Below are 57,671 nucleotides of genomic sequence, written 5' to 3'. Positions count from 1 at the left end.
AAAGGTAGCCCAACATAACCGATGATATCACGGTTTCTACTTACTAAATCAATAACATTTTCATCATTTTCAGATTCTATATAGCTGAAATCTAGTGCATAATCATTTGAAAGTTTCTGCAAATCATATTGATAGGTAGTGTTTGAAATTGTTGCAGCCTTTAGGCCACGTAAATGATTGATCAACATTGAAGTATCTTGCAAGAGAGGCACCGAAATATGGGTAATTAGAACGCTTACATCGGGCATATAAGCATTTGAAAAAGCTACAGATTTAGCCCTTTCTTCCGTTCTTGAAATAATTGAAATTCCGAAGGCACCAGATTTGCAATTAGCTACATTATCAACTAAATCTTCAAAGGCATTTACCTCAACCCAATCCTGATGGATTTTAACTTTATACTTCTTTTCAACAAATCGAAAAAAAGAATCCATTATTTCTTTTTCAACTCCTTCAATTTCCCCTAAATGGTTTCTGTAGACGAAGGGCTCAATAGGAAAGTAGAAAATTGTTACTCTACCGGAACCATCTCTTAAAATTTGATCCCAGCTTTCGGCAGAACTGTTAGCTATTGAGCTAATTTGAATTAAAACCAGAACTAAAACAAATTTATTCCTATAATAAGGCAGCCTTGGGAGTCCAAAAATCATATACTTAATCTACTGTAGAACAGAATTTTACAATTACCCTTATTTAATAAAACAAATAAAATTGCGGATAATTAATGTAAAATTAAAAATTTAAATATATAAATATTTCCTGAATAATCTATTGATCTGGGGAAGAACAAGGAAAAGAGGTAATTAATTGCTGTTTTTAAAGTCACCACGTTTAATGGATTTGAACAGCTCTACCCATGCCATAGGATTTAAAAGCGGATTAACCGGCACTGAGTTTCTTCTTTGCTCATAGAAAGCTTGTTGCTGAACAAACCACCTGTGGTTCATGGAGCCATCAGCTGGTAAAGTCATGTACATCTCTTTTAGTACAGCAGGATCAAGGTTCCTGTTAATATTATCATACTGACTGGGTAATTGCATTGCTAAAATTGCCTTTTTAAAGGCATCTGCCGTAGGAGGTAAATTATAAACCTGTACTTCATTTAAGACCGTTGTATCAGGTTCTAATCGGAAGATCACCTTCAAAGTTTGTCCATCAATAGCGGGAATGATATACCTGCTTTTCTTAAACCCTACTGCACTTATTATTAAACTATCTCCTTCCAGAGCAGGCATAGAGAAAAACCCATAAGAATTGGTAGAAGTTCCTCTTCCATAAATAGGAGTATAAATATGCACTCCCGGCACTCCAATACTATCCTGATCCAAAACAACACCAGTAAATTGAATTACTTCCTTTGCCGATTCATCAGAATTCTGAGACCAGCCCAGAAAAGGAAGGCTCAATAAAAAAAACGTGGCTATAAGATGTTTCATTTGAATCATGATAAAACAAATATAATACATAAAACGCTAGATTCTAAACGAAATCTTCCTCCAATAGTTCATTTATGATTAAAATACCAAATACTGTTCAGGTAATATTTAGAAATACTTTTTATTATTTTAAAGCTATTGCGCCAAGGCCTGCTATCTTTACAAATGATCAAAAGGTTGATGTTTATGAGACTTAAAAATTTTACACTTAATTTCAGCGTTCAGGTTTTTAAATGCCTGGCGGATGATTCTCGGTTAAGAATATTATTTCAGGTGCATGAAAATCAACAAATGTGTATTTCAGATCTAGAGCTAATACTTAATTTTACTCAGGCAAAAACCTCGCGCCATCTACTTTACTTAAAAAATAATGGGGTGCTAAATTCAAGAAAAGTTGACCAGTGGGTATTTTATAATGTAAAAGAAGAGGTGAAAGACCTTCTTTCACAAGCCTTCAGGTTTGTAGAAAAAGATCAATTATTACAAAAGGATTTAGAAACTTTTAAGGTGATGTATTCTAACAGGGAGTTAGCCTTAAACAAACTGCACAATAGAAAATGGATAAACTAAAAAAATATAAGCACATATTCTTTGATCTGGATCACACCCTGTGGGATTATGAAAAAAATTCTGCTGAAGTACTAAACGAACTGGTAGTTAAACATCAACTAATTGAGATGGGAATACCTAGTGCAGAAGCATTTTCCAGGACTTTCGAAAAAATAAATGTTGGGTTGTGGAGCGATTTTAATAAAAATAAAATTTCCAGGAAAGCTATCAGGGAACAGCGGTTTCTCAAAATTTTAGCCAGCTACCAAATTGAAAATCCTGACTTGTGCAACCGTTTATCGGATGAATACCTAATGCAGTGCCCTACAAAATCACATGTTTTCCCTTTTACTTTTGAAGTGTTGGATTACTTAAAAGAGAAATACCACTTACATATTTTAACCAATGGCTTTGATGATGTACAATACATAAAGCTTGAAAAATCAAAATTGGCTCCTTATTTTAAAACAGTAGTAACCTCAGATGGAGCAGGGTATAAAAAGCCTATGGCTTCTATTTTTAAATTTGCTATTGATAAAGCAGAAGCCCGAAAAGAAGAAAGTGTAATGATAGGTGACAACCTCCAGACAGATATTATGGGCGCACGGAATTTCGGCATGGATCATATTTATTTTAATCCCGGCAAACTTAGCCATAGTGCCTCAGTAACCCATGAGATCAATTGCCTGAGCGACCTGCAGAAAATACTTTAAGAAAGTATCAATTAAATGTAAGACTAAAAAAGGCATCTGAAATAAAGAGCTAGCAGAAGGTTCTATTTAAACCTAACTACTATTTTAATCGTTCTGAAAATGTTCCAACCTGCTTAGCTTCTAATTAAAAAAACATATACAATATAAAAATTTTGTTTAAAATTGGAACAATAATTGCAGTGGAGCCTTCAAGAAAATAAAGAGTACGCTTCTATAAACCATTATTTAAAATGATAAACCTTAATCTAAAGAATCCCTTCACCCTCTTTCTCCCTTTATTTCTTTTATCTACAATGGTTTATTCACAAAAAACCACTGAATTCAGCTCACTCAACCAACATGATTTTCAGATAAAAGGCGACTTTATAAAGGATGCTGAAGCGGTGATTTTGTTGGATAGTGGTTATAGTTATTATACTGATAGTCTGGAACTGGTTTTTCGACATAATACAAGAGTTAAAATTTTAACTGAAGAAGGTAAATCCTGGGGAAATGTACGTATTCCTTACAGTACGGAAGATTCGCTTATCAACATAGATGCTATTGCTTATAACATCACTCCAAATGGTGAAATAACTTCCAAAAGATTACAGGCTGCTAACATAAAGCGTGAAAATGTTACTGAAGGTGTGGTAACATCTTATTTTTCAATTCCTGAAGTAAAAAAGGGCAGCATTATTGAATATACCTATACACTGAAAATAGCAGACTGGCAGAATTTAAATAACTGGTATTTCCAAAATGAAGTTCCTGTACTAAAATCAACTTATACCACAGCAATTCCTTCCTTTGTATTATTCTATAAAAATTTAGAAGGAGTAAAAGGCCTCGATGATTTGCAGAGATCTCCTGAGAAACAAACAATACTGGAAAGTGAGACAGCTATAATAAAGGAAACTTATGTAATGGATTCTTTGCCTGCTTATGTGGAAGAAATGGATATTCCCGGGGACGATTACTTCGTGTCGAAAATTAAATTTTTCCTTGCAGAATATACATTGCCAGGAAAAGAAACTCAGTATTTATTACCGGAAGGCTACGAAGAACTTGCTTTTAACTGGGCAGGTGATCCTTATTTCAGACAGGTTTATTCAAGAGGAGGATTTCTATCAGAGAAAGTGAATCAAATTTACTTCCGCGAATTTTCAGCTCTCAAAAACATTCAAAGTTTCTACTATTATGTAAGAAATAATTTCGAACTGGATTATACCAATGAAAGTACAAACCTAGAAGATATTTACAATGCGAAGGCAGGTAGCCCTCAACAAATTAACATGCTTTTAACTAAAATGTTAAATCAAGCCGGTTTTGATGCTTATCTTATTGCACTTTGTACTATTGACAATCGCCCTACTTATCCGGAGTATCCTAATTTTGAAATATTTAATCATTTTGTAAGCATGGTGCGGCTAAATGGTGAAAATTATTTTCTTGATGCCTCCGATAAGAATTTATTGTTTAACATGTTATCCCCCAACAGTATTAATAGCGGAGGTTTAGTGGTGTCCAGAACTGCTCCAGGCTTTGTTCCTTTGGAATTTAAATTCGAAGATAAAGAACAAGCTATTGGCAACTTTATAATTAGCGATTCTGCTTCGGTATCCGGAGAATTAGAAGTAAAAAGAGACGGCTATAGTGTTTATAATTTCGATTACAGATTTCTTAACAGTAACAGAACGTATAACGACTATTTAATTGAAACAATTTTTGAGAATATTAAATGGGATATTAAGAAGCATGAAGTTAACGACACATTTGAAGGAAATAAAGTAATTAAAGAATTTCTGTCATTTACAAGAGCTGCCGATTCTGTTGCTAAAAACTATATGAGTATTAAACCTATAGTATTTAATGAATATGAAGAGAATCCTTTTCCTGAAAATGAAAGACAGAACCCTATCACAGTTTATACCCCTATTGTGCGAAAAGGAAGCTACAATTACGAAATACCAGAAGGCTGGGTGGTTCAAAAATTACCCCAATCGAAAAGCTTTGCATTAGATGAAAACAAAGCACGCTTTATGTACAATGCAAGTCAGAAAGGAAATAAAATAATAATTGAATATTCCCTTGATGTGAACCAGGTAATTTATATGAGCCCGGAGTATCCACAGCTTAGGGGCTTCTTCGAAATGTTGGTACAGCTTATGAATCAGCAAATCGTATTAATCCGCTAAATTTCTGCTCAATTAGTGATTATCATGAAGATATTGAAGGCTTGTAGCCACCACATCGCCCATGCTTTTACTTTCCAGAAAAGAAGAGTGTTTGTAGTGGTCTGCCAGTTCTTTCTTTAAATTACTCACATTTTCAGGGATTGAAATCTTATCCTTTCTCATACTTCTCATTAAAGCCTTCAAATTATGAGTTGAAGCTTTCATCCTATTTACAATTAATGATCTTTCCTCTTTCTGGTACTGCTTTACTGTGGCAGGGGTCATCAGCTCAAGCCCAATGTTTATAATAGGATTGTTTTGTTTAAAGTATTGCGGCATATAAACCACTTTTCTTCCCTCATAAGATTGCTGGTCGAAATCAATAGATTTTATCCTGTAATGAACTTCCTCAAAGTCGGGCGTTACATCAATCACAAAATTGTTAGAATGCATATCCCCCAACAATCGGACAAAACAACGCTCCGTAAATTTCACAAACTCTTTAGCGATTCGAATTTTATTAAGCTTTTCATCATTCATATAGCTTTTAATAAATTGATCACCTGGAATGCCGGGAATATGTTCTTCAATTAATGTGCTACCATTCACAATGTAGCTCATTCTGTTGGGGGAAAGCAGGTGTTCCAGCTCCAGCCCGTAAATTCTGGAAGCATCAGCTTTTTTAATATAGAAGTAATCAAAGTTATCGTTAATACGATTAACTATACGAACTCTGAAAGGGTAAGTGTTTCCGTAAGTACAGGCATCTACCCTGTCAACATACAAATGTTCCATTACTGAAAGGTCTCCATCTGCTTTAAGGATGGCGTATATATTTTTTAAGCCAAAATATATATGATTCATGTCATCCTGCGGAAAAAACAAGGTTTCCCAAAGAGTGTCTTTTCCATCACCATCATATAATGGAATAGCATTATTATACCTCGTGAGATCGCTATAGGTAATAGGAATTTCAATAGCACGTCCGTGATTAACCAGGTAATTACGGAGCGGATCACCTATCGGATAAATATTCTTCTTTTTACTGATAAGAGCCATACCCGAAGATAAAGCCTTTCAGCAAATATTACATTATGCGGTGCGCTTTCTTAAGCGATCCAATGCATCCTCCATGCTGAAATCATGTTCGTCTTCATCTTCAGATGGGTGTGCCTTCATGGATACTGTATTCTCTTCTTTGCTATCTGCATAGTAAACAAGGCTCCATTCGCCATTTTCGTCCTCTGCCAGTGCACTCAAGGACTCAACCCAGTCTCCTGAATTCATGTATGTAATACCATTAATTTCTTTTAAAGCAGGCTGATGAATATGACCGCAGATTATTCCTTCACAGCCTTTAATTTTAGCAATCTCTGCCAGTTGTGTCTCGAAATCATCAATATAAGAAACCGCTGATTTTACTTTTGACTTTACCACCTGACTTAAAGAGTAGTATGGAAGGCCTTTCTTTCTTCTATAAAAATTATATCGGGCATTTAGCCATAATAGGAAAGTGTAACCAATATCTCCTAATTTGGCTACCCACTTAAGGTTGGTAGTAATTGAATCGAAAATATCGCCATGGACAACGTATAGTTTTCTGTTATTACTCTCCAAAACATAATCCCTCACAATGGATAGGTTTCCTACCTTAAATGGCAATACCTGATCAAGAAAATCATCATGGTTACCCCTTAAATAAATAACTTCAGTGTTATTTAATTCAATCATTTTAAGAATCCTGTTGAAGAAACGAGTATGTTTCCTTTTCCAGGTACCATACTTTTTCAACTGCCAGCCATCAATAATATCTCCGTTAAGAATAAGCTTTTCACAGGTGCTTTGCTTAAGAAATTTTACTAATTCTTTGGCTTTTGAACTACTTGTGCCCAAGTGAACATCTGAAATAACTAATGTCTTATAATGTGTCTTCATGGAATCTTTTGGTTTCCTAAAGATCGTCTATAATTGTTATTCAGGCTTTATGCAATAATTATGGTATTAATAAATATATGGGAAAGATAGACGATTATGATAACACGTAGATAAAATTAGTAACACTTAAATAACCTGAATATAAACTGGTTATGAATAAACAGCCGCTACGTTTTGAAAATTCGGCAGATCATCTATTACTTTTCATCATCTTTAATAATAACCTCCTGCTCCAGCACTGAACTAAACTGAATATATCCTAAAGGGAAGTTTTCAGGTGTAGTGATGTTTGAAATATTGCTGGTGGCATTAACAGGTGGCGGGCTAAAAACCCCTCCATCATTAAATAATAAGTTGATAAATTCTGTATAATAGTCATATACAGCCTCATCCAATGAAAATAGTCTTAAAGAAACAGTATCATCTTTTTTATAAGAACCTGGAATAGGTAACCCTCTAAACTCACTACCAAAAAATTCAGAAGATAAAATAGAGTTAGCCAGATCTGATCGTGAATTCTTTAAAGTGTCATTTACTTTCAATTGTAACTTAAAATATTGTACACCTGGTCGGTTAAGGTTACCATTAGCAAATAAAAAATACCCCTCTCCAAAAACGGGTTGGCCCAACATTTCAAGTTGTTTCTCGGAAAGGTAGTAGAGTGAATCTAAAGTGGCATTTCTTAAAATAGTACCTTTTGCCCGGTAAATATCTCCATCTACTTCTATTTGAACAATATATGTTTTACTTACTTCTCCTTTCAAGCCTTCAGGACTTAGGTAGGTACTATCCTCAGCATTATAAGTAAATGTAGAAAGCAAGTTTTCGGCAGAATCCAACAGTTGTACTGCAGCATCTGTTACAGGAGGCGTTTTACCGGTGTCATAATAATTAATAGTTTTAGATATCTTTATTCTATGAGGGCCGTCTGCATCCGTGAAAATCCCCTCTACTACAACCCGCGACTCACTTTGTGCTAAATCTAACTCAATAAGTTCCTGGCAGGCAAGTGAACATCCTATAAAACAGGCAAAAACAAGTATATTTCTTAACTGAGTCATTTACCGGTAAATTTAAAGTTATATGTAATAGAAGGAATGATTCCGAATAATGCAGTTTTAACAGATTCAGGAGTAGTACTGGTTACAGGTCCATCTGTATCGCTATCATAATTAGGATTTTTATTATTCACATTCTTGAACTCAATAGAAAAAACATTCTTTCTGTTATAAGCATTGTAGAGTGAGAAATTAAGTTCATGCTCATAGCCTCTTCTTTTGCTATTAAGTTTCCAGTTAAGGGCAACATCCATTCTATGATAGCTAGGCATTCTGCTGGTATTACGTTTGGAGTCATCGTAATAAGGGATTGACTGTCCATCGATAACATATCTTCCTTCAGGGAATGTAACTGCTGCTCCTGTAGCATACACCCAGTTGCCGGAAAGAGAAAGTTTGTCGTTAATTTGATGCGAAAGTACTACTGAAATATCATGTGTTTTATCATATCTGGCCAGATAAGGATTACCGGAGGCTACACCATCAATCTGCCGCTGAGTGCGCGCCAATGTATAACTTACCCAACCAGTAGTTTTACCGAGGTTGCGCCTTATTAAAAATTCACTTCCGTAGGCCCAAGCTTTCCCTTCAGCCACTGCTGTTTCAATTTTATCGTTTAGCAGGATATCCTCTCCGGGAAGGAAATCCACTACGTTCTGCATCCATTTATAATAACCTTCTACCGACACCTCCCAGATGTTTTCAGAGAAATTTTTGAAATAACCCAAAGCTACTTGATCTCCAATTAAAGGCTTTATATAGGAATCAGCCGGAATCCATCGATCTGTTGGAAAGCCGGCAGTAGCATTACTAGCTACCTGAAGATACTGCAACATTCTGTTATAAGAGGCTTTTACTGAGTTTTTAGAATCAATCATATACCTAATACCAAGACGTGGCTCAAGCCCTCCATAATATTTAACCATCTCCCATGAATCATACACATCAACACCTACTATGTTTTCCTCTGCTCTTGGCATACCCTCCTCGTAAATAGATACTGAATCACGTCCTACTTTAGCAAAAGAAGAATAGCGCAACCCATATTCCAGGCTAAGTTTCTGGCTAACTTCATGCAGGTTTGATATATAAAATGCAGTTTCAAGGGCATAATCATTTGCCAAGCCCAGGTTTCTGATATTAGAATCTTTTGATTCAATATTAGCAGGCGAAAATACATGGTATATTGTATTAGCTCCAAAACTGATGGTATTGTTATTGTTCAGATAATAGTTAAAATCGAATTTAAGGTTATACTCTTGCAATCCTGACTTCCATTGATAAGCCAGTCCGGCTGTATTTACATCAAATCCATAATCGAAGTTACTGTAAAGAGCCGTGGTGTTTAAAAATAACTTATCGCTAAACAAGTGGTTCCACCTCAATGAGAAAGTAGAGTTTCCCCAATCGAATCCAAATAAATCCTGAAACCCTAATCTATCCCGTCCGAAATAACCTGAAACAAAGATTTTATCTTTTTCATTAAACTGATAATTGAATTTAGCATTCAAATCATAAAAATATAAAGTGTTATTTCTAATATCCTCATCCTGCGCCAGGCCTAAAAAGATATCAGCATAAGTTCTTCGGCCGGAAACAAGCAATGAAGATTTATCCTTAATAATAGGTCCTTCAGCAGTAAACCTACTGCTTATACTCCCTAAGCCACCTGACAACTCCAATTTTTTATTATTCCCCTCTCTCATTTGTATGTCCAGAATAGAAGAAATTCTCCCCCCATACCTGGCCGGAATCCCTCCCTTGTAGATTTCCACATTTTTAATGGCATCAGGATTAAAGACTGAGAAGAAACCTAATAAATGGCTGGCATTATAAACAGTTGCCTCATCTAATAAAATCAGGTTCTGATCAGAGGAACCACCTCTTACAAACATCCCGGTTGTTCCTTCACCTGCTGAGGTGATTCCGGGAAGTAGTTGAATGCTTTTAATAACATCTACTTCTCCAAAAAGTGCAGGAATTGATTTTATCCTCTCAATCTGAAGCCTTTCTGTGCTCATTTTAACAGAGCTTACATTCTCATCTTTTCTCCGGGCACTTACAACAACTTCTTCCAAACTGGAGGTTTCCTCTTCTAACTCAAAATTAATTGTAGCATCACTATTCAGGTCTACTTTAACTTCTTTAGGCTTATACCCAACAAAGGAAACTCGTAGAGTATATGCTCCAGGCTCTAATTGCAATGAATAGTAACCATATACATTAGATACCTGCCCCACCGAGGGGTTAGCTGCATCTATTACGGTAGCTCCTATGAGGGATTCCCCGGAAGAAGCCTCTTTAATGTATCCGCTTACTGAAACTTTTTGAGAGAAAACCTGCATCAATGACAGGAAGGACACAATGACTAGACTGGAAAGTACTTTCATACTGGCTGATGAAATTCTGAGATTAATAATTCAAGTGGCATGAATGCAAAAAATATAGAGCGGTTATGATTCTACTATTATAGGTATATATTTAATAAAATTATGTAATTAGTTAGCTATAGTGCTATATTCAATCTGTTGAAAGCAAACTTACTAAGATCAAAATAACAATCTATTACTTGTATGTTAAGGTTAAAATTAACTTTGAGAGTTTTAGTGCTTTTCACTTAAAACACCTTTAAAATATTGGCACCATCTGCTTGTTTCATTAATGAAAGGTGGGAAGATCTCTTCTTACAAACCAGATCTTTCTCTACCCAACTTAATTGTCCCTAAATTTCTCTGATTAGCATTAGAATACTGATAAAAGCATGATGTTTAAATACCTAACTTAAGCTTTAACACAAAAAGACCGCCATTACAGTATCCCCCTTTTCCCTAAATATTTTAATTAAGCAACTAAGAATAGCAGACAAAATTTGCTTTTGCTCCCTCAACACAATCAATAAAGTATTGGTAAAAATTGCTAATACCAATATTTATTTACCCCTCACTTAGTTTAGCATCAATGTACTTTACAGCCTGATTTACGGTTGAAAGTTTCTCAGCATCCATATCAGGAATTCTGATATTGAAGTTCTGTTCAAATTCCATCACCAGCTCAGCGTAATCCAATGAATCAATACCCAGATCTTTGATGAAACTAGCATCCGGGGTTACTTCGGACTGGGGGATTCCCAGTTTCTCTACCAATATATTGGTAATGGCTTTTTGAATTTCTTCTTTTGGCATTTTTACAATATTTTCCACAAATATAATTTTTTAATGTGTAATCACTAAAATTTTAAGGTAAACTCTGTTCCCGTTCCTAACGCAGACTGAACAGAAATATTTCCCTGATGCTTTCTCATTATTTCCTTAGAAAGGCTTAGTCCAATACCTGACCCACTTTTCTTGGTAGTAAAAAATGGAATGAAAATTTTCGTAAGTGCTTCTGGTTCAATTCCACTACCATTATCACGCACTGTTACAGTGACTCTGTTTTTACTATCAAGGTTGGAACTGATCCATATCTTTTTTTCCCCTTCTACATCTCCGAAGGACTCAGAAGCATTTTTTACCAGATTAATTATTACCTGCTCTACCAATTCACGATCTATTTTTATGTCGGGCAGATTCTCATCAAAGCTTTTTATCAGATTAACATTATTTTTTTGCAGGTCTTTAGCCATCAATAGACAGATGCTTCCCAGAATAATATTAATCTGTTCATCCTTAAATTTAGGTGTAGGTGTATGTGTTAAGCTTCTGAATTCATTAAGAAATCTGATCAAGCCTTCGCTCCTGTTCTCTATAGTTTGAAGGGAAGACTGTAAATCCAACATATCTTCATGTTCAATTGAATACCAGGGTTTTTCTTCTTCCATTTGAGCGGCCAACATCCCTTTTGTTGTGGCTGAAAGTGAGGATATAGGAGTTACTGAATTCATAATTTCATGCGTAAGCACCCTAATTAGGTTTCTCCATGCTTCCATTTCCTTTTCATCCAACTCACTTTGTATATTCTGTATAGAAACCAGTTTGAACTGCTTATCGTGTAGCTGAAGCTCTATAGCATATACAGAAAGTTGTCTCATTTCCTCTCCGATATTAACCTGAACCAGCTTCCTCCCTCCTGTTTTCAGGGTCTCAAAAGTTTCTACCAATTCAGGACTCACACTTTCTAAATCGCTGATTTTCTTAATCTGGTAAGAAGTATTCAAAAGCTTTTTAGCGGCAAAATTGTAAAGCTGAATTTCCCCATTTTGATTAAAAGTAATAATGCCAATACCTACGTGCTGCACAATATTTCTGAAGTATTGATATTCCGCTTCTTTTTCTTTTTGCGAGGCACGAATTGCACTCTTAATCTTTATAAACTCAGCCCTTAAAAGAGGGTCATTTTCACTGTTAAAACCATCCGTTCCATCTAAATTATTATTCTTTAAACTTTCAAGAAAATCGCTAGTAGATTTCTGATTAGCTGTTTGCTCTTTTACAAATGCATGTGCCTGAACAGCCACCAGCGCCAGCATTATAACATTTACAATGAAATAACCACCTTTTGCCATAAATACAGACCAAAGAAAAAAGGTAGCCAGCAGAATCAGTAACCTGATAATTATTCTTTTGGCAAGCGGGTTACGATATATCATACTTACTTATCCTTCTATATAAAGAGGCTCTGGTTAAGCCTAGCTCTTCTGCGGCTTTAGAAATATTACCTCCATGAATTTGTATGGCTTTTTGAATAGTTTGCTTTTCCACTTCATCCAGATTAAAACTATCTTCCATGCTATCACTCTGCTCTGTAATGGGGCCTTTATTATTTAAAAAGAAGAAATCATCGGATTGCAAATTTACATTATCACTCATAATGGTGGCTCTTTCTATTGCATGCTGTAGCTCACGAATATTTCCCGGCCACCCATATTTCTGAAGCAATCTTATGGCAGAAGGATCAATTTTCAGGCCTTCTTTTTTATATTTTGATGCATAAAGCGTCAAAAAGTGATCTGCCAGCAATGGAATATCTTCAATGCGATCGCGTAAAGCAGGCAAATGAATTTCCACCGTATTGATCCTGTAAAGAAGATCCTGTCTGAAATTACCTTTTGCAACCATGGAATGAATATCTTCATTGGTGGCGCAGATTAACCTGGTGTCAAAAGGGATTGCCTCATTACTACCCAGCCTTGTAACAGTTCTGCTTTGAAGCACATTCAGCAACTTGGCTTGTAAGGCAGCACTCAGGTTGCCGATTTCATCAAGAAAAATAGTGCCTTTATCAGCTATTTCAAATCGGCCTGCCCGGTCTATTTTAGCATCTGTAAATGCTCCTTTCTTATGCCCGAAAAGCTCACTTTCAAACAATGAATCAGTAAGCGCTCCCATATCTACACTTACAAATGAATTATCCTTCCTTCTGGACTTTTTATGAAGCGCTCTTGCAATTAGCTCTTTCCCCGTTCCATTTTCACCTAAAATCAACACGTTTGCATCAGTGGATGCCACCTTGTCTATAATAGTGAACACATTACGCAAAGCTTTACTTTCGCCAATGATTGACTTAAAAGGTGCATCAATAGATTCCTCCAGCTGCTGCTTTTCCTGCTGAAGTTTATTTACCTGATTGTAGGAGTTCTTCAACTTGGCTGCAGCATGGATTGTAGCTATTAGTTTTTCATTTTGCCATGGTTTTAAAACAAAATCAGTGGCTCCTTTCTTTAAAGCATTTACGGCAGTCTCAACATCGCCATAAGCGGTAATTAATATCACCACGGCATGAGGATCTCTTTCTTTTATTTGCTCCAGCCAATACATCCCTTCCTTACCACTGGTGGTATCCTGGCTGAAATTCATGTCTAAGAGGATTACATCGTACGATGATTGATTGAGTAAAAAAGGAATTTTCCGGGGATCTTTCTCAATTAAAACTTCTTTCACATGTTTTTTCAGCAACATTTTTGCAGCAAACAAAACATCCTCATCATCATCTATTATTAAAATCTTCTGAATTTCCTTTTCCATAATTTCTATATTCTCTATTATTCTACTAAATATGATGCCAATTCACTAATCAGCCTTTTATAGACAAATTAAGGAAATATCTGCATTTTTATGTTCAAAAATGAACAATAATGTTACAATTATGAACATAATGCGCATTAAACTACCAATAACTTTTCATTGGGGAATGTATACCCTACCTTTGTGGTTTATAATGCAAAATAAAAAGCAAAAATTATGTCAACAGTAAAGAAAGGCGACAAAGTAAAAGTTCATTACACTGGAAAATTAACAGACGGAACTGTTTTTGACAGCTCTCTTCAAAGAGAACCTATTGAGTTCGAAGTAGGTGCTGGACAAATGATAGTAGGTTTCGATAAAGCTGTTGATGGTATGAAGATTGGCGACAAAAAGGTAGCTGATATCCCGAGCAGTGAAGCTTATGGTGAAAAAAGAGATGACATGATGGTACCTGTTCCTATGGATAAGTTACCGGAAGACATCAAACCTGAACTGGGAATGCAGTTATCAATGCAACAACCTGATGGACAGGCTTTACCTGTAGTTATTGCTGAAGTAAATGATGATCATATTGTTCTGGATGCAAACCATCCTTTAGCAGGAAAAGATCTGACTTTTGAAATTGAACTAGTTGAAATTAACTAAACTAGATTATTTTATTTTCTTAGGCAGCCCTGGCTTTTTAGTGTTGAGTAAACAGATAAAAGTCAGGGCTGTTTTTTTTATTCTGTTATGATGGATTTAGTTTTGTTATATTCTGAGCTCCCAACCTCTACGATAAAAAATTTAGGCTTATAATAAGATAAATCATATTCCTTACTAAAGGAACCATTGTCAGTAACAGTTTCCTGCAGCACTAAATTACCTGTTATATCATATATTTTCACCTTCAAAGCTTTATCCTGATTTTTATAAAAGCTCAAAATAAACTTTCCTTTTTGAGTACTTTTTAATTTAAAATCGAAGTCAGGATTGACTAGCAACTTTTTTGGATATTTAAGCTCTCCATCACCCTGCACTTGCGTTGTTTTAGATCCTTTCTCTGATTTTGGCTTTTGTGCATGGACAACATTTCCGAGAAACAAGAAAAATAATAAAATAAAAAGTATAAGTTTACTCATAAGGAAAAACGTTAATTATGCTATTGGAAAGTTTTCAACACAAATTCTTTGCCAGTAAATTCTACAAAAGTATAATAATGCACCCACTCTCCTAAATTTATGTATCTGGAATGTTCTCCTACCGGCTCATCAATTGGTAAGTGCCTATGTCCGAATATATAGCAGTCATAATGTTCTTCCTTTTCCTTTTCCTTAGCAAAAGACCATAGCCATTCGCCTTCTCCCAGAAATTTGGAGCTATCATCAGTACTACTACTAATTCGACTGCTTGCCGACCATTTATTAGCAATCCAAATACCCAGATCAGGATGAATTTGCCGGAATAACCATTGACAAACTTTGTTTTCAAAAACTTTCTTCAAAAATTTATATTGATAATCACCAGGCCCAAGCCCATCACCATGCCCGATAAATATACGTTTTCCATTCGCATTTAATACCTGGGGCTCTCGATATACAGGAATACCTAATTCCTCCGTAAAGTATCCAAACATCCACATATCATGGTTGCCCGTGAATAAAAATAGGGGAATGCCTGCATCTACCAATTCTGCCAACTTACCCTGAAACCTGATAAATCCTTTGGGAATTACTTGTTTGTATTCATGCCAAAAATCAAAGATATCGCCTACTAAAAAAATAGCTGCAGCATTAAGCTTAATACTCTCCAGCCAATTAATTATTTTTAACTCGCGGGTCAGGCTTTCTTGCTTGTTAGGGGCACCTAAATGAAAATCGGAAGCGAAATAAATGCTTTTGCCTTCAGGTATGTCAATATTAATTTCGCTCATGGTTGCAATCGTTCTGCAAATCTATAAAAAGCCACCTTAAATTGAATGATTTTTCTTATTAAAACACCAAATTCCTTCTTTTACTTTTTTAAGAACAACAGCTATTCAATTTTTCTGCAGTATTAACACACCTTCTGTTTAGCAACTTTCATCTTATTGCGTTTACTTATCGTTTTATGAATGCTGACAATTCCGTACTTTAGCCCTTCAAATCAGAAATCAGGAAATTGACGAAATTAAAAAGAGTAATCGGACGTACTGATAAGGTAGACTTACCGGAGCTGGGACTTGCGGATGTACAAGCCAAAATTGATACAGGGGCATATACCTCTGCTATTCACTGCTCCAAAATACATATAGATAAAGCAGATGATGGCAGGGAGCTTCTTGTATATACAATAAGTGGTAATCGCCTGGGAAAAGGAATGAAAGCAAGAGTCTTTAAAACAGATACTTTTAAATTAAAAAAAATAAGGAGTTCTAATGGGCAAGTACAACAGCGCTATGTTATAAAAACCAAGCTTCGCTTATTTAATAAAAACATTAATACTGAATTTTCCTTGTCAGACAGAAGCCACATGAAAAACCCAATATTACTGGGCAGGAAGTTATTAAAAAGTAGATTTATTGTGGATGTGGCGCTGGAGGATATTTCTTATGATGAGAAAAACCGACTAAAAAAAGGTAGGGAATAAAATTTAAATTGCGTGAGTAGAGACTATTTCTACATTAAATATTAAAGAATATAAAATTAAATGAAGATAAAGATAGGTACAAGGGGAAGTAAGTTGGCGCTATGGCAGGCTTATTTTGTACAGGAAAAGCTTGTAAAAGCCGGACATGAAGCCGAAATAATTACTATAGATACCAAAGGAGATAAAATTTTAGATGTAGCTATATCCAAAATTGGAAGTAAAGGTGTATTTACTGAAGAAATAGAAGAGCAATTAGCGTCAGGAGCTATTGATATTGCTGTGCATAGTGCAAAAGACATGCAATCAAAGCTTCCGGAGGGGTTTGAGCTTATCGCATTTTCAGAAAGGGAAAAAGTAAATGATGTTATTGTGTCATCAAATACAAAGATAGACCTTAAGCAACCTATCACTTTAGGGACTTCCTCTACCCGAAGAATTGCTACTTTAAAACACTTTTATCCGCATATTAAAACGGTGGATATTAGAGGGAACCTGCAAACCAGGATACGTAAAATGGAAGAAGGTTTATGTGATGCTATATTGCTTGCCTATGCAGGTGTTCATAGAATGGAGTACGATGATAAAATAGTACACAGCTTATCTATTTCAGAGTTTGTACCAGCAGTTGGGCAGGGTGCCATTGCTATTGAGGCACACGAGCAACTTTCTGGTGAAAAAAAGCAAATTGTAAAATATGCGATCAACCACAAAAACACAGCCGACTGCTTAACCGCGGAAAGAGCCTATCTCAAATATATGGACGGAGGTTGCAGTATTCCGGTTTTCGGCCTGGCTACTTTACAAGGTAATAGCATTGAAATGGAGGCGGGTATAATCAGTTTAGATGGTAAAACAAGAATTTCTTTTAAACTCACAGATGATGTAAGCCAGGCTGAAAATCTGGGGATATTGTTAGCAAAGCAAGTACTTAATGCAGGCGGTGATAAAATTTTGAAAGAGATAAAACAACAACTTAATAAATAGAATAACCACCCTCAAATCCTAATCAGACTAATCTTAAAACTACCAAAACAGAAAAAAATGAACAAATTATTTTTAAACTTACTGGTTTTCATTCTTCTTTTCAGCGGATGTCAGGCTTCTAAAGACTCCATTGTAATTTTCCACACCAAATACGGAGACATGAAAGCCATTTTGTATGAAGAAACGCCCAAGCACAAACAGAATTTCATCAAGCTTATTGAGTCAGGGCAATATGATAGCACCATTTTCCACAGAGTGATAGAGGACTTCATGATCCAGGGAGGAGACGTTAACATTAAGCCCAATATAAAGGAAGAAGAGAAAGTGAATTACACTATTGAGGAAGAAATAAATGATCAGTTTTGGCATGTTAAAGGAGCTTTGGCTGCTGCAAGACAAGGTGATCAGGTAAACCCAAAAAAGCGTTCAAGCGGTTCACAATTTTATATTGTTCAGGGTCAGACTTTTGAAGGGCCTGAGTTGGATCAATTGGCAGAAGGGCGTAAATACCAGGAAAAGCAAGCAAAGGTAAGAGAACTACTCAGCATGAATAAATACTCAGACCTGAGAAACAAAGTGATCGAGATGCAAAAAAACCAGGATTTAGAAGGTTTGCAAAGCTTTATGGAGAAAGCTGACTCCCTTATAATTAAAGAATTTGGTGAGATTGAGCTTTACCAGTTCAGCGAAGACCAGAAAGCAGATTATGCAAACAAAGGAGGAGCTCCACACCTGGATGGTGAATACACAGTATTTGGACGCGTTGTAGAAGGTCTAAATGTTATTGATTCGATAGCGGCTGTAAAAAAAGGCGCTGGAGATAAACCCATTGAAGATATCTACTTAACAGTGGAGCTCGATAAAATGTCGAAAAAGAAAATTACAGAACAGTACGGCTACCAATATTCTAAAGAAGAAAAATGAAAATATTAATTACAGGATCCAATGGTTTACTAGGACAGAAGTTGGTTCAACTGATCACTACTATTGGTAAACACGAACTTATAGCCACTGCCCGAGGGGAAAACAGATTACCCGCGGATGAATCTTATAAGTACCTAAGTTTAGACATTACTAACGAAAAAGAAGTAATGCAAACCATAGAAAAAGAGCGCCCGGATGTAATTATTAACACTGCGGCCATGACTAATGTGGACCAATGTGAAACCGAAAAGGAGAATTGCTGGAAACTGAATGTTGATGCCGTAAAGTACTTAATCAATGCTTCAGAAAAGATAAATGCATTCTTACTCCACTTATCAACGGATTTTATTTTTGATGGAGAAGGTGGCCCCTATAAGGAAGAAGATACACCTAATCCTGTGAGCTATTATGGCGAAAGCAAACTGGCGGCAGAGAAATTATTACTGGAAAGCCATATAGACTGGGCCATTGCCAGAACTGTATTAGTTTATGGAATTGCCCATGATATGAGCCGCTCTAATATCATTTTGTGGGTGAAGAAGTCGTTAGAAGAAGGTAAAAATATTAATGTAGTAGATGACCAATGGAGATCCCCAACTTTAGCTGAAGATTTAGCCCAGGGTTGTTTTTTAATTGTTGAAAAGAAAGCGCGGGGAATATTTAACATTTCAGGAAAAGATTTCATGACTCCTTATGAAATGGCCATTCAAACGGCTGATTATTTCAAGCTTGATAAAGCACTCATCACCAAAACGGATGGTTCTAAATTTAAACAAACTGCTAAAAGGCCTCCGAGAACAGGTTTCATTCTAGATAAAGCTTATAAGGTTCTGGATTATAAACCACACTCTTTTAAAGAAGGAATAGCCATACTTTCGGGGCAACTTAATCAATTATCATAATATGAAAAATCTTTTCGCGGTAGTACTAGGTGGCAGCGCCCCCAAGTCGAATACTGAGCTACATGATGTTGTTTTTACAGTAGGTGAAACAATTGAAGAAACTTATCATGATCTGCTTGACAAATGGTTTGGTCTTCCTCAAAAAATGCATATTGATTCTTACATGGTTTTAGATGTAGTAGATGGGTATGAAGTTCACTTGAAAGAAGAAAGGCCTGATCAAAGACAGAAGCTCTTCTTTATTAATTTAGGGGCTTATAAAAAAGGTGATTTTATGGAACATCATGCCAATACTTTTCTTGTATCGGATTCTGTTATTGAAGTAAAAAAGAGGGCTAAACAGAACTTATTGAAAGGATATGAAGAAGTTCATAAAGATGATCTTTACGAGATAGACGACCTGCTTGAAATAACTGAACTTAATGGATTGCATGTGCACCTGATTCCCACCAACAGGAAGCAGAATTTAGTTCCTGTTAATGGTTATCATGTGCTCCCCAAAAGTGTTGTAAAAGAATACCTGGAGAAAAAATAAGTACTAAAATTCGCATTAAATACCATCAGTCAGTTTTAACTGATGGTGTTTAATCCTTATCAGGCTCTCCACTTTTAATAGCCTTCACAAGAAAAACTAAAAAGCCACCTACTGTAATCAGTAGGCATATCATCATTCCTATTATTGCTTCAGTACTCATTGTTTTACAAATTTTCTATAGAACCATCCATTAAAAATTAAGCCAATAAGAAGTGCTACTCCCCATTGCGTTACAATACTTGCGTTGCTGTAAACATCAAATACGTTCCAGTTGCCCTGCTCATCAAACCAAGGGTTTTTACTGTATCCCTGACTCATCCACCAATAAACGAGAAATATTCCCAAACCAAAAATAGTGACCATCATTGCTTTAAAATATAAGTTATTCACTGTGAAATCAGAATTTTGATCAATAAAATCTCTCTTAAATTTCGTAGCACCATATTTTAAAACCAAAAAGGCAATAAAAATACCACTTACTAATAATCCTACTCCCCACACCCAATCCTGATTAGTAAAAACATCTATAGAAAAGGCAGATGGAAAGCCAACAACAAAGCAAGCTACCCCTGCAATAAATGCTGCTTTTGGCCTGCTTAACTTATAATCAGTTAGGTTACGGATCAATAATTGCATCATTGGCAGAAGTGAACTAAAGGCAGCCATTAAAAAGGCTCCAAAAAATATAAATGAGAGAAAAGGGCCACCCGGCATTTGGGCAAATAATTGAGGAATAACTGTAAAAGTTAAAGCCTGGCTTCCTTCATGCAGATAATCGGTTGCTGCCTCAGGGGTAGGCGCCATTGCAAAAACTGCCGGTAAAATAGCCATTGCAGCTAAAAGAGCCGCTGTATTATTTCCAAAAGCCCCTAAGAAAGTATTTAAAGTAACGTCCTCTTTCTGATTGGAAAAGGACCCGATTGTAATCATGAGGCCCCACCCTGCTCCAGTGCTCCAGGCTGAATCAGATATAGCTTCAATCCAAATTGTGGGATTGGAAAAATGATGCATTTCTATAGTGAATAAATATTCAAGTCCTAAGTAACCGCCTTCCATATTTAAGGCAAAAGCTGACACTATAATGAGTAAAATAAACAGCGTAGGGATCAATATTCTGTTTACCTTCTCCAGGCCTTGTTTAATTCCTTTACTTAATACCCATATGGCCAGTAAAATGGTAACCATATAGCATGCAACTGCTTCCCAGCTTGAATTAGATAAGTCGTCCCAGAAGCTCCCCATATAAGCAGTATCCGCTCCTATTTGAGTGTTCATGGCTCCTGATCCGAATAGGTAGTCTGTTAAATTATGTGCATTGAAAATAAAGTACCTTAACGACCAGCCTGTTACTACTGAATAATAAAAGGCTATCCCTACTGTACAAATGGTTACAAATACACCCATCCAGTTAAATTTCTTACCAGACAAACTGCCTAAGGCTCCTAAAGTACCTTTTTTGAAATGTTTACCTATGGCAAGTTCTGCCATTAACAAGGGAATTGACCACACCAGCAAGAAGAACATCCACAGAATAATAAATGCTCCACCGTATTCACCGGCAATTCGGGGAAATCTCCAAAGGTTCCCGGCTCCAATAGCCATTCCTAATGAAGCCAGAACTATCCCCCACCTGTTACTAAACTCTTCTACTTTTTCTGACATTAACCTTATTTATTTTTTTTCAAAAAGTTAATTTACGGAAAGCGCAGATGAACACAAAAAGAATCCGCTTTAAGACGAAATAAAGTTGATAGACGGTTCTTTTATCAGAAAAAATATTATTTTACGCTGAGTAGAAGCTTAATTCTTCTATTAATTAAAAGTTTTATTTATTAGATTATTACAAAAATATAAAATAAAAAAGCCTGCTATCCGAAGAGAGCAGGCTAAACTACTATGGAAACGATTAATAGAAACTAGCTTTAATGAGCGATTGGCTTTTCAAAGCTTCTATTGCCTTTGTTAACTATAACACTATAGTTACCTTTCTCTAATTGAGAAATATCATACCTTTTTTTGTATTCTGACTGAGCACCTAAATAGTCCTTAAATACTACTCTACCTTTGTCATCAAGAATTAAAACCGTAGTTTTTTCAGTATCAAGATTTAACAAGTTGAAATCGAAAACACCACCTTCATTCATTTTAATATAAGGCTTGTATAGAACTGCAAAATCAGTTTCAACAATTTCAATGTCAGTTCTTGTTACTTTAATTGGCAAAACCTTAACATTCATTTCATTTTCAACTTCAATTTTATAGTTTCCTGCATTCAGGTTGGCTAAATCAAATCTTTTAAGAACTTCATTCTTATCTGTTACCTGCTCACTGAACAACATATAGCCTAAGTCATCTTTTAAAGTAATTCTAATTGTCTCAGACTTTATTGCTGCTATTCTTAGTGTCAGATTCTTATTTTCCTGTTTTGTAAGTTTTACAAAAGGAAAACCATTGGCAAAGCTCATAAGCGGAAGGATAGTTAACATCAAAACCGCTGCGAAATTTGTAATTCTAGTCTTTTTCATAAGCTTAATAATTAAATTATATTACAAATGTAGTAGGCATTTCAGGGCTATGCTATGATAAAATTTTCCAATATGTGTACTAAATTACCCTAATTATGTTATCTTCGTATAAATAGCAGGTAAATTCAGACAATATTGTATTATTCCACCTACTAAAAGGGTAAAATTATGCAGACTTATAAACCAACTTTTGAGCAAATAGAACCTTCATTTGGGAGTTCTGTCCTGATTAAGAAATTCGAAGAATCTAATCCTAATAAAGATCCTTTTTGGCATTTTCACCCTGAAATTGAGTTAGTATTTGTGCGTGGGGGAAATGGCAAAAGGCATGTTGGTAACCATATTTCATATTATCAGGAAGGTGACTTAATGTTAATAGGAGCCAACCTACCGCATTATGGTTTTACTGATAGATTAACCGGAAATAAATCAGAGACTATCATACAGATGCGGGAAGATTTCATGGGAGATAAGTTTATGGATCTGCCTGAAATAAAATCTATTAAAGAATTGATTGAGAATGCAAAACTAGGCCTTGTATTTACCGGAAATACAAAAGAGGAAGTAGGTAGCCAGATTGAGCAACTTATAGAACTCCCTGCTTTCGAAAGATTAATGTCATTAATAAGTATTTTAAAAAAACTGGCTCACTCAAAAGAATACTTTGTTTTAAATCATGAAGTAGTTTCAATAGAAGCTAAAGCAGTGGATCAAAACAGGGTAAATCTTATTTATGATTATGTGAAAAAACATTTTAAACGAAATATTGCTTTGGAGGAAATTTCCACTGAGGCATCAATGACAGTACCCGCTTTCTGCAGGTATTTCAAAAAAATCTCTAATAAAACTTTTACGCATTTTGTAAATGAGCACAGAGTAGTGCATGCGTCAAAATTACTATCAGAAGGTAATTTAAACATTACTGATATCTGCTACGCCTGTGGATTCAATAATATTTCACACTTTAACAGGCAGTTTAAAGAAATTACAGGCAAAAGTCCTTCCGACTACAGAAAAGAACTAAAGAAAGTTTTGAAGTAGAATACTGAGAAGAAAAAAAGGAGCCATGCAGCTCCTTTTAATTCTAACTTCAACTTCTTCTTCTTACTTAATCAATCTTGAAGTTAACCCTACGGTTTTGCGCCCTGTTTTCAGGAGAGGTATTTGGTACAGCAGGTTCAGATTCTCCCATACCTTTGTAATTGAGCTTGTTTTTTTCAATACCACTTTTAACAAGGTAGTTTACAACAGCTTCTGCTCTTCTCTCGGAAAGCTCTTTATTATAAGCCTCCGTACCAATGTTATCAGTATGTCCTATAATATTTACATTAATATCATTTTCACTCATTACTTCTACGATTCGGTCTAGCTCTGATTTACTTTTTGGAAGCAACTGGTAGCTATCGAAGTTAAAAAACACATTATTAAGTGAAATTTCGGCAGTAGATTTTACAGGAACCATAATCATATCATTGGAGAAGCTCTTTGACTCTCTTTGATTGGTTAAGTCCACATTTTCACTAATAGGTAAATAGCCATCCACTTTAACAATGTACTGATACTCCCTTCCAGCAGGTAGTGTGATAGTATATTCTCCTGTAGTTGGATCAGTTTTTACTCTACCTACCTCTTTACCATCATCCAATGTTTCATACGTAACAAGGGCATCTAGTGGCTCCTGGGTTTCTCCATCCATTACCCTTCCTGAAATAGTAATTACTGGGTCTATCTCATAGAATAATGGCATTGGCAACCTAAAGATGTTCATATCACCTAAAGAGTCCTCTTTTGTATAGTAAGCATAATTTCCCTCTGCGGGCATAGTAAAGAAAAGATCGTCTCCATCATCGTTAACCTGCGGCCCCATATTCAATGGTTCACTCCAATTTTGCCAGGTATCATCGAGTCTTCTACTCATATAAATATCACTTTTACCAAAACCAAGATAGCCTTCTGAAGAAAAGAATAATGTTTTATCATCTGACGCTAAAAAAGGAGATGTTTCAGGAGAAGCCGTATTAATATTCGCACCCAAATTCATAGGAGCAGTCCAGGATCCGTCTCTTTTCATGAAACTAACATAGAGATCCCTGTCTCCGTAAGAATCATCTCGGGTAATTGACATTAGCATTGTTTTTCTGCTATTAGCCATGAAGAAATTAGCCTTTTCAGAAACATTATAAAAATCATCTATCTTCAGTGCAGTAGGTTCTGACCAACCATCTCCTTCTTTAGAACTCATAGATACTCCGGAAATTAATCTTTTCTTTTTAGAGTCATATTCATTTCCAATTAAAAGCACTAAGGTATTACCATCAGGAGTAATAGAGCTTACCCAGTTAGGGCCAGAATTATTTAAAGGCTCACCTACGTTGCGTGCTTCTTTCCACTCATTAGTTAATGTATCAAGCTCACTCACCCAGATGTCTTCATAATCATCCACACCCCCTAAATTATCAGGGTGGAACTTTCTACCGAAGAATAACTGCTTTCCATTAGGGCTTAAAGTTGGGCCTAGTTCTTCATAAGGGCTATTCACTTTAGCACTTAATTTCTCTGATTCTAACTCTTCCTTCACATTAGGAACTAACTCAAGCTGCAAGTCAATAGGTGTTTCTGAATCTGTTATACCAATCGCATCAATGCTATAATAACCTGGAACAGCATCTCCCCGAAACTCTAGTTTAACTGCAGCAACATTGTAAGTAGTTAATTCAGTAAATAACCTCAAAAATCTACCTGGCTGATTTACAATTACAGGTTCCCTCTGAATGATTAAGTATTCAGTACCTTTTTCATCATAAAAGTAAATTCTTGATAAAGTACTTGGATTGTAAGATTCAGCTATTGCTATTTGCCTGATCGGCTTAGGGTTAGCAAAACCCACCTTTACAAATTCCTTAGAACTTGGTTTTGCAGGTGTCCAGGCATTAGGGCTACCTTCACCCCAGGGGTAAACATTTGGTTTTCCTAATAACTGCTGAATTGAATATTGCTTCTCTTCCAACTGAGAGGAGTATTCAAGCACCTCATTGGCCCACTGCACATCTTGTGCCACCAGAGACAAACTGAGTGTTTGTAATAAAAGGATAATTAAAATAGGTAGTAGTGTTTTTTTCATTTCATTTACATTATTCAGTTTTTAGAATCCGGGCTTCAACCCTTCTGTTCTTTAATTTTGCTTCTTCTGTACTTTCTTTACTTACGGGCATAGAGCCACCGAAAGCTTTTGTTTTTATTCTTTTGGAAGAAATATTCTCGGAAGTAAGATACTTCTTTACTGCCTCAACTCTTCTTTCACTTAATCTTAGATTAGCTGAAGCACTTCCTCTAAAATCGGTATGCCCTTCTAATTGAATTTCCATTTTAGGATATTCCTTTAGCATTTTAACCATCTTATCTAGTTCCTCAAATGAATCTTCCATAATTCTGGCTCTCCCCTGTTCAAAATTAATATTCAGGCTTAATAAAGCTCCTTCCCTATTGGGTATCATTTCTATCAACAAAGGTGCTAAGCCTGGCTCAACATTAATTTCCTGAGTAACATCCATGTAACCTTTTGCAGATACTTTTACTTTATATTGCGTATTAGCAACCACTTTGAAGGAAAAAATACCTGAATCAATATCGGACTTAAATATTCTGTTATCTGCACCATAAGGTAAACTTTCTAACTGTATAGTAGCATAAATTGGCGATTCCATTATTTTATTAACGATTTTTCCTTCCAGACCTATCCAATTCTGCTCAGTCTGAGAGCAAACAATCAGCGTATTTATAAAAAATAAAATGGAAAATAAAACTAATTTCATCATGAAACATCTCTTAAACATGTAAATTTAATTTTTTCAACCAAAATCATGTGCAAAACTAAGAGATAATTCTGAAAATATTTTAATATTTTTTAAAAGTTAGCTTTAAATCTATTCAAGAGGCTTGGGGTTAAACATCAGGAAACCAATATTCAACAGAACAAAAAAGGGGTTTTCATCATCATAATAATGAGCAGAGAGACTTACAGGCCCCACTGGGGTAGAATAAATAAAACTACCCATTCCTGAAAGGTGGTAATTTGGTGTAAGGTTCCCCAGCTTTACTTCACTATCCTCTTCGATCCATTTGTAAAAAGGCTTAAAAGCATGCGCTTCGGCCCTAAAGGCAAAGTTTCTAAATATGTCTATTTGGTACTTTATTCCTGTTGCCAAAAAAAGCGGAGACCTGAAATTAGTTAAGTACAAGCTAGTACTTTCAAAGGTAGGGTGATAAGCTGGCGTATTAAGTAACGTTCCGTTTAAGTTCTTAAATGCACTGATGCTACTAGCCTTCATATTCACTACCAGACCCAGATCGCCTTTAGGAAGTCCCCAATACTTCTCATAATAAGCACTCAATTGAAGCCAGTTATGCGACTTTTCAGATTTTGTCAGATCAGAAGTGGAGCCGGGTTCATATTTTTCTGTACCTAAGTTATGGGAAAGTTCAACATTAAATTTTTTTCCTCTTATGGGGAAAACCCTGTCATTCAAATTGTTAAACCTTAAAGAAAGACCTGAGTGTAAGCCGGAGAAATAATCTTTATCAAGTGTATCTGTTGATAGAAATCCTTCACTATTACCATATCGATTCCGCTTATCAAGTATGCTGGCTTTGAGGTTAAACTTCATTTTTTGCTTTACTGGAAAAGCAAAATTAAACCCATAATTTCTATCATATTGAATGATATCATTTACAGATATATCTGTAAGAAAGCTACTTATCCCCAGATAATTCCAGTTATTATAGATGAAAAAGGGTTCTACAAAGAAAGGCGATTTGGAGGGCACACTTATTTTTACGCTATATAGGAATGACTTATAAAATTCTCCTATACGGCCACCTACATTATGGCTAAACAACCAATTTCTCAAGTGATCCAACTTTCCTCCAATATAAATATTGCTTAAGCTACCTGTAGCAATATTACCTCCTAACTGTAGCCTTATTTTCTCATTTTTATCTGAAGAAATAGAAAAATCATACTTTTGCGTTTCATTATTGAAGGTGATGGCAGGAAATAAGTCAGAAAAGTAAGGCTGCTCCACTAGCTTATAATAGTTGGCACGGATATCATCTATAGACAATTCTGACGAAACCTCTCTACCTAATACCTTCCTAATATAAGCTTGTTGCTTTGAATTAAATCCTTGAAGTTTGATGTCGGAAAAAATCAAAGGCTTCTGCAGCGCTTTAAAATCACTTCTCCTTTGCCTTAACCTTTCGGGATCTGCCCTCCGTTCTATTTCTTCGCGCATTTTTGGCATTAATTCCATTGCGGCCACATAGCCACTGTCAATGATCGATCTCGCCTCTTTAAATTTAAAGCCTGAAAAACCTTCCAAATTAGGCTCAATATAAAAATTATCTTCTCCCAAAGATGAAGGGTCTGCTTTATCCATCATCATATATAAAAGGGAAGAGGAAACCAATTTCTGGTCAATTCCTTCAGGGTAAGTAGCATAAATCTTAGAAGCCACATTTACTCCAATGATTTTATCAGGATTATACACCTTTTTCATGGGCTCTACAGGGAAATTATTGTAGATACCTCCATCAAAAATATACTGACCGTTTATTCTAATAGGTCGATAGACAAAAGGCACCGACATAGTGGCTCGCATTGAAGCGCCCAGGTTGCCTGAATCGAGCATAACGCTTCTCTGGGTAAATACTTCCGCTCCAATTGCTTTAAACGGAATAAATAATTTATCGAAATCAGCATTTGCCACCTGGTTAGGAGCTGCCATATTTTCGGCTAAAGCAAAATTAAGTGCTAAATCGTTGGCCAACTTAGGGTTAAATTGAGTTTCCAGGGTAGAATCCACCCCCAAACTCACTTCGAGCCATTTAGGAACCGGATCTGGCTCCAGATAGTATACCTTATACTCATCAGGTATTTCCCCATTCACCCATTGAAGAAACTCTTTGCTTGTAGTTATTGAATCAATTTCCTGAGGTGAATAACCCGCGGCATACATTCCGCCTATTATCCCCCCCATGGATGTACCTATAATATAGTCTATAGGGATATTGTTTTCTTCCAGTGCCTTGAGCACCCCGACATGGGCTAAGCCTTTAGCTCCACCTCCACTAAATACTAAACCCACTTTTTGAGCGCTGGATAAATGTAAATTCAAAAGCAACAGCGCTACAATAACAACAAATATGCGGGGCATCTTAGAAAAATTTAGAGTTCTTTGCGAAAATATAAAGAACTCTTGAGAATATTATTGCATACCTGCCAGTAAAACCTCCTCTTTTTCTTTAGGGTATTCAACTTTGTCGAGCTTGCTCTTAACAAAATCTTTATATCTTGTAAAGGAGGTTAAATAATCCTTTTTGATTGGCTCAGAAGGAGGTAAATCAACTTTAAGACCATCTACTTGTTTACCGTTTTTCCAGAAACGGTAGCATAAATGTGGCCCCGTAGCTAAACCAGTGCTTCCCACATATCCTATTATTTGCCCTTGCTTTACTCTGCCACCACTTCTAACCCCGGAAGCAATTTTTGACATGTGAAGATATTGTGTGGAGTAAGTTCCGTTGTGTCTGATTTTAACATTATTACCATTGTACTTTTCGTAAGCAGCTTTTTCCACTACACCATCACCTGCAGCATAAATTGGGGTACCTGTGCTGGCAGCAAAATCAGTTCCAAGATGTGGCTTATTTCTTTTTTGAACCGGATGATATCTGTTCATTGTATAACGAGAACTTATCCTGCTAAATTTAACAGGGTACCTTAAAAAAGCTTTTCTCAAACTTTTACCCTCATTATCAAAATAATCTACTCCCTCTCCCTGATCAAATGCAATTGAAAGGAAAGGACTATTTGAATGGATTAATTCGGCTCCAATTACTTCTTCTACTCCAACTGGTTCACCATTTATAGTTCTTTCACTATATAAAATTTTAAATTTATCACCTGCATAAATTCTACCAAAGTCTATCTGCCAGCCGTACATATCTGCTACTAAATCGACTAATTCGGGTGTCCCTCCATTATTAATTATTTCGTTATATAAAGAAGAGCTAATTATTCCGCTAATGGTTTTTTCTTTAATTTCTATAGGTCGTTTCTCAAGGTAAACATCAACAGAATCCCTTAAATTGAATACAACATATTCCTCTGCATTAGGCTCATAAACCATCGCTTTGGCGGAAGGAAGAGAATCCTGATCCTGATAAATGATGGTATATTTTTTATTTGCAGCTATCTTTCTAACATCAAAAATATCACGAGCCTTGTTGGCTAACTTAAAAATAACCTGATGAGGTACATTGTAAGCCTGCAAAATATCAGAAATGCTTTCATTTCTCTTTACAGAATTTTCTGCCACCTGGAAAGAATCTATCACCATACCATACAGAATAGTGGGCTCTACCTTAGTAACATTAGTACTGACGCTATCTACCAGCGCTGTATTACCTTCAGTAATTGAAGTATTTTCCTGGTAAATAAAGTAATATGCTGATAAAATAACTGCTAGTGAGAGAACAAGAGAAATAGTTTTTTTGAGCATGATTGTAGTTAGTTCTAAATTTTAAAGTGACAATATTATTATATTTTTCTTAATATCAATAGGTTATAGATAATATTTTAAAGTGAAGGTTTAATTTTTTGATGTAATATTTCAACCTCTCTTTCATGTTAGGAATTAAATTAAATAATCAGTTTATCAATCTTTAGCGCAAACCAGAAAAGATTAACTACAAACTGTTAGAATAAAGTTAATATTTCATACTTCTGATGCTATATTTTAGAATAATGAATTTATCCTGTCCCGTGTAATGATACCCTCAATAAACCACCACTTTTTTTCAATAAGAGCCATGATATCTCCGGATAAACCATTCTGAAAACAAAAGTAAAAATATCAATAAGTATAGCCAGTAATTTTCTGTAAGTGGTTTCTTTTGAATGTCACCAGTTATAATTTCAGGATACGTCTTTGCATTTAAATAATTTAAAAGTTGTTCCGACCGGGAGGCAAGAAAAAACTCTCCATCATTTTTTGCTGCCACTCTTTTAAGCAATTCAAAATCAGCCACTAAATTCTGTTGTTCTATCTCAAAGTCTCGCACTATAAACTGCCCTGAATTTTCATGTTTCTTTTCGTTGATTTGCGTGCTACCAGTGTACCTGTAAACTCCTGAAGGCAGGGTGCCTAAAATAAAGTCCGGTTGTACGCGGTCAGGTGTAAATTGATAGTTAAAAGCGCTATCCCTTTCATTTTCTATTTTTAGATTTATTTCATTTCCATAAACCCTATCATACACCTGGTTATATAATTCCACTTTAAAGACTACCTGATCGGTATTTGAAAACTCTTCTTTTGAAGGGTAAAGCTTAAATTGATCTTTTTCATTATTTGCAGTTAAGTACCTAACAGATTTACTTACCCATTCATCAAAAAACTCAAAAGAACCAGTGTTTAAATGTTCTACCAGTCTCCACTTCCAGAAACCTTCCATCAATAAAGTAGCTTGCTTGCTCTCTTCATCAGAGTAAAATACAAAAATCGGATTATCTGTTTTAACTGATCCGATCTGTTTAAAAAACAGCCCCACAGAGCGTGGCGTCATTTGAAAATCGCCAAATGGCACATTAACGGGAGGCAGATTTCTAAGCTGATTTTTTTGTTCGCTGGTTAAATCAAAATTATCGAAGTCAGGATTAATGTAGGCGCCTGCTTCATCAGTGTCTGACCATGGCAGTAGTTGAAGAGATTTATTGATAGCATTTAAGCGACTAATATTCATGCCGAAGCCAGTAACAAACCATAGTGGAGTACTTTTTTGCGCCAACTGGTTTATCTCTTTTGTAAAGGAAGCTTTTTCATTAGGCAGGTGAAATAAAATTGCAAGATCATATTCCTGCTCCTCGTATTCCGATAAGCCCTCTACAGCAACATAAAACTCATAGTTTTCATTTTGCTCAATCGATTTTTGTAAAGCCTTAATGTCAGGATGGGGAGCACCAGCTAATAATAAGATTTTCTTTTTCCCTTCTACAACATTAATATAGGCTGTCTGCTGATTATTGTTTTTATTGTATTCCTCTTCAAAAGGATTAACCTTCACACTGTAAGATTGAAATCCTTTTTTTGAAGCATCGAGCAAAAATTCCACTGACTGTACCGAAGCATCGGATTGGAAGTTGAGCGTCCTACTATCAATCAGCTTTCCATTATTATATATAGCTACGGTAGTTGATTTCCCATCCCATCCATTTTGAACAATTTCTGCCACTATAGGGAATCTGTTTCCTTCATAGGACACTTTATTATAATTCAGGCTTTTCAGCTCTACATCTTTCTTTTCCACCGTATCGCCAATCCCTACAGTACTTACTTTAAAGGGATAGGAAAAGTACTCTGGCGATATGCCTCTATTATAAATACCATCTGAAAACAGCACCACCTCAGATATGAGGTTAGTCTCATAGCGTTGTGAAATTTGTTTTAGCGCAGGATCGATAGGAGTTACTGTTGCTGCCCGAAGTACAGAATCCTCTCCTGAAATTAAATCACCATTTAAATTAAGAATTTCGACCTCTACTGACTTTTCACTTTGAAGCTGCTGAGCTATATCATTAATGGCTCTCCATAACTGCTGCACTTCTCCATCTTTTAGGCTGCCTGTAAGGGACTGGGAATCATCCCATAAAAACACTATTTTAGAAGATTCTGCTGAAGAAACCCTTGTGCTTAAAAAAGGTTCGAGGAAAAGATAGGCAATTGTGGTAATGACTAAAAACCTAAGTACAAATAAAACTCGATTCCATACTTTACTCCACGGCTTAGCTCCATAAGAATAGAGAAAGTAGGAATAAGCCAGCCCAATTAGCAAACATACAATAATCCAATAAGACGATAATGCTGAACTGAGCATAAATACTTTTAGAAGCTTAAATGAAACAGGTAATTAATAAGATTGAATGCGCCCAAATCCATTGGTTTTGAAAAAGGACTATATAACAAAACACTCCGCAACATTATTACGGAGTGTTTCTTAAAATATTGTATAAGTTAGGTAAGCATTCCGCCATCTACATGAATTACCTGACCTGTAATGTAAGATGACATGTCGCACCCTAAGAATACACAAGCCTCAGCTACGTCTTCAGGCTTCCCTCCTCTTTTTAGAGGTATTGCATCGCGCCAACCTTGTACAGTCTTTTCATCCAATGCATCTGTCATTTCTGTTTCAATAAACCCTGGAGCAATCGCATTGGAGCGAATATTTCTTGAACCTAATTCCAGGGCCACGGATTTCGTAAAACCGATTATTCCGGCCTTTGATGCAGAGTAATTCGCCTGACCTGCATTCCCTTTTACCCCTACAACAGAGGTCATATTAATAATAGAGCCACTTTTTTGTTTCATAAAAGTTCTCGTTGCAGCCTTCACTGTGTTGAAGCAAGACTTTAAGTTGATATTGATCACATCATCCCACATTTCTTCACTCATTCTCATCAGGAGGTTATCTTTAGTAATACCAGCATTATTAATAAGAATGTCTAAGGCACCAAAATCGGCTACCACATCATTAATTAGCTTTTCTGCAGCGGAAAAATCTGAGGCATCGGAACGATATCCTTTTACTTTCACACCAAATTTAGCTAACTCCTTTTCAAGTGCTTCTCCTTTTTCCACGCTTGAAAGATATGTAAAAGCTACATTAGCTCCTTGTTGCGCATATTTTTCTGCTATAGCCTTCCCAATTCCTTTTGATGCTCCGGTAATTAGTGCTGTTTTTCCTTCTAATAATTTAGTCATGTTTGGTTTTTAGTCGATTAATGGCTTAAAATTACATTTCGAATGCAAATTAAGAAACTTATCCATAAAATTGAACTAAATACAAGCTCAAAGGCTCTATTTCAGTATTCTAATCTATCAAGAATAAATGAAGTAAGTTTTCTACTATTGATATTAGTAATAGCTTCAACTATTTTAGTGTATTGCACAAGTGGTGGACTGATATGGACATCCGATTCTTTCCAATACTGGGCTGCTTCAAGAAGCTTTCAGGAAAATTACACATTGGTAAGTGCTGATGGTGGAAGTTATATCTACTGGCCTCCCTTGTTTCCTGTTATCCTGAGCTTATTCACTAGTGAAAGCAGCTTTTATTTTGCCCACATAGCTTTTTTCAACTTAGCTCTTATTTTTATTTACCTGTTTTTAAAGGAAGTAAGCAGCTCTGGGAAATTAGCGCTTATTACTTTATCCTTATTTTGCATAAGCTTGTTCCCTTACTTGATAGCTTCTTTTTTTTGGACAGAAATATTATTTACCCTTTTCCTTTTTAGCGGACTCTACTACTATCTCTTATGGAAAAGAAAAAGAAACCTTATTTCTTTTATATGTTGGGTTGTGCTATTTAGCTGTATGTGTCTACAGAGAAATGCAGGCATATTTATGATGGTTGGCCTCAGTCTCTATGAAGTGTTACTATTTTTGCCACGAAAGAAATTTAAGGAAATACTCTTTACTGGAATGGGGATTGTGATGTCGGTGCTCCCTAACATTTTGTGGAATTTCTCACTGCTAAAAGATGCCTCCTCCACAGATTCTGAGGTGGAGATTCATTTTTTAAACGGTTTTTTCATAAACCTTTATCATTTATTATTGACATTATTTAATAGCCTTTTTCCTACGCAATTAGCACCACAGCTTTCACCTCTCTTTTTTATATGCTCCCTCAGTGTGCTAATTTTTATCATCATTAAGAAAAGCAATTTTCTACCTCTGATCCTCTTTATCACCTATATCATATTACTCAGCTGCATGCCATTGATTGAAGTGGAAAGTATGGATCGATTTTTCGCTCCCTTACTCCCACTATTTATTTATTTATTGCTCTCAGTAAGCTCCTTACAATTTATTAGCCTGAAAAAGCCTTTAAAATATTGTATGATCTTTTTAGCAGGAGGCATTGTACTTTATAATGTGATGCGAACTTATCAAAACGTGGAGAGATGGCACCAAAGAAGTATTACCAATCCTAAAGAGGCTAAAATTTTTTTCTAGGGGCAAATCCTTTAAATTTGCGAACGATAAACAAGTACTTATAAACTAAAAATATAAATATGGCTTCAAAATACGATGTTATTGTTGTTGGCACTGGTCCTGGGGGCTATGTAGCTGCCATTAGGGCGGCTCAATTGGGCAAGAAGGTAGCAGTAATAGAAAAAGAAAGTTTAGGCGGGATCTGTCTGAACTGGGGATGTATCCCTACCAAGGCATTATTAAAAAGTGCCAATGTTTTCGAATACATCTCCCATGCAAAGGATTATGGTATTGATGTTAAAGAAGCTTCTGTAGATTTTCCAGCTATGATTAAAAGAAGCCGGGGAGTGGCCGAAGGCATGAGCAAAGGTGTACAGTTCTTAATGAAAAAGAACAAGATCGATGTAATCATGGGTTATGGAAGGCTTAAAGCTGGAAAAAAAGTAGAGGTAGAAGATAAAGACGGTAAAAAAACCGACTACAGCGCTGACCATATCATTATTGCCACAGGCGGAAAAGCAAAAGAATTACCAAACCTGAAAATCGATGGCAAGAAAATAATTGAGTACAGAAAAGCTATGTCTTTAGAAAAACAACCTAAGTCTATGGTAGTAGTAGGTTCAGGAGCTATAGGTGTAGAGTTTGCTTATCTATATAATTCTATCGGCACTGAAGTAACTATTGTTGAGTACCTTGATAGAATTGTTCCGGTAGAAGATGAAGAAGTTTCTAAAGCATTAGAGAAAAATTACAAGAAAGCAGGTATTAAAATAATGACCAGCTCGGAAGTAACTAATGTGGATACAAAAGGTAAAAATTGTAAAGTTACGGTTAAAACTGCCAAAGGGGAAGAACAATTAGAAGCAGAAATAGTACTTTCAGCTGTTGGTGTGGCCACTAATATTACAGGAATAGGCCTTGAAGACGTTGGAGTTGCAACAGAAAAAGGTAAAATCCTGGTGGACGATTTCTACAAAACCAATGTTGAAGGTGTTTACGCTATCGGAGATATTGTTCATGGCCCTGCTCTTGCTCATGTGGCTTCAGCAGAAGGAATTATCTGTGTGGAAAAAATAGCAGGTGAAAATCCGCAACCATTGGATTACGGAAACATACCGGGTTGTACTTATTGCAGCCCTGAAGTGGCTTCTGTTGGCTATACTGAGAAAGCAGCCAAAGAAGCAGGTTATGAGCTTAAAGTAGGGAAATTCCCTTTCTCAGCATCAGGTAAAGCAAGTGCTGCCGGGGCAAAAGATGGTTTTGTGAAATTAATTTTTGATGCAAAATACGGAGAATTACTCGGTGCACACATGATCGGAAACAATGTAACTGAAATGATTGCTGAAATTGTTGCTATAAGAAAACTGGAGACTACTGGCCACGAACTTATTAAAACCGTACATCCTCACCCAACCATGAGTGAAGCAGTGATGGAAGCGGCAGCTGCAGCTTACGATGAAGTAATACATTTATAATATATTTTTAAACAAAAAGCTGTTGAGAAAAGATATCTATATTGTATCTGCTCAACAGTTTTTTTATTTGAACATATATTATTTTATTTACCGTTGGAAAAACACCAAAAAATTATTAGCCCGAAAATAAAAATATCAGAAGAAGTATTAATACAAGAGCTATTGGCTAAAAAACCTTCAGCACTTGAATATTTATATGATAATTATAGTGCAGCACTTTTTGGTGTAATTATTAGAATAGTAAAATCCGAAGAGGTAGCGCAAGAAGTGCTTCATGATATATTCATGAAAGTTTGGAATAACTTCTCTGCCTATGATGCAGGTAAAGGGAGACTTTATACCTGGTTAGTGAATATTAGTCGGAATGCCTCCATAGACAAAATAAGATCTAAGGAAATTAAAAAGACATTGAAAACCGATTTAGTTTCAGATAACGTACATACAATTGATTATGCAAATTCGCATACTCTTTCAACAGATGGGATTGGCCTTGAAAAAGTGCTTGATCAACTTCCGGAAGAATTGAGATTTGTAATCGATCAAATGTATTTTAAGGGGTATACGCAAACTGAAATAGCCGAAGAATTCAACATTCCTTTAGGAACTGTGAAAACGCGGACCAGGACAGCTATGCGTGAATTAAGAGCGTTATTATTGTGAATATTGAAAACTACATATCGTCAGGTATTATTGAAGCCTATGTTTTAGACCAGCTTACTGAGCAGGAAAGACATGAAGTTCAACAGATGGCAGAGCAACATCAGGAAGTACGAATTGCTATTATTGAAGCAGAAGACACCTTAATTGCCTTTGCCCAAAAAGGAAGCATTACTCCCCCTGTTTCTTCTAAAAATAAATTATTCCAAGATTTAGGTATTGAGATTCAGCAGCCACCTGTTGAAGAAAAAAAAGAAGTGGAAGAGTCACTAAAAGCGAATACTTCTACCAGTGAAATCCGCCCAGCTGTCAAAGAACGATCTCTTTACCAGTACATTAGTGCTGCGGCAAGTATTATTGCTATCTTAGGTATAGTATTATCATTTTATTATAGAGGCCAATGGTTGGAAACGGAGGATAGACTTTTTTCTTTAATTTCACAAAACGAAACCCTGGCCCAGCAATACAATATTGTAAAAAATCAGGCAGATCAATATGCCAGCAATTTAGATATTCTACGCCAACCCGGCATTGAAAATGTGCTAATGGATGGTCTGGATATATCTCCTGATGCAGAAGCTGTTGTTCACTGGAATAAAAACACTAATGAAGTGTACCTGAATGCAAAGAAAATGCCTTACAATGAGGATGCTTACCAATACCAACTTTGGGCAATTGTTGATGGAAAACCAGTTGATATGGGGGTCTTTGATGTAAGTGGAGATATGACAGGTTTGTTAAAAATGAAGAGCATTAATAAACCTTCTGCGTTTGCAGTAACTTTAGAGCCTCGAGGCGGCAGCGCAAATCCCACCATGGACCAGATGTATGTAATTGGTCAGATATAGTAACTCTGTAAACCACTTATCCTTTTTTTTACAACGTTCATTATCAATTTCTTTAAGTTCATAAGTTCCGGGTGCAGTACCGCCCATGTATTATTATAGTTCATTCTTTATAGAAATTCTTAAGTGCGGGTTCTAACTTTATAATTCAATTAAAATTAGAACCAACATGAAAAAAGTAATAACTATTCTTCTGATCATAACATTTTCATACTCCAAAGGTGTGAGTCAAAACACCTCACTTGCAGAACAATATACGGACTGGTTAAATGATGCAGGATGGTCTGAGGGCACAAGCCCTGGAGCTAACCCTGTAGATCAGGAATTAGTAGTTGATGGCAGTGTAACCAGGTGGGGGGATTTATCCATCAGGAGAACACTTTTTGGCAGCATGACTTTAACTATTAATACCGGAGATTCTCTGGTTATAGATGGAGATCTTACTGTTGGTACTGAGGCAGAATTAATTGTTGAAGAAGGTGCTTATCTCTATGTAAATGGAGACTTAAATAATAATGGAACCTTCATTTTTTTTGGAGGAGATATATCCAATGATGGTGTTATAGCTGTTGCAGGAGATTATAATGAAGCTGGAGGAGCCAGTTTAGAAAGAGGTGAAAACAGTAAGTTTTATGTTAATGGAAATAGTGATAGTGATGAGCCAACCGATGGAGAAATTCCACCTGAAGTAGAAATGGTTTATACTATTTTACCTATTGAATTAAAATCTTTTTCCATTTCCAAAAGAGGTGAAACTATAGAATTAGATTGGATAACTGCGAAGGAAGAAAATTTTTCTCATTTTGAAATTGAACGAGCAACATCTGATATGAATTTCGATATGATAGCAATTATAGAAGGCACAGGAAATAGCCTTTCTGATATTTTATATAACTATCGTGATTTCGATGCTCCTTTCGGAACTCTTTACTACAGATTAAATGCAGTTGATATAGATGGTTCTAATAAGTATTCGGAAATAGTCTCTACTCATAAAACGTTTGAGGGAACTGTGAAAATATATCCTAACCCTGCAAATCATCAGGAATCTGTAAGGATACAACTCCCCACTAATAATTTCAATCAACAAATCACCTCGCTCAACATTTATGATACTGCAGGCCAATTGGTAAAAACATACCACGATTTTGACCCTGTTTCTGATGAATTAAATTTCCAAAATATTCAGAATGGCATATTCATCATAAAATTGGAGTATAACGGAATAGTAGAAAATATTAGACTAGCTGTCAGATAAGGTTAACCAGTCTCTACTAAAAGGCTTTTCATGCTGTTATGAAAAGCCTTTTATTTTTTACTCGCATTGAAAAGCTTTTGCTTCTCATCTTTACTCAAACTCTCATAACCCTTCTCCGAAATTTTATCAAGAATCCTATCTATTTCCTCCTGCGCCACATCAGACGATTTAGCGCTATTTCCATTACCTTTTGAGGCATTTCTAGCGGAACTACTGCTACTTGTTTTGTTACTTCTGTGGGTCACTCTAATTTTAGGTTTAGACTTAAACAGATTGGTGATCCCTTCCAGAAACTTCTGAATCCATAAGCCAAAATCATTTCCTGCCTGAAGCCCTCTCACATAAAGAAAACCAATACCTGCTCCTCCTAAATGTGCAATGTTACCTCCTGCATTTGCTCCTGCAGAACCTAAAATGGACATAATGATATAAACTGCAACTATATATTTAATTTTAACAGGACCAATAAAAATCAAATGAAACCTGTAATCAGGCAATAAAGTAGCAGCAGCCGTTGCCACAGCAAATACTGCTGCGGAGGCTCCAACCATTCCATTGGTAGTTCTTTCTGCCAGTAAAGGAATAAGATTGTATGCCAGTATAAAGATTACTCCTCCTGCCAAGGCGCCCAATACATACAGGTTAACCAATTTAGCACTACCAAGGTACTGAGATATGAGCATTCCGAACCAGTAAAGTGCGAGCATATTAAATAGTATATGCATAAAGCCAGCATGAGAAAATGCATAGGTTAATAATGTCCAGGGCCTATATATAAATCTTCCCAGATCAGGCGGAATAGTAAATTGTGCATCAATTATTGCATATAATCCATGTAAATCAGTAAATGACCCTATTACTTTTATTAATCCTAATGCCACAAACACAATTACATTAATTATTATCAGCTGATTTAATGCATTGTTAGGTCGCTTAAAATTTTGTTTTAATTCATCAAAAATTCCTGCCATGATATTTAATAAAATGTTCTCCTATTGTCTTGCCATATTTTTAAGAGAATAAAAGCAATTAGCATACCACCGAGGTGTGCCCAGTGAGCCACATTGTCTCCCGGTGTTCTCTGTATGACTGCGTATAACTCATATAAACCATAGAAGGTTACAAGGTATTTAGCTTTGATAGGGATGGGTGGAAATAATAAAAACAGTTCAGTATTAGGAAATAGAAACCCAAAGGCAAATAGAATACCGAAAATAGCACCCGAAGCACCAATCATTGGAATGTTACCCTGAAAGCGAACCACCTCTCTTACTCTTTCTATACTTTCATTAACATAACTTTGGTTCTCTTGGTTGTCTCCGTATGCATCAATAAAATCGTACCATTGTTGATAAGCGTAATTTGCATTATCTCTAATGAAGGCATTAAATGCTTCATAACCGGGATTTTCAATATATTGCTTAGCGGCACTTTCTAATTGGTGCATTTCCACAAAGGAAACCATTCCGTACAAAATACCTGCCCCCACCCCGGTAATCATATAAAATAGGAAGAACCTTCTCGCTCCCCAAAAGCGCTCCAGCATAGGGCCAAATATAAATAGAGCAAACATGTTGCCTAATAAATGACCAAATCCTGCATGAAAAAACATGTAGGTAATAAATTGAAAAGGCTTAAAATTCTCAGCAAAGATATAATGTAGCCCAAAAATGCCAGATAGCTCTAAATTAAGCATTGAAGTTATTAATAAAAGAGCAATATTGATCAGCAGTAAATATTTGACAACAGGGGTCAGTCTTGCGAACATATAAATTTATCGGTTAAAGAAGCTTGAGATCTTATCAAGATCAAAAATAATAAAAGTAGAATTACCTGAAGGAGCATAATTAGGGTTCTCACAAGCAAATAATTTATCAATCAACGAATTCATCTCCTCAGGGTTAAGTTTTTGTCCTACTCTGATAGCCGATCGCTTAGCCAGTGACCTGGCAATGTTTTCTGACTTCGAGAGGGTAAGTACATTTTTATTATGCTTAAATTGATCTATAAGCCCTTCAAAGACTGATTTTACAGAAGAATCAGTTAATTCTGTAGGCGCGCCATTGATAACAATAGTATCCTTACCAAAAGAAGATATGACAAAGCCAAGGGCCTTTAGTTCATCCTCCATTCCAATTACCAGTGCATAGTCAGCAGGAGACAAATTAATTTGCTCAGGAAAAAGAAATTGCTGAGAAGCCCCATTATGCTGAGCAAGATGTTGGGAAAATTTCTCAAAGAGTATTCTCTCATGAGCAGCCTGCTGATCTACCAGCATTAAACCAGATTTAACCTGAGTGGCAATAAACCTGCTATGAATTTGAAAAACACTCCTTTTACTATCCTTCAATTCCTGACTGTAAGGCTTTTCGATAGCCGCCTCATCAGCCAGATCATTGATTGAACTGCCGAAAGTTACTGCCTGCTGCTGAGAAGTCTCCTCTTCATCTTTCTGTTCCTCTTGTGAAATTTTTTGGCTCAGTTCCTGAAAATTATTAAGGATTTTGTTCCATTCATCGTTTTCGCTTCCCGACTTAAATTTTTGATAATTTGAACTTTTAGCGGAAAAATTTCCCAAATCAGCCTGGCGAGGCTTTGAGAAGCTAAAGTTTACGTCACTTTCAAAATCTAATGCAGGAGCTACGTTATGTGTGCCAATTGCTTGTTTTACAGCCGCACTCATTATACCATATATGGTACGCTCATCATCAAACTTTATCTCCGTTTTTGTAGGATGCACATTTACATCAATCCGTTGGGGATCTATCTCAATAAAAAGAACATAGAAAGGGTATGAATCCTTTGCCAGCAAGCCTTCATAGGCATTTATAACTGCGTGATGCAAGTAACCACTTTTTATAAACCTGCTATTCACGAAAAAGAATTGCTCGCCCCTGGTTTTTTTTGCGTGTTCCGGCTTGCCAATATAGCCATGAATCCTTAATTGATCTGTACTTTCCTCGCAAGGAACCAATTGCTCTTTGTAATTTTTTCCAAATAACCCTACAATCCTATGGCTTAACTTTCCTGCAGAAAGTTGATAAACATCCAGATCGTTCTGATGAAAACTAAACCCAATTTCAGGATAAGAAAGAGCAATTCTTTGAAACTCCTCAATAATATGCCTTAATTCTACAGGATTAGATTTGAGGAAATTTCTCCTGGCGGGCACATTGTAAAATAGGTTTTTAACAGAAATGGAAGTACCCTGAGTGTAGGCAACATGAGATTGATTTTTCACTTCCGAAGCTTCAATTTGAATTAAAGTCCCCAATTCTGCCTGCTCCGTTTTGGTTTTAAGCTCAACCTGAGCAACCGCTGCAATGGACGCCATCGCTTCACCTCTGAAGCCCATCGTCTTCAATGAAAAAAGATCTTCTGATTTTCTGATTTTAGAAGTAGCATGCCTTTCAAAGCACATTCTGGCATCAGTTTCATTCATTCCTGAGCCATCATCTACTACCTGAATCAATTGCTTACCTGCATCTTTTACTATTAATTTAATATTTTTGGCTCCCGCATCAATTGCGTTTTCCATTAACTCTTTTACTACGGAAGCCGGTCTCTGAACTACTTCCCCGGCCGCAATCTGATTGGCTATTGCATCAGGTAATAACTGAATTATATTAGGCATGAAAAGTTTTTATCTCTTTTTTCTTCTTAAAAAAATGTACAATGGAATTAATAAAAGCAAAGTATAATAAATATTCGCTCCATAGAAAACATAACCTCCCAAGGCTACGGAAATAATACCAATCATTAAAACCTGGAACAGATCTGCTGATTTGTTGGAGTTTCTGCGAGCCGCATAAGCCTCTCTTATACTCTCGGACTTTATACCTTTCTTCTCATTATTAATTTGCTGCCTGATTCTACTGGTTCTTTTATCCAAATCTTCCTTTATAGGATCGTAGTACCTGGGCTGAACTTCAAACCTCTGATATCTGGGCAGTCGAAATATTGATGGAACTTTCATGTCTAAAAGTTTTAAGTTAAAAATACATTTTGGGCAGTACGTATACGATGTACAATTTATCACTTTTATTCTCCTAATCAGGATTTTTTCTTATTTAGTTACCCTGACTGGCCTGTTAAAAATGGAATTTAAAGATTTCTCTACAATCTAAGCTCACACATTCTTAAGTTATAAAATAATGAATAAGATGTTTATAATTTAAACTTCACAATTCAAATAAGATAAGCTCTAAACTTTAACGTATTCTTTCATTACACTTTATTTTAATCTTTAAGCTTACATAACAAACGAATTATTTGTTCTTTTCGTTAGCTTGCTGTTTAAGTGGAAATTAGTAAAATATTTACAAATAAAATTTTGAAGTAACCAACAGCTTATTTCCCAAAAAACAAACTTAATGCTAATTTCGCTTTAATCATAAATTCAAAACTACAGCATGATCAAAAAAGTTTACCTTTCTCTAATACTAACTTTTGTAGCTTCCTTGGCTGCTGTTTCTCAAAATTCTGAGAGTAGTAACTCAATAAACCAGGAAAAATGGGTGAATACTACTTATAAATCCATGACTTTGGATGAAAAAATCGGACAGCTTTTTATGGTAGCTGCCTATTCCAATAAAGGTGAAGAGCATGTTAAAAACTTAAGTTTACTGATTGAAAATTATCATATCGGAGGACTCATCTTTTTTCAGGGGGGGCCAGGCCGGGAAGTAGCGATTACAAATCGCCTGCAGGAAAAATCTAAAATTCCACTTTGGATAGGAATGGATGCGGAATGGGGATTAGGTATGCGACTGGATAGTACGATGAATTTCCCAAAACAAATGACATTAGGCGCAATTCAAAATGATAGCTTAATTTATTATATGGGTGCAGAAATAGCCAGACAGGCTAAGCTTGTTGGAGTGCATGTCAATTTTGCTCCTGTGGTAGATGTTAATAACAATATTAAAAATCCGGTAATTGGCTATCGCTCTTTTGGTGAAGATAAAGTAAACGTTGCTAAAAAAGGAGTTGCTTATATGCAAGGTTTGCAGGATAATGGCGTACTGGCCAATGCCAAACATTTCCCCGGCCACGGGGATACCGGTTCGGATTCTCACCTTACACTTCCTGTGATAAGACATTCCAAGGAACGAATGAACGACCTTGAGCTTTACCCTTTTAAAGAGCTTATTGCCAATGGAATAAGCAGTATGATGGTAGCTCATTTACATGTTCCTGCTTATGATAACACCCCTAATAAAGCCACCACTCTTTCCTCAGCCGTAGTAACTGACTTACTTAAAAAGGAACTTGGCTTTAATGGCCTCATCTTTACAGATGCGCTTAATATGAAAGGCGTTAGCGATTTTTATGATCCGGGTGAGACTGATTTGCTGGCTTTTAAAGCAGGCAATGATGTGCTTTTATTTCCTATGAATGTACCAAATGCTGTAGGAATGATTAGAAAAGCCATTCAAAAGAAACAAATTAGTGAGGAACGTTTAGAAGAAAGTGTAAAAAAAATACTCTCAGCCAAATATCAACTTGGTTTGGCTGATGGGTTTAAGAAGCTGGAACTGGAAGATATCCATGAAAACCTGCATCAGGCATCATCAGAAAAACTCTTAACACAACTTTATGCCGAAGCGGCTACTCTTGTAAGAAGTAAAAATAATTTTGTCCCTATTAAAATTATCGATACCACCAATTTTGCCTCTCTTTCCTTAAGAGGGGAGCTGAATTCAACCTTTCAGCAATATTTAAGTAAATATGCCCCCTTTACTCATTATAATCTGGGCAAAAATGAAAAAGATCCTGCCATCTTCACCCGACTTATGGACCAACTCTCTCAGTACGAAACTGTAGTTGTGGGAATACATGATATGGGTAATTATGCATCGAGGAGATTTGGGCTTAGAGAAGATGACATACTTTTTTTACAAAAGCTGGCAGAAGAAACCAATGTTGTATTATCAGTTTTTGGAAATGCATATAGTTTAAGTTATTTATCTGACTTTGAGCACATTTTATTGATGTACGAAGATACTCCGGAGACCCAAAAAATCGCCCCTCAAATATTATTTGGTGCTCTCCCTGCCAAAGGCAAGTTACCTGTAAGTGCTTCAAAAAATTTGCCAGTTGGAACGGGCATCCTTACTAAAACTTTAAATCGTTTTGGATTTACAGATCCTTCAGAGGTGGGAATGGATGCTTCTGTACTATCAAAAATAGATCTAATCGCGCAAGAAGCGATTAACAACAAGGCAACACCTGGCTGCCAGGTATTAATAGCCAAAGATGGGCAGGTTGTATTTCAGAAAAACTATGGACACCTCTCCTACAACAGGCAGGAAGAAGTAACTGATGAAACTATTTATGATCTGGCTTCCATTACTAAAGTAGCTGCAACACTTCAAAGCATTATGTTTTTATATGATAGAGGCATGATTGATCTGGACAAAAAGATTTCGGCTTACTTGCCAGAGCTAAAAAAGAGCAATAAAAAGAATATGACTTTAAGGGACATCCTGACCCATCAGGCAGGATTACTTCCATACATACCCTTCTGGATGCGCACAAGTGATTTTTTCGGCACCAAATCTCCATTATATCAAACAGAATTTGATCCATTGTATCCAAACCAACTAGCCTCAGGCTTATATGGCCACACTATGCTTTCAGATTCAATTTGGCAATGGGTAGTGGACTCGGACTTACTAAGCAAGCCTAAGTGGCAAAAGAATTATGAATATCGATATTCCGATATGGGGTATTATATTATGCAAAAGATTTGCGAGAGACTTACTAATGTAAGTCAGGATGAGTTTCTTCAGGAGAATCTTTATCAGCCGCTGGGACTTAGCACCTTAGGCTATCTTCCCCTTTGTAATTTTTCTGCTGAGAGAATAGCCCCAACCGAAAATGACAGGCTATTCAGAAATGACTTAATCCGTGGATGGGTTCATGATCAGGGAGCTGCAATGGTAGGAGGAGTAGCTGGCCATGCAGGTTTATTCAGCAATGCAATGGATCTTGCTATCTTAATGCAGATGAATTTGTGGGATGGAAAATATGGTGGTACCCGCTACTTTTCAAAAGGTACAGTGCCTTACTTCACTAAAAAACAATTTTCTGACAACAGGCGCGGTTTAGGTTGGGATAAACCCGTAGGAAATGAAGGCCCCTCCCCTACCTCACATTACGCTTCCCCTCTTGCGTTTGGGCATACAGGATTTACAGGAACAGCCGCATGGGCCGATCCGGAATTTGGCTTAATTTACATCTTTCTGTCAAACAGAGTATATCCGGATGCAGAAAACAGAAAACTTATCAGCACAAATGTCAGAACGCGAATTATGGATACGATATATGAATCTATCTTTGAGTTTGAGAAGCAGCAAGTTCATTATATAAATTAAACTTCATTAATTGAGATATATTACTGATAGAAAGCTAGTAAACAAGTAATGAAATAAATAAAAAAACAAGCAGGATGATTTCCCCGTTTCACCAATGATTTTAACCGGCTAACGTTGCACTTAACGATCAGCCTCAAACAAAATAATACTTAAATGAAAATAGGCATTGTATGCTATCCTACCTTTGGAGGAAGTGGCGTTGTAGCTACCGAGCTGGGTAAAGCGCTTGCAAAAAACGGACATAAAGTTCATTTCATAACATATTCTCAGCCTACAAGACTGGATTTTTTTAATGAAAACTTATTCTACCATGAAGTAGACCTAAGATCTTATCCGCTATTTCAATATCCTCCTTATGAGCTTGCCTTAGCTAGTAAAATGGTGGATGTTGTAAAACATGAGGGGTTGGAGTTACTACATGTACATTATGCCATACCTCATGCTTCTGCAGCCTACATGGCTAAACAGATATTGAAAGAAACAAACATCAACATACCTGTTATAACTACTTTGCATGGTACTGATATAACATTAGTAGGCAAGGACCCTTCTTACGAGCCGGTAGTAACTTTTAGTATTAATAAATCTGATGGGGTTACAGCAGTTTCTGAAGACCTAAGAAAGGACACATTAGAGCATTTTGATATTTATAAGCATATAGAGGTGATCCCCAATTTTATAGATCTGGATAGGTTTAAAAAACAGAAAAAAGATCATTTCAAAACTGCTATTTGTCCACATGGTGAAAAGTTATTAGCGCATACCTCCAACTTCAGAAAAGTGAAGCGTGTGGAAGATGTAATTCATGTTTTTAATAACGTGAGAAAAAAAATACCTGCTAAATTACTTTTGGTGGGAGACGGGCCTGAAAGAATAAAAATGGAAAAGCTCTGTCGGGAGTTAGGAACTTGTGATGATATCCGGTTTTTAGGTAAGCTGGAAGCAGTTGAAGAAGTGCTTTCTGTATGCGACCTATTCTTGATGCCTTCTGAAAAAGAAAGCTTTGGTTTAGCCGCATTGGAGGCAATGGCATGTGAAGTTCCCGTAATATCTTCCAATGCTGGCGGACTACCAGAGCTTAATATTGACAACTTAACGGGCTTTACATGCAATGTAGGAGATGTTAAAGATATGACAGAAAAAGCTCTTTTTGTGTTAGCTGATGAAAATATTCAAAGGTTTAAAGATGCAGCCCTTGCCAGGGCTAAAGAGTTTGACATTACTAACATACTGCCAATGTATGAGCGGTTTTACCAGAAAATAAAAGACACACAAGAACAGGAAAAAATTAAAAATTAAAAAATACTGATATAAATCATCGCTAATTTGATGGTTCTACTCAACAATTATATTTATTTTGTCGTTGATTTATTTTGACCGGCTGATTTTATATATAGAAAAAGGTAATGGAGACAATACAAGAACAAGAAGTTAAAACAACAGGAACAAAACAACTATTTAAAAACCCGATATTAGAGAGATTAACCAGAAGCCATTTCTCTATTCCGTTGAGTATTCTGACGGGGATATCGTTATTTTTAAGCTACTGGGCAATCGCTGAAATTCAATTTTCAGTCAGTACTTTTATCATTTTATTTATAGTAGGTTTTTTTAGTTGGACGTTGGGAGAATATTTTATTCACCGCTATGTATTTCACATGAAAGATGATAAAAAATGGAAAAGAGCCATTCAATATACTTTTCATGGAGTACATCATGAATATCCAAAAGATAAAGACAGAATAGTAATGCCTCCGGCAGGAGCCATTATAATAGGTTCTTTAATCTTTGGAATTTTATGGCTACTAATGCAGCAATATGCATTCGCTTTTGCTCCGGGTTTTCTAATGGGGTACGTAACTTATGCATTTGTACATTATGCAATCCATGCTTACCAGCCACCTAAAAATTTCTTGAAATGGCTTTGGATTTACCACAGTGTACATCACTATAAGCATCCTGATAAATATTTTGGAGTTTCTTCCCCTTTCTGGGATCATATATTTCAATCTATTCCGAAGAAAAAAAGAAGCTAATAAGCTCCATCAATAATGAAGCAACTAAGCATTTTAGGCTGCGGTTGGCTGGGACTTCCTTTAGCAAAAACCTTTATTAGTAAAGGATACAGTGTTAAAGGAAGTACCACATCTTCATCTAAATTACACACCCTGCAAAATGCAGGTATTATTCCCTTTCACTTCGAATTACCTGATTCTTCTATTGATCCTTCTTTTTTTGAATCCGATTACCTTGTAATTAATATTCCTCCACGTACCAGGTCAAAAGGCCCCGATGCACATTTTAGTGAGATAATTTCACTAATCCCTCAAATTCCGTCTCAAATAAAAGTGATCTATATCAGTGCTACTTCTGTTTACCCGGATATTGATGAGAAAATTACTGAAGAAAATGAGGTAGACAGGAATTCTGATCGTTCTAAGGCACTATGGCAGGTTGAAGAACTGCTGAAAAGTAAATTAGCAGATCAACTTACCATTATTAGAATGGGGGGATTACTTGGCTACGATAGAATCCCCGGGAAATATTTTTCAGGGAAGAAAGTAGAAAATGGAGGTCAAAAAGTCAATTACATTCATAGGGATGATGCAGTAGGCTTAATTATTAAAGTGGTTGAAGAAGAGAGTTTTGATGAACTTTATAATGGAGTGGCTCCATTACATCCAACTCGTGAAGAAGTATTTCTTCAGAATGCAAAAGAATTAGGCTTTATGCCGCCAGAATTTGATGAAAAGCCATCCACACTTACTCAGAGATTTATTAGTGGCGCTAAAATTGAACATAAGCTAGATTATTCATTCTTATATCCTGACCCTCTCAGTTTTTATTATTCTAATTGACAAAAGAGTTTTTAAAGCTCTCATATTTTTGTAATATTCTACATCTTCAGGAGAATGTATGTGTACTTTAACTTATTTACCACTTGAAAATCAACAATTTATAATTACCACTAACCGGGATGAAAGTCCCGACAGAGGTTTAGTTACATTTCCTGTCTATCGGCATATTGAAGGAAAAAATATCATTTTCCCACAAGATCCAAAAGGAGGAGGATCCTGGGTGGCAACAAGTGATAATGGTATAAGTGCGTGTCTGCTAAATGGAGCTTTTGAACCTCATGTTCCGCAACCAGAGTATAAAATTAGTAGAGGAATTATTCTGCTAGAGGCCATTGAATGTATAAAGCCTGATGAATTCTTTAAAAATTATAACTTTGAAGGTGTTGAACCCTTCACAATAGTAGTATTTTTCCATGACCCTGAATTAACCCTTCTGGAATTTAGGTGGGACGGAATAAACAAGCATCTAAAGGAATTTGATGCTTCCAAACCTCATATCTGGGCTTCGGCACAACTTTATACTAAACAGGCTATTAAAAACAGACAAAAATGGTTTGGTGAGTGGTTAAGTAAAAACCACAATTTCAGCGTAAAAGAAATAAGGGAATTTCATAAAAATGCAGGGTCAGGAGATTTATCAAACGATATGATAATGGATCGGGGAATAGTTAAAACAGTAAGTATTTCTCATATTTATTCTAAAGTAGGACTTATAGAAATAGGACATGAAAACATTCTTACGCATAAGTATCAGGAGTTAAGTTTATCTCAGCATGTCAATCAGCAATTTTCTCATCAGGTTTTGTAGAAAATTTTAAATGAAAATTTACTCATAAACTGAAAAATCTATTTTAGCGTTAGTACATTAAATGTTCAGGTGTTTTATGATTAATTAAAACTACCTTTCTTTCAATATTTAAAAAATATGATTTGCCTCATATATTCCGGAGAAAGGAACATTAGCAAATAATTATAGTTTAATAGCATTATGATCGGATATAGATTTACTAAATACTTAGCACACAAAGACTTATCAGACACCACTTTTGACCAGCTCTTTAATGTGTTTAATGAATTATTACTGATTACTGGTGGAGATGTATCGGAAGCCTTAAGTTGGCTCACCAATATAGATAAACAATATAACATCAGTAATTCGGAATATGGAATAGGTGATTTTATTGATGACCTCAAAAGCAAAGGCTTTATAACTGATAAGACACCAGACGGCTCTTTTGAAATTACTGCTAAAGCGGAACAATCTATTAGAAAAAGTGCACTTGAAGAGATTTTTGGGAAATTAAAAAAATCAGGTAAAGGAGAGCATAAAACTAATTTTACAGGCCTGGGAGAAGAACCGGGTACCGATAGAAGAAATTATGAGTTTGGCGATTTACTTCACCAAATCTCAATGACAGACTCTCTCAGAAATGCTCAAATTAATCATGGCCTGGGAGATTTTATGCTTACAGAGGATGATTTGGAAGTGGTGGAAAGTGAATACAAAACACAAACTTCCACAGTGCTGATGATTGATATATCTCACTCCATGATATTGTATGGTGAAGACAGGATTACCCCTGCCAAAAAGGTTGCTATGGCTTTGGCAGAACTGATTACTAAAAAATACAAAAAAGATACACTGGATATTATTGTTTTTGGCAATGATGCCTGGCAAATTGAAATTAAAGATCTGCCTTACCTGCAGGTGGGGCCATACCATACCAATACTATTGCCGGCTTGGAATTAGCAATGGACCTTTTGAGAAGAAGGAAAAATAAGAACAAGCAGATTTTTATGATTACTGATGGCAAGCCTACCTGCATGAAACAAGGAATCAAATATTATAAAAACAGTTTTGGGCTCGACCCTAAAATATTAAATAAAACTTTAAACTTAGGTGCCCAATGCAGACGGCTTAACATCCCCATTACCACATTTATGATAGCCTCAGATCCTTATTTGCAAGAGTTTGTAAAAGAATTTACTACGGTAAATAATGGCAATGCTTATTACAGCAGTCTTAAGGGGCTGGGCGATCTGGTATTCGAAGATTATAAAAGAAACAGAAAAAAAAGATATTAATACATACTATGAGCTATAACAACATTAGCAGTTCCGATAAATTAAAAATAACTACCCTTAAAGCGCTTAAAAAATCAGGATATTCACCAGAACCTGTCAAAGAAGAATTGAGAAGAAATCTTATCTTTAAAATGCGAAAAGATGAAAACATTTTTGAAGGCATATGGGGGTATGAGGATACTGTTATTCCTGATATTCAGAGAGCTATTCTGTCACGGCACAACATCAATTTACTGGGATTGAGAGGACAGGCAAAAACCAGGATAGCCAGAATGATGACATTGCTGCTTGATGAATATATTCCTGTTTTATCAGGCACTGAGTTAAACGATGACCCCTTGAATCCCATATCCAGGGAAGCAAAAGATATCCTGAAGGAAAAAGGTGATGAGGCCGAGATTCACTGGATGCACAGAGATGAAAGATACACAGAAAAATTAGCTACACCGGACGTGTCTGTAGCAGATTTAATAGGCGATGTTGACCCTATAAAAGCTGCCACACTAAAACTACCTTATTCTGATGAGAGGGTAATACATTACGGCTTAATTCCTCGCTCGCACCGTGGCATCTTTGTAATTAATGAGTTGCCGGATCTGCAGGCAAGAATTCAGGTAGCTTTATTTAATATTCTGCAGGAAGGAGATATACAAATAAGAGGTTTTAAATTAAGGCTTCCTTTAGATATTCAATTTGTATTTACTGCTAATCCGGAGGATTATACCAACAGAGGAAGTATAATTACCCCCCTAAAAGATAGAATTGATGCGCAAATTATAACGCATTACCCTGGCTCGATTGCTATAGGAAGAAAAATTACAGAGCAGGAATCAGCCATTAAATCAGAACAATCTGAAATGGTGGAAATGAATGATCTTGTTAAAGATTTAGTTGAACAAATAGCTGTAGAAGCCAGAAATAGTGAATATATAGATGAAAAGAGTGGGGTTTCGGCTCGTCTAACAATATCAGCTTATGAGAGCCTCGTAAGTGCTGCTGAAAGAAGAGCTTTAATAAATAAGGAAAAAAATACATTCGTAAGAATGACAGATTTTGTTGGAGTTATTCCGGCCATTACGGGCAAGGTGGAGTTGGTTTATGAGGGAGAACAAGAAGGTCCAGGCATTGTAGCTCAAACCTTAGTAGGAAAAGCCATCCGTACAAAATTTGTACAGTTTTTCCCTAACCCTGAAGAATTAAGAAAAAACAGGGAGGCTAAGAATCCTTACAAGCCAATCAGTAAATGGTTTAATGATGGGAATCAGCTGGATATATTTAATGATGAGCCTATTAAAAACTATTATAATAAGTTAAAGAGCGTACCTGGCTTACAGGAACTGGTAAAAGAAAAACACAAAAACCTTAGTGAAAAAGAACAGTACCTTCTAATGGAGTTTGCTTTACATGGCTTAGCGGAATACAGCCTCCTTAGTAAACACAGGCTAGCTACCGGACATAGCTTTAAAGATTTATTAAGCAGCATGTTGAATTTGGAAGATTCCATGGATAATGATGAAGATTATAGCAATTGATAGTATATTTACATTTTAAACTCTGAGTAAATTATTTTTTTGGAAACTCACACCTCTTTAATAAAAGCTGAGATTAGGTCGCTATTTGATACAGCTATAGGTATCTCGATAAAGGATACTGCTAAAGCTATAGAATTAACCGAAAAAGCACTTTTCAAAAGTCAAAGGATTAAAGAAAAGAATGAAATCCATGCAGACGGCCTCAACCTAGTTTCTATGCTGCATAGAAAGAATCGGGAAATTGGAACCGCTAAAAATATGGCTGATCGTGCTCTTAAGCTTTCTGAAGAAATAAAATATGAAAAAGGTGTTTATGATGCCAAGTATAATATTGCTAAAGCATTATTAAATCAGCATAAATTAAGTGAGGCTATACCACATTTACTTGACGCTTCAGTGGGATACAAGAAAATGAATGAGTTATTACCTCACGGAAAAGCACTCTGCCTGATTGGAAACATTTATGAAGAGTTTCAGGACTTTAAGAATGCCCTAAATACCTATCAGTATGCGCTGGAAGTAAGTCAGCAAACTCAGAATCAGACACTTGAATTTTATTGCTATCTTTATTTAGCTAACTTATTTCTACAATTGGAGAAATCAGTTAAAGCTGTAACTTACATAGGTAAATGTATAGAACTAAATAAGGCTTTAGAAAATGATGAAGATTTAGCCAAAGTTTACTTTGTAAATGGCAAAATCCAATTGAAAAGCAGAAAGTATGAAGCCGCAACGGAAAGTTTTCTTAAGGCTTCAGAGTTGTTTTTCGATAAAAACGATTTTGTAAGTGGTGTTGAGGCGCAGGAAAAACTCGCCTCCACATACTTAGCCCAGGATAAAACAGATCAGGCTATTGAAACTCTAAATAGTGTCATTCAAAAATCAGAAAAATTTCAATTAAACAGCGTTTTATTCAACACACACTACATGCTGTACCAGATCTATAAGGAAACTAATGTTACGAAAGCATTAGAAGAACTTGAGCGGTATGTTGAATTAAAAGGAGAACATGATAAAAAATTCATTAATAGTGTAGTAAATAGTTATTCCGTGCTTTCCAGAATTGAGGATAGTGAAAAAGAAGCCGAGAAGGAACAGGAATTAGCTTCCATTATTGAAAAGAAAAATTCAGAGATGGATTCATTTTTCTACCGGGTGTCTCACGATTTGAAAGGCCCAATCGCCTCATTATTAGGGCTAAGTGATTTAGCTAAAAGAGATGTATCTGACACCAAAGCTCTTCATTACCTCAAAATGTATGAAAACCAAATTAAACGGTTGAATATGATTGTAATGGAGTTAATTAATATAACGGAGCTTAATTACAGGGAAATAAAAAGAACGGATATAAATTTTTATGAAATAATTGATAATTGCATTACTGCCTATACTTACCTTCCGAATTTTGATAGTATAGTTTTCAAAATTGAAGTACAGAGTAACCTTACTTTCTCATCAGAGTGGTATATTGTTAATACTATACTTCAAAACCTGATTGAAAACAGCATCAAGTATCTTGATAAAAATAAAGAAGAATCTACAGTTCATATCACTGTTTATGGAACAAAAACAGATATCCATATTGAAGTAAAAGACAACGGACAGGGGATAGATAAAGAACATCAAGGTAAAATATTTGATATGTTTTACAGAGCAAATAATTCTGCACAGGGAACCGGTCTGGGTCTTTTCATTTTAAAAAGAGCTGTTGAGAGGCTTCATGGAGAAATCAAATTGGAAAGTACGCCTGGAATAGGAACTACCTTTAATATTTCACTTCCTAAAAATATCTGACATTTATTATCTAAGCATAATTTCTATCCGGAGAAGGTCAGAAAAAAAATAAATAACTTTTATTTCACTAAAAATTTAAATGGAATCATTATTAACGTTTGATGCACTTTTGAGCCTTGTATCTCTTACTTTAATGGAGATAGTGTTAGGCATTGATAATATAATCTTTATTTCAATTCTATGTAATAGATTGCCTGAAAATCAGCAGGACAAAGCCAGAAGGCTCGGCTTAATGCTCGCTCTGGTCATGAGAGTAGCATTACTATTTGCTGTAACATGGCTTGTAGGATTAACATCTCCACTATTTACGGTTTTCGATTTCTCATTAACCAGCAGAGACCTGATATTAATGCTGGGAGGCTTGTTTCTCATCTATAAAAGCACAACAGAAATCCATCAGAAATTAGAGGGGGAAGAAGAAGATGAGGGTACAAAGAAAAAATTGAGCACTTTTGGAGCTGTACTAGTTCAGATTGTTTTACTGGATATTGTCTTCTCGTTTGATTCAATATTGACGGCTGTAGGACTGGTGGACAATATTTGGATAATGATAATTGCTGTAGTTATTTCACTGGGAATAATGTTGGTAGCTTCAAAAAGTATTAGTGATTTTATCCATAAACATCCGACAGTAAAAATGTTGGCTTTATCATTTTTATTATTGATAGGCGTTCTGCTTTTTGTAGAAGGCTTTCACGTTCACGTTCCTAAAGGTTATATCTATTTTGCTATTTTCTTCTCTTTGGTAGTAGAAGTACTTAACCTCAGAATGAAGAAAAAGAAAAGTATTAAGAGTATAGAGTTGAAGCAACGATTTGATAACGGACAGGATTAATTTAGGCTAATCTGGTTGTCAGCTATTCTCTTTTGAGTTTTAAATTTATAAAGTTACCTTAGCAACATCAATTAAGGGGTGCCTCAATAAATCGGGCTGAGAATATACCCTGGACCTGATCCCGGTAATGCGGGCGTAGGAATAAATGATTTAGCAATGGATTTTTTTAATGAACTGTACAATGGCTTATTAGCCATGAGCTGGCTGGAAGGAGCTGGTGTTTTATTTGGCATATTATATATCATCTTTGCTGCCAGAGAAAATATTTTGTGCTGGCCTGCAAGCTTAATTGGTGTCAGTATTTATTTAATTATTTGTTACCAGGTAAAATTGTATGCTGAAATGGGGCTACAGTTTTATTATTTAGGCACTACAATCTACGGTTGGTGGCATTGGAAAAATCCGGGCAAAAAAGGGGAGTTGCCTGTTTCTAAAATGAAACTTCCAGAGCATGTTCTCTTTATAGTAACCGGAATATTAGTCACCCTAAGCTTAGGATACTTTTTAGTAGAACAAACTGATGCTCAATTACCTTATCTGGATTCCTTTACTACAGTATTTAGCATATTTACAACCATTTTAGTTACTCGTAAAGTATTAGAGAATTGGCTATACTGGATAATTATTGATGCGGTTGAAGCTTATGTTTACTTTCAAAGAGAATTATACCTCACCTCTGTACTATTTGCAGCCTATGTAGTAATTGCAGTTATAGGATATGTAAAATGGAGGAGCTCCTTCAAAAAAAGTAGAACTCTTGTGGACAAACCAGAAGATTCCGTAAAAAAACTTTAAGCAAAAATTATTTAAAATGAGCGTAAAAAAAATTGCCATTATTGGACCAGAAAGCACAGGAAAAAGTACGCTCTCAGAACAACTTTCTTATTTCTTTGACGAGCCCTTTGTTCCGGAATTTGGAAGAATATACCTGGAGCAACATGGTACACCTTATACTTATGAAGACTTACTGAAAATAAGTGAAGGGATGCTTCAGCTCGAACAAGAAAAAGCAAAAGCAGCCAAAAATTTTCTTTTCTGCGATACTGATTTGATTATGATGAAGGTATGGTATGAAGTAAAGTATGCCAAAGTACATCCCTGGATTATTGAGCAGTTGGAAAACGCTCCTTACAATTATTACCTTATTTGTAAGCCAGACCTCCCCTGGATTGCAGATCCTTTAAGAGAGAATCCTTCGATAAGAGAGGCTCTTTTTAAGAAATATTTAGAAAATGTTAATTACTACGGTATTCCTTATCAAATTATTAAGGGTTACGAGCGCTTACAAAGTGCTGTTGAAGCATTAAAAAAAGAATTTTAAATGACCCTATTGGTAATTACACAAAAATCAATGTGATGTACCTTAAAGTCAGCAGTAAATGATTACTCATTGTGGAGCCCGATTTTAGATTACATTTAATAGTTACCATTCTCTTATATGAACTAAGTCAGCCTCCTCAAATATCCCTAATGGCCCCTCATAAATTCCACCATCAAGCCCAATATCAATCACTTTAACTGCTATCACATTTTCACTATTTTCTTTGAGGAGCCCTTCAGGAATTCTGTAGATTCGAGTTTGCATGAAAGACTCACTATTTCCTAAACCTCCGCCATCATAAGTTTCTCCTACCTTTTTACCATTGAGATAGGTAATATCAAAATCATCAATTTTACCTAACACCAGATAATATTTTTTGCCGGGTTTCTGTTTGAAGCTTAGCGTAAAATGTTTCCTGTACCAGGCTGTTCCATCCAATGTTTTATAACCATGGTTATCCCAATAAGCAGGAGCCAGAATATCTTCCCAACCGGAATCATCCAGTTCTGGATTTTCAAAACCAGATTTGTTAAATTTATTAAATTTCCATACCCCATATAGGTTTTGTAACATCTGGGAACTATTTAACTTTTTTAAAGTATACAGTCCAATTTCACCAGCTACAATACCGCCACTTCCCATCTCATCAAACACTCTTACTGCAATTACATTATCACCCTTAAAGTTGATGGCTTCTGAGGGAATGCTATAACTGCGATGCGAATTATAAGCAGTTCTGTTACGAGGCGGGAAAGATCCACTTTTACCAATTAATTTACCATTAATATAGGTTTCATCCACATCATCAATAAATCCGAGAACCAGAAAATATAATTCTGACTGATTCAAAGTGATTCCATCAAAATGGATTCTATACCAAGCAAAACCATCGTACCCATTAAAGCCCTCATTTTCCCAATCTGCTGGTACTGCTACTTTTTCCCATTTCGTATCATTATAATAAGGGTTTTTCCACTCAATATTATCGCCAATGTTAAATTTCCATGCCCCTTTTAAATCCTTTGCCAAAGTTAAATCCTGATGATAAACCTGATGTTGGGGTTGAATATGCGCATAACCTTGCATTTCACTCCCCGAAATCATTTCCCAAACCCAATCCAGCAAACTTTTACTTTCTCCAGCCTTTCCATGCTGCTGAGCCTTAAGAGAAAGACATGAGAAGCAGCACAAACAAAGAAAGATGAATCTGTATGGACAAGTTTTTTTCATTAGACAAAGATCCTCTTAATTAGAATTGACTTTTAAGGCTTCTGAGGCAAGAAAACCTGTAGAATTT

The 57,671-nt window shown here is 35.9% G+C and carries 52 protein-coding genes and 1 riboswitch (2 of these 53 cut by a window edge); of the genes, 26 read left to right on the top strand and 26 right to left on the bottom strand.

Going from position 1 to position 57,671, the window contains the following annotated elements:
* Together IEV85_RS05505 and IEV85_RS05500 are read right to left on the bottom strand one after the other, a co-directional pair.
* Nucleotides 1-650, bottom strand: partial view of an ATP-binding protein gene (locus tag IEV85_RS05505; protein ID WP_188461014.1) — the start only. It extends 1,225 nt beyond the left edge of the window; only the first 650 of its 1,875 coding nucleotides appear in the window; the start codon lies at nucleotides 648-650; the stop codon falls past the left edge of the window.
* Nucleotides 651-803: 153 nt separating this feature from the next.
* On the bottom strand, nucleotides 804-1,436 hold the full coding sequence (locus tag IEV85_RS05500) for a carboxypeptidase-like regulatory domain-containing protein (protein ID WP_188461012.1): 633 nt from the start codon (nucleotides 1,434-1,436) through the stop codon (nucleotides 804-806).
* A gap of 186 nt (nucleotides 1,437-1,622) precedes the next feature.
* On the opposite strand from IEV85_RS05500, the gene IEV85_RS05495 reads away from it, so the two are divergent.
* The 3 genes from IEV85_RS05495 to IEV85_RS05485 all read left to right on the top strand — a co-directional run bounded on the left by IEV85_RS05495 (nucleotide 1,623) and on the right by IEV85_RS05485 (nucleotide 4,875).
* Nucleotides 1,623-2,006, top strand: coding sequence for a metalloregulator ArsR/SmtB family transcription factor (locus IEV85_RS05495; RefSeq protein ID WP_188461010.1), 384 nt, complete (start codon nucleotides 1,623-1,625; stop codon nucleotides 2,004-2,006).
* Nucleotides 1,994-2,698 carry a YjjG family noncanonical pyrimidine nucleotidase gene (locus IEV85_RS05490; RefSeq protein ID WP_188461007.1) on the top strand — a complete coding sequence of 235 codons (705 nt, stop codon included), beginning with the start codon at nucleotides 1,994-1,996 and terminating at the stop codon, nucleotides 2,696-2,698. The genes IEV85_RS05495 and IEV85_RS05490 overlap by 13 nt, the downstream gene beginning before the upstream one ends.
* A 230-nt stretch (nucleotides 2,699-2,928) precedes the next feature.
* Nucleotides 2,929-4,875: a DUF3858 domain-containing protein gene (locus tag IEV85_RS05485; RefSeq protein WP_188461005.1), complete on the top strand. Its 1,947-nt coding sequence runs from the start codon at nucleotides 2,929-2,931 to the stop codon at nucleotides 4,873-4,875.
* A 12-nt stretch (nucleotides 4,876-4,887) separates the two neighbouring features.
* Here the strand turns inward: IEV85_RS05485 and IEV85_RS05480 are convergent, their stop codons facing one another.
* From IEV85_RS05480 to IEV85_RS05450, 7 genes are all read right to left on the bottom strand, one after another.
* Entirely contained in the window at nucleotides 4,888-5,913 is a 1,026-nt protein-coding gene (locus IEV85_RS05480; RefSeq protein ID WP_188461003.1) for a hypothetical protein, read from the bottom strand.
* A 33-nt stretch (nucleotides 5,914-5,946) separates the two neighbouring features.
* On the bottom strand, nucleotides 5,947-6,789 hold the full coding sequence (locus IEV85_RS05475; RefSeq protein ID WP_188461001.1) for a UDP-2,3-diacylglucosamine diphosphatase: 843 nt from the start codon (nucleotides 6,787-6,789) through the stop codon (nucleotides 5,947-5,949).
* A gap of 197 nt (nucleotides 6,790-6,986) precedes the next feature.
* Nucleotides 6,987-7,850 (bottom strand): DUF4249 family protein, encoded by an 864-nt coding sequence (locus IEV85_RS05470; RefSeq protein ID WP_188460999.1) that lies wholly within the window; start codon nucleotides 7,848-7,850, stop codon nucleotides 6,987-6,989.
* Complete coding sequence (locus IEV85_RS05465) at nucleotides 7,847-10,237, bottom strand: carboxypeptidase-like regulatory domain-containing protein (RefSeq protein WP_188460997.1); 2,391 nt, start codon at nucleotides 10,235-10,237, stop codon at nucleotides 7,847-7,849. The genes IEV85_RS05470 and IEV85_RS05465 overlap by 4 nt, the downstream gene beginning before the upstream one ends.
* A gap of 543 nt (nucleotides 10,238-10,780) precedes the next feature.
* Nucleotides 10,781-11,029 carry an acyl carrier protein gene (locus tag IEV85_RS05460; protein WP_188461627.1) on the bottom strand — a complete coding sequence of 83 codons (249 nt, stop codon included), beginning with the start codon at nucleotides 11,027-11,029 and terminating at the stop codon, nucleotides 10,781-10,783.
* Nucleotides 11,030-11,073: 44 nt separating this feature from the next.
* Entirely contained in the window at nucleotides 11,074-12,432 is a 1,359-nt protein-coding gene (locus IEV85_RS05455; protein WP_188460995.1) for an ATP-binding protein, read from the bottom strand.
* Entirely contained in the window at nucleotides 12,419-13,807 is a 1,389-nt protein-coding gene (locus tag IEV85_RS05450; RefSeq protein WP_188460994.1) for a sigma-54-dependent transcriptional regulator, read from the bottom strand. Before IEV85_RS05450 ends, IEV85_RS05455 begins: the two co-directional genes overlap by 14 nt.
* Before the next feature lie 216 nt (nucleotides 13,808-14,023).
* On the opposite strand from IEV85_RS05450, the gene IEV85_RS05445 reads away from it, so the two are divergent.
* Nucleotides 14,024-14,452 carry an FKBP-type peptidyl-prolyl cis-trans isomerase gene (locus IEV85_RS05445; RefSeq protein ID WP_188460992.1) on the top strand — a complete coding sequence of 143 codons (429 nt, stop codon included), beginning with the start codon at nucleotides 14,024-14,026 and terminating at the stop codon, nucleotides 14,450-14,452.
* 77 nt (nucleotides 14,453-14,529) lie between these two features.
* On the opposite strand, the gene IEV85_RS05440 is transcribed toward IEV85_RS05445, so the two are convergent.
* Nucleotides 14,530-14,928 (bottom strand): T9SS type A sorting domain-containing protein, encoded by a 399-nt coding sequence (locus IEV85_RS05440; protein WP_188460990.1) that lies wholly within the window; start codon nucleotides 14,926-14,928, stop codon nucleotides 14,530-14,532.
* Between the two features lie 20 nt (nucleotides 14,929-14,948).
* Nucleotides 14,949-15,719 (bottom strand): UDP-2,3-diacylglucosamine diphosphatase, encoded by a 771-nt coding sequence (locus IEV85_RS05435; RefSeq protein WP_188460988.1) that lies wholly within the window; start codon nucleotides 15,717-15,719, stop codon nucleotides 14,949-14,951.
* A gap of 227 nt (nucleotides 15,720-15,946) precedes the next feature.
* Between IEV85_RS05435 and IEV85_RS05430 the strand changes: the two genes are divergently transcribed.
* The 5 genes from IEV85_RS05430 to IEV85_RS05410 are packed head-to-tail and all read left to right on the top strand — an operon-like array spanning nucleotide 15,947 to nucleotide 19,759.
* Nucleotides 15,947-16,414 (top strand): ATP-dependent zinc protease family protein, encoded by a 468-nt coding sequence (locus tag IEV85_RS05430; protein ID WP_188460986.1) that lies wholly within the window; start codon nucleotides 15,947-15,949, stop codon nucleotides 16,412-16,414.
* Nucleotides 16,415-16,474: 60 nt separating this feature from the next.
* Nucleotides 16,475-17,398: a hydroxymethylbilane synthase gene (gene hemC, locus IEV85_RS05425; RefSeq protein WP_188460984.1), complete on the top strand. Its 924-nt coding sequence runs from the start codon at nucleotides 16,475-16,477 to the stop codon at nucleotides 17,396-17,398.
* 57 nt (nucleotides 17,399-17,455) lie between these two features.
* Entirely contained in the window at nucleotides 17,456-18,322 is an 867-nt protein-coding gene (locus IEV85_RS05420; protein WP_188460981.1) for a peptidylprolyl isomerase, read from the top strand.
* Entirely contained in the window at nucleotides 18,319-19,224 is a 906-nt protein-coding gene (locus IEV85_RS05415; protein ID WP_188460979.1) for an SDR family oxidoreductase, read from the top strand. The genes IEV85_RS05420 and IEV85_RS05415 overlap by 4 nt, the downstream gene beginning before the upstream one ends.
* 1 nt (nucleotide 19,225) lies before the next feature.
* Nucleotides 19,226-19,759, top strand: a complete 534-nt coding sequence (locus IEV85_RS05410) for a DUF1543 domain-containing protein (protein ID WP_188460977.1) — start codon at nucleotides 19,226-19,228, stop codon at nucleotides 19,757-19,759.
* Nucleotides 19,760-19,808: 49 nt separating this feature from the next.
* Here IEV85_RS05410 and IEV85_RS05405 read toward each other — a convergent pair whose 3' ends face one another.
* The 3 genes from IEV85_RS05405 to IEV85_RS05395 all read right to left on the bottom strand — a co-directional run bounded on the left by IEV85_RS05405 (nucleotide 19,809) and on the right by IEV85_RS05395 (nucleotide 22,284).
* Nucleotides 19,809-19,919, bottom strand: coding sequence for a MetS family NSS transporter small subunit (locus IEV85_RS05405; RefSeq protein WP_188460975.1), 111 nt, complete (start codon nucleotides 19,917-19,919; stop codon nucleotides 19,809-19,811).
* Nucleotides 19,916-21,421, bottom strand: coding sequence for a sodium-dependent transporter (locus tag IEV85_RS05400; RefSeq protein WP_188460973.1), 1,506 nt, complete (start codon nucleotides 21,419-21,421; stop codon nucleotides 19,916-19,918). The genes IEV85_RS05405 and IEV85_RS05400 overlap by 4 nt, the downstream gene beginning before the upstream one ends.
* A 260-nt stretch (nucleotides 21,422-21,681) precedes the next feature.
* A complete protein-coding gene (locus IEV85_RS05395; RefSeq protein ID WP_188460971.1) occupies nucleotides 21,682-22,284 on the bottom strand; it encodes a T9SS type A sorting domain-containing protein in 603 nt (200 codons plus the stop codon).
* A gap of 168 nt (nucleotides 22,285-22,452) precedes the next feature.
* Here IEV85_RS05395 and IEV85_RS05390 point away from each other — a divergent pair, with 168 nt between their 5' ends.
* The gene (locus IEV85_RS05390; RefSeq protein ID WP_188460969.1) at nucleotides 22,453-23,325 is read left to right on the top strand and encodes an AraC family transcriptional regulator; all 873 of its coding nucleotides are present in this window, start codon (nucleotides 22,453-22,455) and stop codon (nucleotides 23,323-23,325) included.
* A gap of 67 nt (nucleotides 23,326-23,392) precedes the next feature.
* On the opposite strand, the gene IEV85_RS05385 is transcribed toward IEV85_RS05390, so the two are convergent.
* The 6 genes from IEV85_RS05385 to fabG all read right to left on the bottom strand — a co-directional run bounded on the left by IEV85_RS05385 (nucleotide 23,393) and on the right by fabG (nucleotide 33,101).
* Nucleotides 23,393-25,405: an OmpA family protein gene (locus tag IEV85_RS05385; RefSeq protein ID WP_188460967.1), complete on the bottom strand. Its 2,013-nt coding sequence runs from the start codon at nucleotides 25,403-25,405 to the stop codon at nucleotides 23,393-23,395.
* 10 nt (nucleotides 25,406-25,415) lie between these two features.
* Entirely contained in the window at nucleotides 25,416-26,099 is a 684-nt protein-coding gene (locus IEV85_RS05380; RefSeq protein ID WP_188460964.1) for an OmpA family protein, read from the bottom strand.
* 108 nt (nucleotides 26,100-26,207) lie between these two features.
* Nucleotides 26,208-28,496 carry a patatin-like phospholipase family protein gene (locus IEV85_RS05375; RefSeq protein ID WP_188460962.1) on the bottom strand — a complete coding sequence of 763 codons (2,289 nt, stop codon included), beginning with the start codon at nucleotides 28,494-28,496 and terminating at the stop codon, nucleotides 26,208-26,210.
* Between the two features lie 51 nt (nucleotides 28,497-28,547).
* Nucleotides 28,548-29,843 carry a M23 family metallopeptidase gene (locus IEV85_RS05370; RefSeq protein ID WP_188460960.1) on the bottom strand — a complete coding sequence of 432 codons (1,296 nt, stop codon included), beginning with the start codon at nucleotides 29,841-29,843 and terminating at the stop codon, nucleotides 28,548-28,550.
* A 298-nt stretch (nucleotides 29,844-30,141) separates the two neighbouring features.
* Nucleotides 30,142-32,214: a hypothetical protein gene (locus IEV85_RS05365; protein ID WP_188460958.1), complete on the bottom strand. Its 2,073-nt coding sequence runs from the start codon at nucleotides 32,212-32,214 to the stop codon at nucleotides 30,142-30,144.
* A 137-nt stretch (nucleotides 32,215-32,351) separates the two neighbouring features.
* Nucleotides 32,352-33,101: a 3-oxoacyl-[acyl-carrier-protein] reductase gene (gene fabG, locus IEV85_RS05360; RefSeq protein ID WP_188460956.1), complete on the bottom strand. Its 750-nt coding sequence runs from the start codon at nucleotides 33,099-33,101 to the stop codon at nucleotides 32,352-32,354.
* A gap of 42 nt (nucleotides 33,102-33,143) precedes the next feature.
* Here fabG and IEV85_RS05355 point away from each other — a divergent pair, with 42 nt between their 5' ends.
* The 5 genes from IEV85_RS05355 to IEV85_RS05335 all read left to right on the top strand — a co-directional run bounded on the left by IEV85_RS05355 (nucleotide 33,144) and on the right by IEV85_RS05335 (nucleotide 38,569).
* Nucleotides 33,144-34,355: a hypothetical protein gene (locus tag IEV85_RS05355; protein ID WP_188460953.1), complete on the top strand. Its 1,212-nt coding sequence runs from the start codon at nucleotides 33,144-33,146 to the stop codon at nucleotides 34,353-34,355.
* A 59-nt stretch (nucleotides 34,356-34,414) separates the two neighbouring features.
* Nucleotides 34,415-35,809 carry a dihydrolipoyl dehydrogenase gene (gene lpdA, locus IEV85_RS05350; protein ID WP_188460951.1) on the top strand — a complete coding sequence of 465 codons (1,395 nt, stop codon included), beginning with the start codon at nucleotides 34,415-34,417 and terminating at the stop codon, nucleotides 35,807-35,809.
* Nucleotides 35,810-35,902: 93 nt separating this feature from the next.
* On the top strand, nucleotides 35,903-36,469 hold the full coding sequence (locus tag IEV85_RS05345; protein ID WP_229712518.1) for an RNA polymerase sigma factor: 567 nt from the start codon (nucleotides 35,903-35,905) through the stop codon (nucleotides 36,467-36,469).
* The gene (locus IEV85_RS05340) at nucleotides 36,466-37,314 is read left to right on the top strand and encodes an anti-sigma factor (protein ID WP_188460949.1); all 849 of its coding nucleotides are present in this window, start codon (nucleotides 36,466-36,468) and stop codon (nucleotides 37,312-37,314) included. The genes IEV85_RS05345 and IEV85_RS05340 overlap by 4 nt, the downstream gene beginning before the upstream one ends.
* A gap of 166 nt (nucleotides 37,315-37,480) precedes the next feature.
* Nucleotides 37,481-38,569 carry a T9SS type A sorting domain-containing protein gene (locus IEV85_RS05335; protein WP_188460947.1) on the top strand — a complete coding sequence of 363 codons (1,089 nt, stop codon included), beginning with the start codon at nucleotides 37,481-37,483 and terminating at the stop codon, nucleotides 38,567-38,569.
* Between the two features lie 50 nt (nucleotides 38,570-38,619).
* Here the strand turns inward: IEV85_RS05335 and IEV85_RS05330 are convergent, their stop codons facing one another.
* The 4 genes from IEV85_RS05330 to IEV85_RS05315 all read right to left on the bottom strand — a co-directional run bounded on the left by IEV85_RS05330 (nucleotide 38,620) and on the right by IEV85_RS05315 (nucleotide 42,545).
* A complete protein-coding gene (locus IEV85_RS05330) occupies nucleotides 38,620-39,540 on the bottom strand; it encodes a rhomboid family intramembrane serine protease (protein WP_188460945.1) in 921 nt (306 codons plus the stop codon).
* Nucleotides 39,541-39,545: 5 nt separating this feature from the next.
* Nucleotides 39,546-40,265, bottom strand: a complete 720-nt coding sequence (locus IEV85_RS05325; protein WP_229712517.1) for a rhomboid family intramembrane serine protease — start codon at nucleotides 40,263-40,265, stop codon at nucleotides 39,546-39,548.
* Between the two features lie 78 nt (nucleotides 40,266-40,343).
* Entirely contained in the window at nucleotides 40,344-42,203 is a 1,860-nt protein-coding gene (gene mutL / locus IEV85_RS05320; protein WP_188460941.1) for a DNA mismatch repair endonuclease MutL, read from the bottom strand.
* A gap of 9 nt (nucleotides 42,204-42,212) precedes the next feature.
* On the bottom strand, nucleotides 42,213-42,545 hold the full coding sequence (locus tag IEV85_RS05315; protein ID WP_188460939.1) for a hypothetical protein: 333 nt from the start codon (nucleotides 42,543-42,545) through the stop codon (nucleotides 42,213-42,215).
* Nucleotides 42,546-42,981: 436 nt separating this feature from the next.
* Here IEV85_RS05315 and IEV85_RS05310 point away from each other — a divergent pair, with 436 nt between their 5' ends.
* The 11 genes from IEV85_RS05310 to IEV85_RS05260 all read left to right on the top strand — a co-directional run bounded on the left by IEV85_RS05310 (nucleotide 42,982) and on the right by IEV85_RS05260 (nucleotide 56,374).
* Complete coding sequence (locus IEV85_RS05310; RefSeq protein ID WP_188460937.1) at nucleotides 42,982-45,948, top strand: serine hydrolase domain-containing protein; 2,967 nt, start codon at nucleotides 42,982-42,984, stop codon at nucleotides 45,946-45,948.
* A gap of 153 nt (nucleotides 45,949-46,101) precedes the next feature.
* A complete protein-coding gene (gene bshA / locus IEV85_RS05305) occupies nucleotides 46,102-47,247 on the top strand; it encodes an N-acetyl-alpha-D-glucosaminyl L-malate synthase BshA (RefSeq protein WP_188460934.1) in 1,146 nt (381 codons plus the stop codon).
* 107 nt (nucleotides 47,248-47,354) lie between these two features.
* A complete protein-coding gene (locus IEV85_RS05300; protein WP_188460932.1) occupies nucleotides 47,355-47,984 on the top strand; it encodes a sterol desaturase family protein in 630 nt (209 codons plus the stop codon).
* Nucleotides 47,985-47,999: 15 nt separating this feature from the next.
* Nucleotides 48,000-48,806, top strand: a complete 807-nt coding sequence (locus IEV85_RS05295; RefSeq protein ID WP_188460930.1) for a Rossmann-fold NAD(P)-binding domain-containing protein — start codon at nucleotides 48,000-48,002, stop codon at nucleotides 48,804-48,806.
* A gap of 58 nt (nucleotides 48,807-48,864) precedes the next feature.
* Entirely contained in the window at nucleotides 48,865-49,614 is a 750-nt protein-coding gene (locus tag IEV85_RS05290) for an NRDE family protein (RefSeq protein WP_188460928.1), read from the top strand.
* Between the two features lie 180 nt (nucleotides 49,615-49,794).
* Entirely contained in the window at nucleotides 49,795-50,892 is a 1,098-nt protein-coding gene (locus IEV85_RS05285; RefSeq protein WP_188460926.1) for a vWA domain-containing protein, read from the top strand.
* Nucleotides 50,893-50,900: 8 nt separating this feature from the next.
* On the top strand, nucleotides 50,901-52,424 hold the full coding sequence (locus IEV85_RS05280) for a sigma 54-interacting transcriptional regulator (protein ID WP_188460924.1): 1,524 nt from the start codon (nucleotides 50,901-50,903) through the stop codon (nucleotides 52,422-52,424).
* Between the two features lie 39 nt (nucleotides 52,425-52,463).
* A complete protein-coding gene (locus IEV85_RS05275) occupies nucleotides 52,464-54,218 on the top strand; it encodes a tetratricopeptide repeat-containing sensor histidine kinase (RefSeq protein WP_188460922.1) in 1,755 nt (584 codons plus the stop codon).
* Nucleotides 54,219-54,297: 79 nt separating this feature from the next.
* Nucleotides 54,298-55,053 carry a TerC family protein gene (locus tag IEV85_RS05270; RefSeq protein ID WP_188460920.1) on the top strand — a complete coding sequence of 252 codons (756 nt, stop codon included), beginning with the start codon at nucleotides 54,298-54,300 and terminating at the stop codon, nucleotides 55,051-55,053.
* Nucleotides 55,054-55,117: 64 nt separating this feature from the next.
* Nucleotides 55,118-55,212, top strand: a riboswitch (TPP riboswitch).
* On the top strand, nucleotides 55,210-55,848 hold the full coding sequence (pnuC, locus tag IEV85_RS05265) for a nicotinamide riboside transporter PnuC (RefSeq protein WP_188460917.1): 639 nt from the start codon (nucleotides 55,210-55,212) through the stop codon (nucleotides 55,846-55,848). (Overlaps the previous riboswitch by 3 nt.)
* 16 nt (nucleotides 55,849-55,864) lie before the next feature.
* A complete protein-coding gene (locus IEV85_RS05260; RefSeq protein WP_188460915.1) occupies nucleotides 55,865-56,374 on the top strand; it encodes an AAA family ATPase in 510 nt (169 codons plus the stop codon).
* 102 nt (nucleotides 56,375-56,476) lie between these two features.
* Here IEV85_RS05260 and IEV85_RS05255 read toward each other — a convergent pair whose 3' ends face one another.
* Together IEV85_RS05255 and IEV85_RS05250 are read right to left on the bottom strand one after the other, a co-directional pair.
* Nucleotides 56,477-57,604, bottom strand: coding sequence for a beta galactosidase jelly roll domain-containing protein (locus tag IEV85_RS05255; RefSeq protein ID WP_188460913.1), 1,128 nt, complete (start codon nucleotides 57,602-57,604; stop codon nucleotides 56,477-56,479).
* 15 nt (nucleotides 57,605-57,619) lie between these two features.
* Nucleotides 57,620-57,671: the end of an aspartyl protease family protein gene (locus IEV85_RS05250; RefSeq protein ID WP_188460911.1), read on the bottom strand. It continues 470 nt past the right edge of the window; the window shows 52 of its 522 coding nt (coding positions 471-522); the start codon falls outside the window, past its right edge; it ends in the stop codon at nucleotides 57,620-57,622.

Source organism: Marivirga lumbricoides (genome assembly GCF_014636295.1).
GTDB lineage: Bacteria > Bacteroidota > Bacteroidia > Cytophagales > Cyclobacteriaceae > Marivirga > Marivirga lumbricoides.
Note: the sequence above shows the minus strand (reverse complement) of the source record. Positions and strands in the feature narration are given on the sequence as shown.

Bases quoted from the DNA above. Each gene is read 5' to 3' on its own strand.
- IEV85_RS05500 (WP_188461012.1), bottom strand. From the start codon at position 1,436: ATGAAACATCTTATAGCCACGTTTTTTTTATTGAGCCTTCCTTTTCTG.
- IEV85_RS05495 (WP_188461010.1), top strand. From the start codon at position 1,623: ATGAGACTTAAAAATTTTACACTTAATTTCAGCGTTCAGGTTTTTAAA.
- IEV85_RS05490 (WP_188461007.1), top strand. From the start codon at position 1,994: ATGGATAAACTAAAAAAATATAAGCACATATTCTTTGATCTGGATCAC.
- IEV85_RS05485 (WP_188461005.1), top strand. From the start codon at position 2,929: ATGATAAACCTTAATCTAAAGAATCCCTTCACCCTCTTTCTCCCTTTA.
- IEV85_RS05480 (WP_188461003.1), bottom strand. From the start codon at position 5,913: ATGGCTCTTATCAGTAAAAAGAAGAATATTTATCCGATAGGTGATCCG.
- IEV85_RS05475 (WP_188461001.1), bottom strand. From the start codon at position 6,789: ATGAAGACACATTATAAGACATTAGTTATTTCAGATGTTCACTTGGGC.
- IEV85_RS05470 (WP_188460999.1), bottom strand. From the start codon at position 7,850: ATGACTCAGTTAAGAAATATACTTGTTTTTGCCTGTTTTATAGGATGT.
- IEV85_RS05465 (WP_188460997.1), bottom strand. From the start codon at position 10,237: ATGAAAGTACTTTCCAGTCTAGTCATTGTGTCCTTCCTGTCATTGATG.
- IEV85_RS05460 (WP_188461627.1), bottom strand. From the start codon at position 11,029: ATGCCAAAAGAAGAAATTCAAAAAGCCATTACCAATATATTGGTAGAG.
- IEV85_RS05455 (WP_188460995.1), bottom strand. From the start codon at position 12,432: ATGATATATCGTAACCCGCTTGCCAAAAGAATAATTATCAGGTTACTG.
- IEV85_RS05450 (WP_188460994.1), bottom strand. From the start codon at position 13,807: ATGGAAAAGGAAATTCAGAAGATTTTAATAATAGATGATGATGAGGAT.
- IEV85_RS05445 (WP_188460992.1), top strand. From the start codon at position 14,024: ATGTCAACAGTAAAGAAAGGCGACAAAGTAAAAGTTCATTACACTGGA.
- IEV85_RS05440 (WP_188460990.1), bottom strand. From the start codon at position 14,928: ATGAGTAAACTTATACTTTTTATTTTATTATTTTTCTTGTTTCTCGGA.
- IEV85_RS05435 (WP_188460988.1), bottom strand. From the start codon at position 15,719: ATGAGCGAAATTAATATTGACATACCTGAAGGCAAAAGCATTTATTTC.
- hemC (WP_188460984.1), top strand. From the start codon at position 16,475: ATGAAGATAAAGATAGGTACAAGGGGAAGTAAGTTGGCGCTATGGCAG.
- IEV85_RS05420 (WP_188460981.1), top strand. From the start codon at position 17,456: ATGAACAAATTATTTTTAAACTTACTGGTTTTCATTCTTCTTTTCAGC.
- IEV85_RS05415 (WP_188460979.1), top strand. From the start codon at position 18,319: ATGAAAATATTAATTACAGGATCCAATGGTTTACTAGGACAGAAGTTG.
- IEV85_RS05410 (WP_188460977.1), top strand. From the start codon at position 19,226: ATGAAAAATCTTTTCGCGGTAGTACTAGGTGGCAGCGCCCCCAAGTCG.
- IEV85_RS05405 (WP_188460975.1), bottom strand. From the start codon at position 19,919: ATGAGTACTGAAGCAATAATAGGAATGATGATATGCCTACTGATTACA.
- IEV85_RS05400 (WP_188460973.1), bottom strand. From the start codon at position 21,421: ATGTCAGAAAAAGTAGAAGAGTTTAGTAACAGGTGGGGGATAGTTCTG.
- IEV85_RS05395 (WP_188460971.1), bottom strand. From the start codon at position 22,284: ATGAAAAAGACTAGAATTACAAATTTCGCAGCGGTTTTGATGTTAACT.
- IEV85_RS05390 (WP_188460969.1), top strand. From the start codon at position 22,453: ATGCAGACTTATAAACCAACTTTTGAGCAAATAGAACCTTCATTTGGG.
- IEV85_RS05385 (WP_188460967.1), bottom strand. From the start codon at position 25,405: ATGAAAAAAACACTACTACCTATTTTAATTATCCTTTTATTACAAACA.
- IEV85_RS05380 (WP_188460964.1), bottom strand. From the start codon at position 26,099: ATGATGAAATTAGTTTTATTTTCCATTTTATTTTTTATAAATACGCTG.
- IEV85_RS05375 (WP_188460962.1), bottom strand. From the start codon at position 28,496: ATGCCCCGCATATTTGTTGTTATTGTAGCGCTGTTGCTTTTGAATTTA.
- IEV85_RS05370 (WP_188460960.1), bottom strand. From the start codon at position 29,843: ATGCTCAAAAAAACTATTTCTCTTGTTCTCTCACTAGCAGTTATTTTA.
- IEV85_RS05365 (WP_188460958.1), bottom strand. From the start codon at position 32,214: ATGCTCAGTTCAGCATTATCGTCTTATTGGATTATTGTATGTTTGCTA.
- fabG (WP_188460956.1), bottom strand. From the start codon at position 33,101: ATGACTAAATTATTAGAAGGAAAAACAGCACTAATTACCGGAGCATCA.
- IEV85_RS05355 (WP_188460953.1), top strand. From the start codon at position 33,144: ATGCAAATTAAGAAACTTATCCATAAAATTGAACTAAATACAAGCTCA.
- lpdA (WP_188460951.1), top strand. From the start codon at position 34,415: ATGGCTTCAAAATACGATGTTATTGTTGTTGGCACTGGTCCTGGGGGC.
- IEV85_RS05335 (WP_188460947.1), top strand. From the start codon at position 37,481: ATGAAAAAAGTAATAACTATTCTTCTGATCATAACATTTTCATACTCC.
- IEV85_RS05330 (WP_188460945.1), bottom strand. From the start codon at position 39,540: ATGGCAGGAATTTTTGATGAATTAAAACAAAATTTTAAGCGACCTAAC.
- IEV85_RS05325 (WP_229712517.1), bottom strand. From the start codon at position 40,265: ATGCTTAATTTAGAGCTATCTGGCATTTTTGGGCTACATTATATCTTT.
- mutL (WP_188460941.1), bottom strand. From the start codon at position 42,203: ATGCCTAATATAATTCAGTTATTACCTGATGCAATAGCCAATCAGATT.
- IEV85_RS05315 (WP_188460939.1), bottom strand. From the start codon at position 42,545: ATGAAAGTTCCATCAATATTTCGACTGCCCAGATATCAGAGGTTTGAA.
- IEV85_RS05310 (WP_188460937.1), top strand. From the start codon at position 42,982: ATGATCAAAAAAGTTTACCTTTCTCTAATACTAACTTTTGTAGCTTCC.
- bshA (WP_188460934.1), top strand. From the start codon at position 46,102: ATGAAAATAGGCATTGTATGCTATCCTACCTTTGGAGGAAGTGGCGTT.
- IEV85_RS05300 (WP_188460932.1), top strand. From the start codon at position 47,355: ATGGAGACAATACAAGAACAAGAAGTTAAAACAACAGGAACAAAACAA.
- IEV85_RS05295 (WP_188460930.1), top strand. From the start codon at position 48,000: ATGAAGCAACTAAGCATTTTAGGCTGCGGTTGGCTGGGACTTCCTTTA.
- IEV85_RS05290 (WP_188460928.1), top strand. From the start codon at position 48,865: ATGTGTACTTTAACTTATTTACCACTTGAAAATCAACAATTTATAATT.
- IEV85_RS05285 (WP_188460926.1), top strand. From the start codon at position 49,795: ATGATCGGATATAGATTTACTAAATACTTAGCACACAAAGACTTATCA.
- IEV85_RS05280 (WP_188460924.1), top strand. From the start codon at position 50,901: ATGAGCTATAACAACATTAGCAGTTCCGATAAATTAAAAATAACTACC.
- IEV85_RS05270 (WP_188460920.1), top strand. From the start codon at position 54,298: ATGGAATCATTATTAACGTTTGATGCACTTTTGAGCCTTGTATCTCTT.
- pnuC (WP_188460917.1), top strand. From the start codon at position 55,210: ATGGATTTTTTTAATGAACTGTACAATGGCTTATTAGCCATGAGCTGG.
- IEV85_RS05260 (WP_188460915.1), top strand. From the start codon at position 55,865: ATGAGCGTAAAAAAAATTGCCATTATTGGACCAGAAAGCACAGGAAAA.
- IEV85_RS05255 (WP_188460913.1), bottom strand. From the start codon at position 57,604: ATGAAAAAAACTTGTCCATACAGATTCATCTTTCTTTGTTTGTGCTGC.